General features: G+C 65.9%; 49 protein-coding genes and 1 tRNA gene (2 of these 50 only partly in view). 26 read left to right on the top strand and 24 right to left on the bottom strand.

Annotated elements, in window-relative coordinates; translation table 11 throughout:
- Positions 1-3,038: the 5' portion of a methionine synthase gene (gene metH, locus CH271_RS18255; protein WP_094634398.1), read on the bottom strand. Its footprint begins 532 nt before the window's first position; the window shows 3,038 of its 3,570 coding nt (coding positions 1-3,038); its start codon is at positions 3,036-3,038; the stop codon falls past the left edge of the window.
- 173 nt (positions 3,039-3,211) lie between these two features.
- On the opposite strand from metH, the gene CH271_RS18250 reads away from it, so the two are divergent.
- The 8 genes from CH271_RS18250 (at position 3,212) to CH271_RS18215 (ending at position 15,892) form a co-directional block, all read left to right on the top strand.
- Positions 3,212-4,114 carry a PAC2 family protein gene (locus tag CH271_RS18250; protein WP_094634599.1) on the top strand — a complete coding sequence of 301 codons (903 nt, stop codon included), beginning with the start codon at positions 3,212-3,214 and terminating at the stop codon, positions 4,112-4,114.
- 100 nt (positions 4,115-4,214) lie between these two features.
- Positions 4,215-4,562, top strand: a complete 348-nt coding sequence (locus CH271_RS18245) for a hypothetical protein (protein ID WP_037189311.1) — start codon at positions 4,215-4,217, stop codon at positions 4,560-4,562.
- Entirely contained in the window at positions 4,562-7,051 is a 2,490-nt protein-coding gene (gene nirB / locus CH271_RS18240; protein WP_094634397.1) for a nitrite reductase large subunit NirB, read from the top strand. Before CH271_RS18245 ends, nirB begins: the two co-directional genes overlap by 1 nt.
- Positions 7,048-7,347 carry a Rieske (2Fe-2S) protein gene (locus tag CH271_RS18235; RefSeq protein ID WP_094634396.1) on the top strand — a complete coding sequence of 100 codons (300 nt, stop codon included), beginning with the start codon at positions 7,048-7,050 and terminating at the stop codon, positions 7,345-7,347. The genes nirB and CH271_RS18235 overlap by 4 nt, the downstream gene beginning before the upstream one ends.
- Before the next feature lie 210 nt (positions 7,348-7,557).
- Positions 7,558-9,045 carry a TIGR02677 family protein gene (locus CH271_RS18230; RefSeq protein WP_373453582.1) on the top strand — a complete coding sequence of 496 codons (1,488 nt, stop codon included), beginning with the start codon at positions 7,558-7,560 and terminating at the stop codon, positions 9,043-9,045.
- Complete coding sequence (locus CH271_RS18225; protein WP_256986438.1) at positions 9,042-10,475, top strand: TIGR02678 family protein; 1,434 nt, start codon at positions 9,042-9,044, stop codon at positions 10,473-10,475. The genes CH271_RS18230 and CH271_RS18225 overlap by 4 nt, the downstream gene beginning before the upstream one ends.
- Before the next feature lie 4 nt (positions 10,476-10,479).
- On the top strand, positions 10,480-14,664 hold the full coding sequence (locus CH271_RS18220) for a TIGR02680 family protein (protein WP_094634394.1): 4,185 nt from the start codon (positions 10,480-10,482) through the stop codon (positions 14,662-14,664).
- A complete protein-coding gene (locus tag CH271_RS18215) occupies positions 14,654-15,892 on the top strand; it encodes a DUF2399 domain-containing protein (RefSeq protein ID WP_256986437.1) in 1,239 nt (412 codons plus the stop codon). The genes CH271_RS18220 and CH271_RS18215 overlap by 11 nt, the downstream gene beginning before the upstream one ends.
- Here the strand turns inward: CH271_RS18215 and mshC are convergent.
- The 5 genes from mshC to CH271_RS18190 form a co-directional block, all read right to left on the bottom strand.
- Positions 15,889-17,130 (bottom strand): cysteine--1-D-myo-inosityl 2-amino-2-deoxy-alpha-D-glucopyranoside ligase, encoded by a 1,242-nt coding sequence (gene mshC, locus CH271_RS18210; protein WP_037189321.1) that lies wholly within the window; start codon positions 17,128-17,130, stop codon positions 15,889-15,891. The two genes, CH271_RS18215 and mshC, sit on opposite strands and share 4 nt — an antisense overlap.
- Positions 17,131-17,154: 24 nt before the next feature.
- On the bottom strand, positions 17,155-17,928 hold the full coding sequence (locus CH271_RS18205; protein ID WP_170946058.1) for an SCO1664 family protein: 774 nt from the start codon (positions 17,926-17,928) through the stop codon (positions 17,155-17,157).
- Between the two features lie 35 nt (positions 17,929-17,963).
- Positions 17,964-18,554 carry a DUF3090 domain-containing protein gene (locus CH271_RS18200; RefSeq protein WP_037189325.1) on the bottom strand — a complete coding sequence of 197 codons (591 nt, stop codon included), beginning with the start codon at positions 18,552-18,554 and terminating at the stop codon, positions 17,964-17,966.
- A gap of 135 nt (positions 18,555-18,689) precedes the next feature.
- Positions 18,690-19,397 carry a histidine phosphatase family protein gene (locus CH271_RS18195; RefSeq protein WP_094634392.1) on the bottom strand — a complete coding sequence of 236 codons (708 nt, stop codon included), beginning with the start codon at positions 19,395-19,397 and terminating at the stop codon, positions 18,690-18,692.
- 25 nt (positions 19,398-19,422) lie between these two features.
- The gene (locus CH271_RS18190) at positions 19,423-20,253 is read right to left on the bottom strand and encodes an undecaprenyl-diphosphate phosphatase (RefSeq protein WP_371828432.1); all 831 of its coding nucleotides are present in this window, start codon (positions 20,251-20,253) and stop codon (positions 19,423-19,425) included.
- 211 nt (positions 20,254-20,464) lie between these two features.
- Here CH271_RS18190 and CH271_RS18185 point away from each other — a divergent pair, with 211 nt between their 5' ends.
- The 4 genes from CH271_RS18185 to CH271_RS18170 all read left to right on the top strand — a co-directional run bounded on the left by CH271_RS18185 (position 20,465) and on the right by CH271_RS18170 (position 24,349).
- Positions 20,465-21,397, top strand: coding sequence for an aldo/keto reductase (locus tag CH271_RS18185; RefSeq protein ID WP_037189329.1), 933 nt, complete (start codon positions 20,465-20,467; stop codon positions 21,395-21,397).
- Positions 21,398-21,477: 80 nt separating this feature from the next.
- Positions 21,478-22,440, top strand: coding sequence for a heme/hemin ABC transporter substrate-binding protein (locus tag CH271_RS18180; RefSeq protein WP_373453581.1), 963 nt, complete (start codon positions 21,478-21,480; stop codon positions 22,438-22,440).
- Positions 22,437-23,504 carry a FecCD family ABC transporter permease gene (locus CH271_RS18175; protein ID WP_094634390.1) on the top strand — a complete coding sequence of 356 codons (1,068 nt, stop codon included), beginning with the start codon at positions 22,437-22,439 and terminating at the stop codon, positions 23,502-23,504. The genes CH271_RS18180 and CH271_RS18175 overlap by 4 nt, the downstream gene beginning before the upstream one ends.
- Positions 23,495-24,349 (top strand): heme ABC transporter ATP-binding protein, encoded by an 855-nt coding sequence (locus tag CH271_RS18170; protein ID WP_094634598.1) that lies wholly within the window; start codon positions 23,495-23,497, stop codon positions 24,347-24,349. The genes CH271_RS18175 and CH271_RS18170 overlap by 10 nt, the downstream gene beginning before the upstream one ends.
- Here the strand turns inward: CH271_RS18170 and CH271_RS18165 are convergent.
- Positions 24,324-24,689 carry a hypothetical protein gene (locus CH271_RS18165; protein ID WP_094634389.1) on the bottom strand — a complete coding sequence of 122 codons (366 nt, stop codon included), beginning with the start codon at positions 24,687-24,689 and terminating at the stop codon, positions 24,324-24,326. The genes CH271_RS18170 and CH271_RS18165 overlap by 26 nt on opposite strands.
- A 160-nt stretch (positions 24,690-24,849) precedes the next feature.
- On the opposite strand from CH271_RS18165, the gene CH271_RS18160 reads away from it, so the two are divergent.
- From CH271_RS18160 to CH271_RS18150, 3 genes are all read left to right on the top strand, one after another.
- On the top strand, positions 24,850-25,875 hold the full coding sequence (locus tag CH271_RS18160; RefSeq protein ID WP_179274666.1) for a YncE family protein: 1,026 nt from the start codon (positions 24,850-24,852) through the stop codon (positions 25,873-25,875).
- 22 nt (positions 25,876-25,897) lie between these two features.
- On the top strand, positions 25,898-26,158 hold the full coding sequence (locus tag CH271_RS18155; protein WP_052047489.1) for a DUF5703 family protein: 261 nt from the start codon (positions 25,898-25,900) through the stop codon (positions 26,156-26,158).
- A gap of 95 nt (positions 26,159-26,253) precedes the next feature.
- Positions 26,254-27,324 (top strand): quinone-dependent dihydroorotate dehydrogenase, encoded by a 1,071-nt coding sequence (locus tag CH271_RS18150; protein ID WP_094634596.1) that lies wholly within the window; start codon positions 26,254-26,256, stop codon positions 27,322-27,324.
- A 45-nt stretch (positions 27,325-27,369) separates the two neighbouring features.
- Here CH271_RS18150 and CH271_RS18145 read toward each other — a convergent pair whose 3' ends face one another.
- Both CH271_RS18145 and CH271_RS18140 read right to left on the bottom strand, forming a co-directional pair.
- Complete coding sequence (locus tag CH271_RS18145; RefSeq protein WP_032398050.1) at positions 27,370-27,897, bottom strand: YbhB/YbcL family Raf kinase inhibitor-like protein; 528 nt, start codon at positions 27,895-27,897, stop codon at positions 27,370-27,372.
- 16 nt (positions 27,898-27,913) lie between these two features.
- Positions 27,914-29,245, bottom strand: coding sequence for a M20/M25/M40 family metallo-hydrolase (locus CH271_RS18140; protein WP_094634595.1), 1,332 nt, complete (start codon positions 29,243-29,245; stop codon positions 27,914-27,916).
- A 204-nt stretch (positions 29,246-29,449) separates the two neighbouring features.
- On the opposite strand from CH271_RS18140, the gene CH271_RS18135 reads away from it, so the two are divergent.
- The 4 genes from CH271_RS18135 (at position 29,450) to CH271_RS18120 (ending at position 34,044) form a co-directional block, all read left to right on the top strand.
- Positions 29,450-29,535: transfer RNA gene (locus tag CH271_RS18135), tRNA-Leu, on the top strand.
- Between the two features lie 145 nt (positions 29,536-29,680).
- On the top strand, positions 29,681-31,141 hold the full coding sequence (locus CH271_RS18130; RefSeq protein ID WP_037189335.1) for an SDR family NAD(P)-dependent oxidoreductase: 1,461 nt from the start codon (positions 29,681-29,683) through the stop codon (positions 31,139-31,141).
- Between the two features lie 105 nt (positions 31,142-31,246).
- A complete protein-coding gene (locus tag CH271_RS18125; protein WP_094634388.1) occupies positions 31,247-32,743 on the top strand; it encodes a glutamate-cysteine ligase family protein in 1,497 nt (498 codons plus the stop codon).
- Between the two features lie 44 nt (positions 32,744-32,787).
- On the top strand, positions 32,788-34,044 hold the full coding sequence (locus tag CH271_RS18120; protein WP_037189337.1) for a saccharopine dehydrogenase family protein: 1,257 nt from the start codon (positions 32,788-32,790) through the stop codon (positions 34,042-34,044).
- 10 nt (positions 34,045-34,054) lie between these two features.
- Here CH271_RS18120 and proP read toward each other — a convergent pair whose 3' ends face one another.
- Positions 34,055-35,560, bottom strand: a complete 1,506-nt coding sequence (gene proP, locus CH271_RS18115; protein ID WP_052047490.1) for a glycine betaine/L-proline transporter ProP — start codon at positions 35,558-35,560, stop codon at positions 34,055-34,057.
- A 204-nt stretch (positions 35,561-35,764) separates the two neighbouring features.
- Here proP and CH271_RS18110 point away from each other — a divergent pair, with 204 nt between their 5' ends.
- Positions 35,765-36,235, top strand: coding sequence for an OsmC family protein (locus CH271_RS18110; RefSeq protein ID WP_037189339.1), 471 nt, complete (start codon positions 35,765-35,767; stop codon positions 36,233-36,235).
- Complete coding sequence (locus tag CH271_RS18105) at positions 36,232-37,308, top strand: nucleoside hydrolase (RefSeq protein WP_094634594.1); 1,077 nt, start codon at positions 36,232-36,234, stop codon at positions 37,306-37,308. The genes CH271_RS18110 and CH271_RS18105 overlap by 4 nt, the downstream gene beginning before the upstream one ends.
- Here the strand turns inward: CH271_RS18105 and meaB are convergent.
- The 3 genes from meaB to mutA are packed head-to-tail and all read right to left on the bottom strand — an operon-like array spanning position 37,285 to position 42,492.
- Complete coding sequence (meaB, locus tag CH271_RS18100) at positions 37,285-38,319, bottom strand: methylmalonyl Co-A mutase-associated GTPase MeaB (RefSeq protein WP_037189340.1); 1,035 nt, start codon at positions 38,317-38,319, stop codon at positions 37,285-37,287. The genes CH271_RS18105 and meaB overlap by 24 nt on opposite strands.
- A gap of 2 nt (positions 38,320-38,321) precedes the next feature.
- Positions 38,322-40,592, bottom strand: a complete 2,271-nt coding sequence (gene scpA / locus CH271_RS18095; RefSeq protein WP_037190034.1) for a methylmalonyl-CoA mutase — start codon at positions 40,590-40,592, stop codon at positions 38,322-38,324.
- 16 nt (positions 40,593-40,608) lie between these two features.
- The gene (mutA, locus tag CH271_RS18090) at positions 40,609-42,492 is read right to left on the bottom strand and encodes a methylmalonyl-CoA mutase small subunit (RefSeq protein ID WP_094634387.1); all 1,884 of its coding nucleotides are present in this window, start codon (positions 42,490-42,492) and stop codon (positions 40,609-40,611) included.
- Between the two features lie 170 nt (positions 42,493-42,662).
- On the opposite strand from mutA, the gene CH271_RS18085 reads away from it, so the two are divergent.
- From CH271_RS18085 to CH271_RS18075, 3 genes are read left to right on the top strand one after another with little or no spacing between them, the layout of a single operon-like run.
- Positions 42,663-43,379, top strand: a complete 717-nt coding sequence (locus tag CH271_RS18085) for a TVP38/TMEM64 family protein (RefSeq protein WP_094634386.1) — start codon at positions 42,663-42,665, stop codon at positions 43,377-43,379.
- Positions 43,380-43,411: 32 nt separating this feature from the next.
- The gene (locus CH271_RS18080; RefSeq protein ID WP_094634385.1) at positions 43,412-44,011 is read left to right on the top strand and encodes a hypothetical protein; all 600 of its coding nucleotides are present in this window, start codon (positions 43,412-43,414) and stop codon (positions 44,009-44,011) included.
- Positions 44,008-44,517, top strand: coding sequence for a hypothetical protein (locus CH271_RS18075; protein WP_094634384.1), 510 nt, complete (start codon positions 44,008-44,010; stop codon positions 44,515-44,517). The genes CH271_RS18080 and CH271_RS18075 overlap by 4 nt, the downstream gene beginning before the upstream one ends.
- A 12-nt stretch (positions 44,518-44,529) precedes the next feature.
- Here the strand turns inward: CH271_RS18075 and CH271_RS18070 are convergent, their stop codons facing one another.
- From CH271_RS18070 to CH271_RS18060, 3 genes are read right to left on the bottom strand one after another with little or no spacing between them, the layout of a single operon-like run.
- Positions 44,530-45,714: an SPFH domain-containing protein gene (locus CH271_RS18070; protein ID WP_094634383.1), complete on the bottom strand. Its 1,185-nt coding sequence runs from the start codon at positions 45,712-45,714 to the stop codon at positions 44,530-44,532.
- Positions 45,715-45,717: 3 nt separating this feature from the next.
- A complete protein-coding gene (locus CH271_RS18065; RefSeq protein ID WP_037190035.1) occupies positions 45,718-46,149 on the bottom strand; it encodes an NfeD family protein in 432 nt (143 codons plus the stop codon).
- A 47-nt stretch (positions 46,150-46,196) separates the two neighbouring features.
- On the bottom strand, positions 46,197-47,015 hold the full coding sequence (locus tag CH271_RS18060) for a DUF3097 domain-containing protein (RefSeq protein WP_094634593.1): 819 nt from the start codon (positions 47,013-47,015) through the stop codon (positions 46,197-46,199).
- A 76-nt stretch (positions 47,016-47,091) separates the two neighbouring features.
- Here CH271_RS18060 and CH271_RS18055 point away from each other — a divergent pair, with 76 nt between their 5' ends.
- Positions 47,092-47,919 (top strand): hypothetical protein, encoded by an 828-nt coding sequence (locus CH271_RS18055; protein WP_179274665.1) that lies wholly within the window; start codon positions 47,092-47,094, stop codon positions 47,917-47,919.
- A 34-nt stretch (positions 47,920-47,953) separates the two neighbouring features.
- Here CH271_RS18055 and CH271_RS18050 read toward each other — a convergent pair whose 3' ends face one another.
- The 8 genes from CH271_RS18050 to CH271_RS18015 form a co-directional block, all read right to left on the bottom strand.
- Positions 47,954-49,033: a ferrochelatase gene (locus CH271_RS18050; protein WP_094634592.1), complete on the bottom strand. Its 1,080-nt coding sequence runs from the start codon at positions 49,031-49,033 to the stop codon at positions 47,954-47,956.
- A gap of 103 nt (positions 49,034-49,136) precedes the next feature.
- Complete coding sequence (gene inhA, locus CH271_RS18045) at positions 49,137-49,961, bottom strand: NADH-dependent enoyl-ACP reductase InhA (RefSeq protein WP_032377850.1); 825 nt, start codon at positions 49,959-49,961, stop codon at positions 49,137-49,139.
- Between the two features lie 73 nt (positions 49,962-50,034).
- A complete protein-coding gene (fabG1, locus tag CH271_RS18040) occupies positions 50,035-50,757 on the bottom strand; it encodes a 3-oxoacyl-ACP reductase FabG1 (RefSeq protein ID WP_037189347.1) in 723 nt (240 codons plus the stop codon).
- A gap of 66 nt (positions 50,758-50,823) precedes the next feature.
- The gene (locus CH271_RS18035; protein ID WP_037189348.1) at positions 50,824-51,816 is read right to left on the bottom strand and encodes a VWA domain-containing protein; all 993 of its coding nucleotides are present in this window, start codon (positions 51,814-51,816) and stop codon (positions 50,824-50,826) included.
- Complete coding sequence (locus tag CH271_RS18030) at positions 51,813-52,811, bottom strand: DUF58 domain-containing protein (protein WP_037189349.1); 999 nt, start codon at positions 52,809-52,811, stop codon at positions 51,813-51,815. Before CH271_RS18030 ends, CH271_RS18035 begins: the two co-directional genes overlap by 4 nt.
- Positions 52,808-54,073 carry an AAA family ATPase gene (locus CH271_RS18025; protein ID WP_373453573.1) on the bottom strand — a complete coding sequence of 422 codons (1,266 nt, stop codon included), beginning with the start codon at positions 54,071-54,073 and terminating at the stop codon, positions 52,808-52,810. The genes CH271_RS18030 and CH271_RS18025 overlap by 4 nt, the downstream gene beginning before the upstream one ends.
- Positions 54,074-54,315: 242 nt before the next feature.
- Positions 54,316-55,851, bottom strand: a complete 1,536-nt coding sequence (locus CH271_RS18020) for an NlpC/P60 family protein (protein WP_441347151.1) — start codon at positions 55,849-55,851, stop codon at positions 54,316-54,318.
- Positions 55,852-56,267: 416 nt separating this feature from the next.
- Positions 56,268-56,810 (bottom strand): Rv1476 family membrane protein, encoded by a 543-nt coding sequence (locus tag CH271_RS18015; RefSeq protein ID WP_094634380.1) that lies wholly within the window; start codon positions 56,808-56,810, stop codon positions 56,268-56,270.
- Positions 56,811-57,158: 348 nt separating this feature from the next.
- Here CH271_RS18015 and CH271_RS18010 point away from each other — a divergent pair, with 348 nt between their 5' ends.
- Positions 57,159-57,671: the 5' portion of an aconitate hydratase gene (locus tag CH271_RS18010; RefSeq protein WP_037189352.1), read on the top strand. Its footprint extends 2,298 nt past the window's final position; the window shows 513 of its 2,811 coding nt (coding positions 1-513); it begins with the start codon at positions 57,159-57,161; its stop codon lies beyond the right edge, outside the window.

The raw sequence follows: 57,671 nt of genomic DNA, 5'->3' as shown, positions 1-57,671 counted from the left end.
GCATCGGGTTCGGGTTCGGTGAGTACGACGACGTCGTCACCCTCCGAGATCGCCGGGAAGTACCCGTACACCAGCGCCGCGTGCGCGAGGATACCGTCGGTGCTCAGTCGATCCAGCCAATACCGCAGGCGCGGTTTGCCTTCCGATTCCACCAGATCCTCGTACGTGGCACCTTCGCCCTTGCGGGCACCGCGCAGACCCCACTGCCCCAGGAACAGGGCCCGCTCGTCGAGCAGCCCCGAGTACTCCGACAGTGACACGCCCTTGACGATGCGCGTGCCCCAGAACGGCGGCACCGGGATGTCGATGTCGGCAGCGACATCGGATCGCTCGGGCACGACCACCGGTGCTTCGGCGGCCTTGCGCTTCTCGGCGATGCGCTTGGAGCGCTCGTGGCGTTCCTTGCGCTCGGCCGTCTTGGCCTTCGCGGCGAGTGCCTCGGGGCTGTCCGGGGCCGGTCCGCCGCCGCGCTTGGTGGTCATGATGGTGTCCATCAACCGAAGGCCCTCGAACGCATCACGTGCATAGTGCACGTCGCCCTCGTAGACGTCCTGCAGATCGTTCTCGACATACGACCGCGTCAGCGCCGCTCCGCCCAGCAGAACGGGGAATTGCTCGGCGACACCCTTCGAGTTGAGTTCGATCAGGTTGTCCTTCATGACCACGGTGGATTTCACCAGCAGCCCGGACATGCCGATCACGTCGGCGCGCTTGTCGATCGCGGCCTCCAGAATGGTCGAAATCGGTTGCTTGATGCCGAGATTGACCACCTCGTAGCCGTTGTTGCTCAGGATGATGTCGACGAGGTTCTTGCCGATGTCGTGTACATCGCCCTTGACGGTACCGAGCACGATGCGGCCCTTGCCGTCGTCGTCGGTCGCCTCCATGTGCGGCTCGAGGTACGCAACAGCAGCTTTCATCACCTCGGCCGAGGCGAGCACGAACGGCAGCTGCATCTGGCCGGAGCCGAACAGTTCACCCACGGTCTTCATCCCCGAGAGCAAGGTCTCGTTGATGATTTCCAGCGGTGGCTTCTCGGTCATCGCGGTGTCGAGATCGGCGTCGAGGCCGTTGCGTTCACCGTCGACGATGCGTCGTTCGAGTCGCTCGAACAGCGGCAGTCGGCCGAGCTCTTCGGCGCGGGATTCGCGCGCCGACGCCGCGGATACACCCTCGAAGAGCTGCATGAGCTTCTGCAGCGGGTCGTAGCCCTCGGCGCGACGGTCGTACACCAGATCGAGGGCAGTCTCTCGCTGCTCGTCGGGAATCTTGTTCATCGGCAGGATTTTCGACGCGTGCACGATGGCGGTGTCGAGGCCGGCCTGCGTGCATTCGTGCAGGAACACCGAGTTCAGCACCTGGCGCGCAGCGGGATTGAGGCCGAACGAGATGTTCGACAGCCCGAGGGTGGTGTGCACCTTCGGGTACTTCTCCTTGAGCTGCCGGATGGCCTCGATGGTCTCGATGCCGTCGCGTCGCACCTCTTCCTGGCCCGTCGAGATCGGGAAGGTGAGGGTGTCGACGATGATGTCCTCGTGGCGCAGGCCCCAGTTCTCGGTGATGTCGGTGATCAACCGGTCTGCGACACGCACCTTCCACTCGGCCGTACGTGCCTGTCCCTCTTCGTCGATGGTCAGAGCAACGACAGCGGCACCGTGCTCCTTGACCAGACGCATGATCTTCTGGAATCGCGAGTCCGGCCCGTCGCCGTCCTCGTAGTTGACCGAGTTGACCGCGCTGCGGCCACCGAGGTGCTCCAAACCTGCTTCGAGAACGGCAGGTTCGGTGGAGTCGAGCATGATCGGCAGGGTCGACGCCGTCGCCAGGCGGCTGGCCAACGCAGCCATGTCGGCGGCACCGTCGCGGCCGACGTAGTCGACGTTGAGATCGAGCATGTGCGCGCCGTCGCGTGTCTGATCCTTGGCGATGTCGAGGCACTTCTCGTAATCCTCGGCGAGCATCGCGTCGCGAAATGCCTTGGATCCGTTGGAGTTGGTGCGCTCACCGATCATCAGGATGCTGGCATCCTGCTCGAACGGAACGGCGGAGTAGAGCGAGGAGACGCCCGGCTCGGGCGCAGGCCGACGTTCGAGTTTCGTTGCCCCGTGGACCATGTCGGCAACCTGGCGGATGTGCTCGGGCGTGGTGCCACAGCAGCCACCGACGAGAGCCAACCCGTACTCGCTGACGAAACCGCTCAGGGCCGCGGCCAGTTCGGGGGCGGTCAGGGGGTACTCGGCACCTTTTGCGCCCAGAGTGGGCAGACCCGCGTTGGGCATCACCGACACCGGAAGACGCGAATGCTTGGACAGATGGCGCAGGTGCTCGCTCATCTCGGCCGGGCCGGTCGCACAGTTGAGCCCGATCATGTCGATACCGAGGGGTTCGAGTGCCGTCAGTGCAGCACCGATCTCGCTGCCGACGAGCATCGCGCCCGTCGTCTCGACGGTGACGTGGGTGATGATCGGGATGCGGACACCGAGCTTGTCCATCGCATGCTGACTGCCGATGATCGCGGCCTTGACCTGCAGCAGATCCTGGCAGGTCTCGACCAGGATGGCGTCGGCACCGCCGTCGATCATGCCCAGGGCGGCTTCGGTGTACGCGTCGCGCAGTCGGGCGAAGGGCGCGTGACCGAGAGTGGGCAGCTTGGTGCCCGGCCCCATCGAGCCCAGCACGTAACGGTCCATCCCGTCGCGGCCCGGACCCATCTCGTCGGCCGCCTCACGGGCCAGCCGGGTGCCCTTCTCCGCGAGTTCACGGATCCGGTCCTCGATGTCGTAATCGGCCAGGTTGGGCAGGTTGCACCCGAACGTATTGGTTTCCACGGCATCCGCGCCGGCCGCGAAGTACTCGCGGTGGATCTCGCGCAGGACGTCGGGCCTGGTGTCGTTGAGGATTTCGTTGCAGCCCTCGAGACCGATGAAGTCGTCGAGAGTCAGGTCGGCGTCCTGGAGCATCGTGCCCATCGCACCGTCGCCGATGACAACGCGACGTGAAATCGCATCGAGCAGACTGGGCTTGTGTTGAGCGGGCATCACTACAGAGTAGTGGGCACCGAAGTCACGTCGGGTCGTAGGCTGTCGTGGTGAGTCCCCGAAACCTCGATGACCAGTCCCCGATCGACGACGGAACCCAAAATACGGACATTTCAGGTTCCGGATCGGATGTGCCTCTGGATGCCGCATTGATCGAGGCCGTCCACGACGCTGTGGCCAACGCCACAGACATCGACGATCTCGACGATCTCGACGACGTCATTCCCGAGTTGCGCTCCCCGATCCTGGTGGCTGCCTTCGAGGGCTGGAACGACGCAGGCGATGCCGCCAGCGGCGCGATCGAACATCTGGAACTGATCTGGGACGCCAGCCCGCTGGCCGAACTGGACTCCGAGGACTACTACGACTACCAGGTCAACCGCCCGACGGTCCGCCAGGTGGACGGTGTCACTCGCGAGATCGAGTGGCCGTCGACTCGACTGTCGGTGTGCTCGCCTCCCGGCAGCTCGCGCGATGTGGTGCTGCTGCGCGGTATCGAGCCGAACATGCGCTGGCGCAGTTTCTGCGACGACCTGCTCGAATTCGTCGAACAGCTCGGCGTCGAGACCGTGGTGATCCTGGGAGCGCTGCTGGCCGACACTCCGCACACCAGGCCAGTTCCGGTGACCGGCACCGCCTACAGCACGGAGTCGGCAGAACAGTTCAACCTCGAACAGACCCGCTACGAGGGACCGACCGGGATCACCGGTGTTCTGCAGGACGAGTGCGTCAAGGCCGGGGTGCCGGCGGTCTCCTTCTGGGCTGCTGTTCCGCACTACGTCTCTCAGCCGCCCAACCCCAAGGCCACCGTGGCGCTGCTGCAGAGGGTCGAGGACGTGCTCGACATCGAGGTACCGCTCGGCGAACTGCCGACCCAGGCCGAGGAATGGGAAGAGGCGGTGACCGAGATGACAAAGGAAGACGAGGAGATCAGCGAGTATGTGCGCAGCCTCGAAGAGCGGGGCGACGCCGAGGTGGACATGTCCGATGCAATCGCCAAGATCGACGGCGACGCCATCGCGGCCGAGTTCGAGAAGTACCTGAGGCGCCGCGGTCCGGGCAACTTCGGGCTCTGACCGACCGCACACGAGGGACCGGGAGCCGGTGAGGTCTTTCTGATCCCGACGTAACGTCACCGCAGCGGTGACGTCACCCCGACCCCGCAACCTCGTGGGTATGGCCAGCACACCGCGATTCCTGCAGGGCATCTTCTCCTTCACCGGGCACGGTCTGGACAAGCCCGAGCTGATCGATCCAAGCCTCAGCTTCGTCGTCCCCGAGGGTGCGACGGCTCAGCCGCTGTACTTTCGCGGCGGAAATTCCAGCGACGAGCTGGTGGTCGTGACCTTGCTGCGCGACGGCAGCCCGATGCGCATGTTCCCGATGGGTGCCAAGGACGGAGTGAACATTCCGCTGCGGGTGGTGGAGGACGTGGATCCGGACACGGTGCTGGAACTGGTCGTCGCCGCCCCTGCCGGAACCAGCGGAGAGGTCGTCGTCGATTTCGGTCTGGTGCTGATCTGATGACCGAGGGCAAGCAGCGACTGCTGGTGGTCGGCAACGGGATGGCCGGTGCCAGGGCGGTCGAGGAGATCATCAAACGCGACGGCAGCGCGCTGTTCGAGATCACCATGATCGGCGACGAGCCGTACGGCAACTACAACCGAATCATGCTCTCGCACGTGCTGTCCGGCGAGGCCACCGTCGACGACGAGGATCTGATCCTCAATCCGATGAGCTGGTACAGCGAGAACGGCGTCACACTGCACGCCGGGGACCGCGCGATCTCACTCGACCGCTTCTCCAAGACCGTCGTCTGCGAGAGCGGTCGGTCCGTCGACTACGACGTGCTGATCATTGCCACCGGCAGTAACACCTTCTTCCCCAACATGGACGGCCTGCGTGAGTCGGACGGCAGGCTGGCGCGCGGCGTCTTCGGCTTCCGCACCATCGCCGACACCAACGGCATGCTGCAGATGGCGCAGTCACGCGACGACGTCTCGGCCGTCGTCATCGGCGGCGGACTGCTCGGGCTCGAAGCCGCCTACGGTCTGCGCACCCAGGGCCTCGAAGTGAACGTGGTGCACTCCCCCGGTCACCTGATGAACCAGCAGCTCGACGAACGCGGTGGACGCGTGCTGCGCAACAAGATCGAGTCGCTCGGCGTCGGCGTACACACCTCCAAGCGGACCACCTCGGTGTTGCGCTCCGAGGACGGCGTCGTGACCGGTGTGGGGTTCAACGACGGCACCTCGCTCGCCGCAGACATGGTCGTGGTCACCGCAGGCATTCGTCCCAGCGTCGACTTCGCTCGCGCGGGCGGGTTGGTCATCGAACGCGGAATCGTCGTCGACGACCAATTGCGGTGCGAGGACGAGGGTTCCATCTATGCCGTCGGTGAATGCTGTCAGCATCGAGGTGAGGTCTACGGTCTGGTCGCACCGCTGTGGGAACAGGCCGTCGTGTTGGCCGACGTACTCACCGGAGCCGATCCCACTGCGGCATACCATGGTTCGCGTTTGACCACCAAGCTCAAGGTGGCCGGTGTCGACGTCGCGTCGATGGGGATCACCTCCCCCGAACGTGACGACGACGAGTTCGTCCAGTTCTACGAGCCACGCAGTGGTACGTACAAATCGGTGATCGTGCGGGGCAACAAACTCGTCGGCGCCACCCTGCTCGGCGACATCTCCAAGGCCAACTTCCTGACCCAGGCGTTCGACGAGAAAGTGCCGCTACCCGACGAGCGCATCAGCATGCTCTTCGACATGGGAACGCCCTCTGCGGCAACAGGAGCCGCCGAATTGGCCGACGACGTCCAGGTGTGCAACTGCAACGGCGTGACGAAGGGTGCCATCGTGGCCTGCGTACACGCGGGCGCGAAGAACCTCGGCGACGTGACCGCGAAGACCCGGGCGGGCAAGGGGTGCGGATCGTGCAAGGGTCTGGTCAAGGACATCATCGCCTGCGCAGCGGGCGGCGCCGTCGAGGCCGATCCCACAGCGGACTGGTACGTCCGCTGCATCCCCATGACCAAGCCGGAACTGATCGAGGCCGTTCGCGCGCAGGATCTTCGCGCGGTGTCGGCGGTGTTCGCGGCGTTGGCGACCGGCGGCGCGGAGGACGCCGCAGCCAAGATGCCGTTGGCGTCGTTGCTGCGGACGGTGTGGGGCCCGGACTGGGTGGACGAACGCGGGGCGTTGTTCATCAACGACCGAGTCCACGCCAACATCCAGCGCGACGGCACGTTCTCGGTGGTGCCGCAGATGAAGGGCGGCGTCACCACCCCGGATCAGTTGCGCAAGATCGCCGACGTCGCAGACAAGTACCACGTACCGCTGGTCAAGGTCACCGGCGGCCAACGGATCGACCTCCTCGGCATCAAGAAGGAAGACCTGCCGAAAGTGTGGGGAGATCTGGACATGCCCTCGGGCTTCGCGTACGGCAAGAGCATGCGCACGGTGAAGACCTGCGTGGGCAGCGATTTCTGCCGTTTCGGTCTCGGCGACTCGACGGCACTGGGCATCGCCCTCGAGGAGCGATTCCAGGGCTTGGAGACTCCGGCGAAGTTGAAGCTCGCGGTCGCGGGCTGCCCGCGCAACTGCTCGGAGGCACTGTGCAAGGACTTCGGCGTGGTCTCGGTCGGCGAGGACAAGTGGGAGATCTACGTGGGCGGCGCGGCCGGTGCGCACATTCGCAAGGGCGATCTACTGGCCACCGTGACGGGAGCCGAGGAGGTGCTGGCCGTGGCAGGCAGGTTCATCCAGCATTACCGCGAGAACGCCCAGTGGCTCGAGCGAACGTACGCGTGGGTGCCACGCCTCGGCTTGGAAGAACTGCAGAGCGTGTTGATCGACGACCGCGACGGCATCGTGGCCGGACTCGACGAGCGGATGCAGACATCGGTGGACGGGTACATCGACCCATGGCAGGATCGCGCGGCACCCAAGTCGGCCGCCCAGTTCACCCCGTCGCTGCCACTGCTTCCGCTGCCACAGGTGCCGGTCCGATGAGCGTGCCGGTGGGTGCGCTGGAGGACCTGACACCCGGCGAGGGACGGGCCTACGTGGTCGACGGCAAGCAGGTCGCTGTGTTCCTGCTCAGCGACGGCTCGGTGCGGGCGATGGACGCCGTGTGCCCACACAAGGGCGGGCCACTGGCAGACGGTCAGATCGACGGATCCATCGTCGTGTGTCCGATGCACCAGTACACCTTTTCGCTCGACGACGGCACCTGCCCCAGCGGCATCGATTCGGTGCGCACCTACCCCGCCGCAGTGGTGAACGGAAAAGTGACCGTGGAGCTGTAACCGGCACGGTTCAACGACTGGGGCACTGCGCCCCCTGGTCGCTTCGCAGGCTCCACTGCTCCCGCCAGGGTCATTCCGCAGGCTCCACTCCTCCCACCAGGGTCATTCCGCAGGCTCCACTCCTCCCACCAGGGTCATTCCGCAGGCTCCACTCCTACCCCCTACCCTGTTCCAGTGAGCGAATCAGGTGAGGACGCGCGGCAGGGAGTCGTGAATGCGTTCGTCGAGGAAGATCGTCTCGGTCTCTTCTCGTTCGCCGTTGCCGAGAAGCGCTCCGAGTACCTGGCCGTTCTCCGCGCATTCGACACCGCACGAGCCAACTACGTCGTCCTGCTGCACTCCGGAGACGTGGCCGACCTCATCGCACGCAGTGCAGGGCGCCACCAAGCACTGACCACCCTCGACATCGCACCTCTGCTCGATCAGCTCCACGCCTGGGGCCTGCTCGAACGCAGCTACGACGGCACCCGCGCCGCAACTCTCGCCGAGTACCGCAACCGTCACTTCGTCTACCAGTTCGGCCAAGCCGGCTACAAGGCCTACCGTGCGGTCGAGGACGTGCTCGGGGCCCGCCTGGACGACGCCGCGCTGTCGCGGCTGGTGCTGCCCGAGCTGCTGGCCGACATGCACGAGCTGGCCGAGGCGAACCGTCTTGCCGACGGCGATCGCATCTACCGCAAGCTCAGCCGACTCGATTCGACACTGTCGGAGATGGCGACCCGTGCCGCCCACTTCTATCTGGTGCTCGGCGATCTCGTGCGCACCACCGAGATCACGCCGGAGTCGTTTCTGGTCCACAAGGACGCCCTGCTGACGCACATGCGTGAGTTCAGCTCCGATCTGACCCGCTACGCACCGAAGCTCGCCGAGGCGATAGCACTCGTCGAGAGCACCGGTATCGAGGAGCTCGTCGAGCGCGCCGCGATCAGCGACGAACGAGTCTTTCTCACCGTCGCCGAACGCCGCGCCGACTGGACCGACCGCTGGGCCGGTCTCTCGCACTGGTTCGTCTCGGCCGAGTCCGAACTGAGCGAGTCCGAACGACTCCGCGAGGGCACGATGAGCGCGATCGCTGCCGTACTGTCGCTGCTGCGTCGGGTGACCGAAACCCGCAAGGGCGGAGTCAGTCGCGAAAGCCAATTGCGCCACCTCGCCGGTTGGTTCGCTGCTGCACCGACCGAAGACAGCGCGCACGCCCTGTTCCATGCCGTGTTCGGCCTCGGCAAACCACGGCATCTGTCGATGGTGCATCCCGACGCCGACATCATCCCGAATTCCCGATCGTGGTGGGAGGCACCACCGGTCGAGATCTCACGCACCCTCGCCGAGACCGGACGCACCCCGACCCCCGGTGTCCCGGGTCGGGTGCAGCGCAACGACGGCGGCATCAGACGGCTTCGGGAGCAACAACTCGAGTCGCAGCGATCACGCAGTGCCGCAGCACAATCGCTTGCCTCGGCCGGAATCCACGACCGAATTCTCGACGAGCAGGAAACCGAGGTGCTGTTGAGCCTGCTGAACGCTGCACTCACGGCGCGGGTGCGCGTGAGCGGACGCACCTCCGACTCGTCCGGATCGGACAGCGGCGTGCGCCTGACGCTCAGCGACAGCGACCGTTCGACGATCGTGCGGACCAGCAGAGGCCGGCTGCATCTGGATCGCCTCGCGCTCGACGTCAGCGAGGTGGCACGCCGATGAGAGCTCGCGAGATCTCCACCCTCGCACTGGATTCCTACCAGCGGGCCGCCCGGGTCGCGCTGTCGAATCACCTGGTGACCACGACGTATCCCGATCGGATCGCGCTGCCACTGCTGCGTAGATGGGCCACCGAGTTGCGCGAGGACCTGCTCGAACTGTTCGGGTATCGCCTCGAGGTCACCGAGACCACGGCCCGACTCTTCCCGGTGATCGACGCACTCGACGACAGTCAACCCGCGCGGACGTCCACCGACCGAATCTTCGACCGCCGCAGGTACGCGTACCTGGCGTTGGCTCTGGCTGCACTCGGCCGGGCGGGCAACCAGATCACTCTGTCCGAACTCGCCGATCATGTTGCGGCAGAGGCGAGTCAGGTCGACGGTGTCGAGCTGACGACCGACCGGGCGAGCGACCGAGACGCGTTCGTCGACGCGATCGGCTGGTTGGCGACCCGCGGGGCCATCGCGTTGGCCGACGGTGACGCAACCGGCTGGGCGAACAACCCGTCCGCAGGCGAGGCGCTCTACGACATCGACCGACCCGTTGTCGTCGCCCTGTTCAGGCCGCCTCGCGCCGTCCAGCATCTGCGATCGATTCGCGGTTTGTTGTCCGGCTCGGACGCCCCGATCGATCCCGAGGATTCCGATTCGGCACACACCGATTCCGGACGTGAGGCAGACCCGAAGGAAACGCTGCGTGCGGTACGCCGGGCGTTGGTCGAGCAACCGGTCGTCTATCTCGACGATCTCGACTCGGACGGCCGTACCGCCCTGGCCGCGTCGCGCACCGTTGCCGATGTCGAGTTGCTCACCGGCCTCGTTGCCGAGCGGCGCGCCGAGGGAGTGGCTCTCATCGATACCTCAGGACGTCTCTCGGACTACCGATTCCCCAGCACCGGAACCATTGCCCAGGTCGCATTGTTGATCGCGGGCGAGATCTCGGACCGAGTGATCGATCCGGATGCACCCGCGCTGGCGACCTACCCCCTTCCCGACGGTGACGCCCTGATCGAGCAGTTGGACGACGCGATTCCCGACGGCGGAGTATTCGGCGATCTTGCCGAGTTCGGGTTCGGTTCCGATTCCCCGACAGCCGAGAATGCGGACGGCGCGACGCGGTATCCGCTGATCGAGGACAGTTGGCTGACAACGGTCGTCGACGGTCTCGTCGAACGCTTCGGCCGCACCTTCGCTGCTCAGTGGCAAACCGATCGGGACGGCCTGCGGCTGCGGGCGATTGCGCTGTTGCACCGACTTCGATTGATACACAGCGTGTCCGGCGGCGTGCTGGTGCTGCCGGTGATCGCGCGCTACCGAGACGTGATGGTGAGTGTGCGCGATCGGACCCCGCAGGACTCGCTTTTCGGCACCGAACAGGCCCCCAGTACAGACCAGGCCGACAGCACCGATCCATCCGAAGTAGAGGCTTGAGTAGATGACCACACACTCGACACGTTTCCGGCCGACGCGAGCAGGGATCGTCAACCTCTGGGACTACCGCGATCAGGAGTTCTCCTTCGCCGACGGTCGGCTGGTGTTGCGTGGTCCCAACGGATCGGGCAAGACCAAAGCGCTCGAAGTGTTGTTCCCGTTCGTCCTCGACGGTCGTATCGAACCGCGCCGGCTCAATCCGTTTGCCGGAGAGGAGCGGACGATGAAATCCAACCTGCTCTATCGAGGGCAGGAAAGCGCGCACTCGTACGTGTGGATGGAGTTCGGCCGCGGTTCACGCGCCGATCCCGAATCGGTGACGGTCGGCATCGGTATGCGGGCGAGCCGCCACAACGACAAGGTGACCCGCTGGTACTTCGTGGCCGACGGCAGAGTGGGCGTGGACTTCTCGTTGTTGGGTTCCGACGACCGGCCGTTGACGAAGAAGCAACTCGGCGAACAGCTGGGCACCGACGCGTTGACCGATCGCCCGGTGGACTATCGCGCCGCGATCGATGCCCGGATGTTCGGACTGGGCGCGCAGCGCTACGACCAGCTGATCAATCTGATTCTGACGCTTCGCCGCCCGCAATTGGCCAAGAACCTCGACCCCAAGGGGCTCTCGCAGGCGTTGACCGACGGCCTGCGCCCGTTGGACGAACAGTTGGTGCTCGAAGCTGCCCGCTCCTTCAGCGACATGGAGGAAGTGGGCCGGGCGCTCGAAGGACTGGCGCAGGCCGATCATGCCGCCAAGAACTTCGTCTCGGTGTACTCCAAATACCTTCGGGTGCAGACTCGTTCGGATGTCGAGCAGGTCTCGCGCCGGCTCGAGGCAGTCACTCATGCGACCACCGCGCACTTCGCCGCCGCCGCCCTGAAGGACCGGCGTCTGCTGGAGCGAGCGGCTGCGGAAACTCGATTCGACGAGGCCGAACGCGCACTGGATCAGGCCGTTGCAGACCGCGAGACCCTGCAGCGCTCGAGCGCGTACGAGGGCAAGCAGCAACTGGACGACCTGGCCGAGTCCGCTGCGAAGCTGGAGATCTCGACCGCCCAACAGGCCGACCGCGCACGCAAGGCTCGAGCAGAACTCGAACAGCGCACCACCGAAGCGGCTCGGGCCGATTCCGCCCTCCGGGATTCGATTGCCGGGGTGACCCGCGCCGAGGAGGAGCTGCAGACTGCGGCCGAGGATGCCGGAATCGTCTGGACCCCACTGCCGGGAACAGCCCGCAGCGATCAGATCAGCACCGCGCTGCGTGGCCATGCCGAGGAACGCGACGGCGACGTGCGAGCAGTTCGCGAGGCGTTGGGAACCGTCGAGAAGGCGTCGACGGAACGCGCTCGTGCGGAGAAGGCCGCTTCGAAGGCTCGCGAGATGCTCGAGGCCGCGTCGGCTGCGGTCACCGAAGCCGAGGCGACCGTCGACCTGCAGAAGGCGCAGTTCGCTTCGGGGCTGCGGGCCTGGTGGTCGACCCATTCCGCGCTCTACTCCTCAGCGGGTATCACCTCCGCAGCGTTCGAGGCCCTCGATGCCGCGTTGGCAGACATCGGCGACGACGACGCCCCGAGCCTGGAATCCGTGCTGTCGGACCAGACCGCGGACGGGGTCGACGCGCTTCGTGCCCGGCAGGCACAGGCCCGCGTCGACGTGTCGACCCGCACTACCGAACTGAACGCGCTGCGCGACGAGCTGTCCCTGGTTCGGGCCGAACACGATGACGCGCCGCCGCCGTTCGCGGCACGAACCGACTCTCGCGCCGAGCTCTCGGGTGCTCCTCTGTGGCAGCTGGTTCGGTTCGCGGACTCGGTGTCCCCTGGCGACGCGGCCGGGATCGAATCCGCGCTGCAGGCGGCGAATCTGCTCGACGGCTGGATCCACCCGATCGCGGACTTCCCGGGCGAATCGAACTCGGAGCAGTATCTGTCCCCGCTGCCGGAGGCCTCGAGGCCGACCGGGACCACGTTGGCGTCCGTCCTCGAACCCGAGCCCGGTACTGCGGTATCGGAATCACGCATTCTCGACGTGCTGAATTCGGTTGCATTGCAACAGGACCAGGGCACATTCTCGGACTGTGCCGTCTCGGTAGGCGTCGACGGTCGGTACTGGCAGGGTGTGCAGCAGGGGCGCCACACCAAGACCGATGCCGAGTACATCGGCGCGACGGCGCGGGCGCGTCGGCGAGAGCAACGCATCGCCGAGCTCGGCGCCGCGATGAACACCGCGACCGCCGCGCTGGAGACCGCAACGGCCGACGAGCGATCTGCCCGCGAATCGGTTCAGGCACTGAGTGCGGCCGCGAAGCAACTTCCCCGAGTCTCGGCCATCGTGAAAGCGCAACGCGCCGTCACTGCCGCCGCCGGGGCGCTGCGCACCTCCACGGAGGGTGCTGCCGCAGCCGACCGCGAGTTCGACCAGGCGATCGCGGACCTGTCGGCGAAGGAGAAGCAGCTGCGCACCGTCGCCGTTGCTCACCGAACCCCACACATCGGTCGAGACATCGACGCCCTCGCCGCTGCGATTCGGCATTTCGAGCATCAGGGCTCGATGGTGATCCGCAAGCGCGGCGATCACACGCGTGAAACAGAACGCGCCCGCGAAGCAACCAACCGGCTCGAAGAAGCGAGTGGCCTGGCCGAAGAGCTCGCCGAGGAAGCCGCGATAGCCGACGAGAACTACCGGCAGCAGGTGCAACGCCTCGAGCTCCTGAGCGAGAAGCTCGGTGCCACCGCCGAACAGATCGACACCGATCTCGAGAACGCACGCGAACGCATCGAGAAATGCCGCGCTGAGCAGCGGGCCGCGCGTAAAGCGGACAAGGAAGCCGGCGAAGCGATCGGCAAGGCCGAAGGTGCCTGCAACACAGCGTTGGAAAGCCTGCGGGGTGCCGTCACCGAAACCCTGGGCGACGCCGTACGGCTCGCGCCCTACGCTCGTAAGGACCTGCTCGGCATCCTCGGCGTCCACGAGGCGTACGCCTGGCCGGCCAGTGATTCCGCCTGGCTGACCGTGGAGCAGATTCTCTACCGAGTCCAGCAGGCCGACGGTCCCGACGACGAGGTTCCGGTACTTCCACCGGTGGTGCGCGCACTGCATTCGGCACTCGACGTAGCGACGGCGTCGGTGAAAGTCAGTGACTCGAGCCGGAAGTCGACCCGGACTGCGCTGACGAGTGCGCTGCAGGAGTTCGACTCGCAACTCGCCGCATCGGGTCAGGACTACCGCCTGCAGTGGGATGCGCCGGACGGTTTGACCGTGGTCCGCGTCCAGGATGAGCAGGGCTACTCGTCGGTCGGAGATTTCGCCGATCGAATCGGTTCGGCGAGGGCCGATCAGGAGTTGCTGCTGACCGAGCAGGAGCGCCGAATTCTCGAAGATGCATTGCTGACCGGCCTGGCGCAGCAGATTCACGAGCGCACCGTCGACGCACGCGAGCTGATCGCCCAGATGTCCACCGAGATGAAGCAGCGCCGCATGTCCTCGGGCAACACGATCGGCGTGCACTGGGTGCTCGCAGACAACCTCGACGACGGGGCCCGGGCGGTGTCCAAACTGCTCGACCGCGACGCCTCGGCGTTGAACCAGGACGATCTGGCCGCGATGCGAGCCCACTTCGCGTCGGAGATCAGAATCGCTCGCGCGGCACATCCGGAACGGTCCTACCCCGAGATCCTGTCCACGACACTGGACTACCGTCGCTGGCGCGTGTTCGCTTTCACGCTCATCAGCGGTGACGGCAACGAGGATCGTCTCACCGTCGCACGCCACAGTGCGCTCTCGGGCGGTGAGCAATCGGTGTCGCTGCACCTGCCACTGTTCGCCGCGGCGCACGTGATGCTCTCGTCCGCCGATCCACATTCGCCTCGGCTGCTGGCGCTGGACGAGGCGTTCGCCGGTGTCGACGACAACGGACGCAGCGAATTGCTCGGCCTGAGTGTGCAATTCGATCTCGATCTGTTCATGACCGGATACGACCTGTGGATCACCTACGGGGACGTCCCCGGCTGCGCGCACTACGACCTGGCGCATTCGACGGCCGAGAACACCGTCAGCGCAGCACTTCTGGTGTGGGAGAACGGTGAACTGTTCGCCGAGCACGACGGTACCGACCTCGCTGCCGCACTCGGGTCACCGCTGACGCGCCGTGTGCCGACCCGAACCGAAGGTGGGCTGGAGTTTGAGCGGTAACAGCGAGTGGCGCGGCAGCGTCGAATTGGATGCGCTGCTCGATGCGGCACGAAAGAAGTTGGAGTCCAACTGGCTTCGCGTCGGCGGCAACATCACCGTCGATCTGAGCGACGCCCAGGAGCTGTGGCGTCTGTGCAGCGCGATCTCTCGGTCCAACTCCAGTCTGCATTCTCGGGCGCGTAGCACCAGGCTCGACCTCGAGCGGTTCGACGCGTGGCTGAGCCATCCGCTCAACGGCGGCCTCGGACTGATCGACACCCTCACTTCGCAGGCCCCGTTGCAGGACAAGAAACGGATCGCCGCAGACAAGGCTCAGGTGCGTGCCGATGCACTCGATCGAGCCAGGGAGGTTCTCGGCGGCGGCACCGACCGAGAATGGATCGAGTACTGGATCGCATCGTTGCTCAACCAGGACGGCACCCTCGGCGGCCGGGTCGCCGTCGATGCGCTCGAGGTGGCAACGAAGGTCCTCGCAATGCTGCCGGTGGACGGGATGTCGCTCACCGAGCTGGCCGAACGCGCCTGCGGTGATCCCAAGGCACTCTCGGCCGGCGGTGCCCCGAAACTTGTTCTGGATGCACTGTCGTTGCGCGAGAACGTCCCTCGGCCCGTCGATCCGGTCGGCATCAGGGCGTTGTGGGAGACCGCGGGTGTGTCGGTGGACGCGGTGTCCAGCCGGGTGCTGGTGCTCGGCTACCGCGTCGACGAGACCCACTCGGTGGCCCGTTGGCTGAACGATGCCGCAGACGAGGGCATCCCCTTCCCCGTCACCGTGGACATGCTCATGCGCGGGACGCTCACCAACAGCTCGTCGACAGTGTTCGTCTGCGAGAACGTGGCGGTTCTCGCCGCTGCAGCCCGCACTCTCGGGGCGAACTGCGCGAGCCTGATCTGCACCGACGGTCAGCCCTCCGCCGCGGTACACCGGTTGCTGGCCTCCCGCGCGCCCGGCACCACGATCGAATGGCGTGCCGACTTCGACTGGGCCGGAGTGAACATGGTGAAAAACGCAGTGGACCGATACGACGCGACGCCGTGGCGCATGGACGTCGACTCCTACCGGCACGCGCTCGATGCACGGAATTCCGAACCGCTGAAGGGCCATCCGACGGACAGTCCGTGGGACCCGGAACTGGCTGCTGCCCTTCGTGACTCGGGCCGAGCAGTCATGGAAGATCGACTTGTCCCGGATCTGCTGACGGACCTACGCCTGGGACCCGCGGACTAACGCAGCGGAACTCCGAGCAACGCGTCGACCGCATCGGCGAAGGCGCCGGGTGCGCCCGCATCCGATCCGCCACGCTCGACGGCGAAACTCGCCCACGCGTCGAGCGCATCGAGCGCCTTGGGGGTGTCCAGATCGTCGGCCAGATGCTGCCGCAACCGATTGATCACATCGTCGGCAGATGCTGCGCTTTCGAGGGCCGCAGCCCGCCGCCACAGTGCGAGCCGGGTGTGAGCCCGTTCGAGGACCTCGTCGGACCAGGGCCGATCCTGCCGGTAGTGACCGGAGAGCAGACCGAGTCGCACGGCGCTCGGATCGACGTTCTCGGCCCGGAGCTTGGAGACGAACACCAGATTGCCGCGACTCTTGGACATCTTCTCGCCGTCGAGCCCGATCATCCCGGTGTGCACGTAGTGCCGGGCGAAGCGCGGATCACCGGTCGCCGCCTCGGCGTGTGCGGCCGAGAATTCGTGGTGCGGGAAGATGAGATCGCTTCCGCCGCCCTGAATGTCGAAGCCGGTACCGATGCGGTTGAGCGCGATGGCGGCGCATTCGATGTGCCACCCGGGCCGACCCGGACCCCACGGCGACGGCCACGACGGCTCACCCGGCCGCACCGCGCGCCAGAGCAACGCGTCGAGTGGATCCCGCTTACCGACCCGATCGGGGTCGCCGCCGCGTTCGGCGAAGAACGTGTCCATCGTGGCGCGGTCGTAACCGGACTCGTAGCCGAACTGCTCGGTGGCATCGGCACGGAAGTACACATCCGGGTATTCGGCGTCGTCGACGACGTACGCGGCACCGGACGCGACCAGCTTCTCCACCAGTTCGACGACCTCGTCGACGGACTCGACGGCACCGATGTAGTCGCGCGGAGGGAGTACCCGGAGCGCTTCCATGTCGGCGCGGAAGAGTTCGATCTCCCGAGCTCCCAGATCGCGCCAGTCCTCGCCGTCACGGTCGGCGCGCTCGAACAGCGGATCGTCGACATCGGTGACGTTCTGCACGTAGTGCACGTCCGTGCCCGCGTCCAGCCACAGCCGGTAGATCAGGTCGAAGGTCAGGTACGTCGCCGCGTGCCCGAGGTGGGTGGCGTCGTACGGGGTGATTCCGCAGACGTACATCCGAGCCGTCGAACCGGGGGTGACGGGTCGTACCTGGCGGTCTGCGGTATCGAACAATCGAAGCGCTGGACCCTGTCCTGGAATTGTCGGGATCTCCGGGCTCGACCAAGAATGCATGTATCCGAGCCTATCCGAGCCCGATCAGAAGGCGGGCCAGGGTATGGGTCTGCTCGAGCGGGGCTCCGGCATGATGGGGCGGGCGATCAGTTCCTGCGCTCGGTCGAGCACTGCGACCGTTTCGGTCAGGGTGATCTTGTCGACCAAGCGTGGTGCGGTGACCGCGTCGAACGTCTCGACGAACCTGACCACGTCGGTCATCAGTGCATCGTCCACGGCCTGGCCAGCCCACCCCCACAGCACCGTGCGCAACTTGTTCTCGGCGTGCAGGCAGATGCCGTGATCGACTCCGTACACGTAGCCATCGAGACCTTCGAGTGCGTGGCCACCCTTGCGATCGGCGTTGTTGAGGATCACGTCGAGAACCGCCATCCGCTGCAGCCGCGGATCGTCTGCGTGGATGAGCGCGATCTCCTCGCCTTCGCCGTCGTACGCCTGCAGTACCGGAATCCATCCCGCCGGCACGAGATCGGGACGGCAGATATCGACGAGGTCGACGCGTCCCTCGGCGTGATCGTCGGGCGTGTCGATCCACTTCTGCACCATGCCGGGGCCGAACGGCCCGTCGCGCAGGACCGTCGGTGGAATGACACCCCAACCCAGGGCCTCGGAGATTTCGTAGGACGCCACTTCGCGACCCGCGAGAGTGCCGTCCGGAAAGTCCCAGAGCGGCACTTCACCGCGAACGGGTTTGTACACGCACCGCACGGCCGAGTCGCCTTCGCCCGCCTCGCACACCAGCGTGGCGTTGCTGGCCGACACCACGCGACCGACGATTGTCAGGTCGCCGGTCTCCATGGTTTCGCGGCCCTCGAACGGCGGCAGTTCGACGGTCAAGACTCGTCGACCTCGGTCACCGGTCCGAACGTCGCACCGCGGCGGTAGCCGTTGGTTCTGATGCAGACGTGTCCCTCGGGAGCCAGCGGCTGCCCGCACAGCGGGCACGGTGCACGGCCCGCCGCGATGACGCGCTCGGACCGCACCGCGAATTCGCGGGCCTGCACCGGAGTGAGGAACACCCGGACTGCGTCGGGGCCCTCGTCGGTGTCGTCGAGAACGACCGATTCGTCCACCTCGACTTCGCTGACGGCGAGAAGTTCCACCACGACGGCGTTGGCGTCGGCATCCCAGCCGAGTCCCATCGTTCCGACGCGGAACTCGGTGTCGATCGGAGTCAACAGCGGACTCGTGTCGACCGGATCGGTCTCCTCGGCCGGAACGTCGGCTCCGAAGCGGCGGTGCACTTCTTCGAGGAGCAGCCCCATCCTGTCGGCGAGTACCTGGACCTGCTGCTTCTCCAAGGCGACCGACACCACGCGGGCGTCGTGCACCGCCTGGAGGAAGAACGTTCGGTCGCCCGGTTCCCCAACGGTCCCGGCAACGAAACGATCAGGGGTGCGAAAAACGTGTATGGCGCGCGGCATTGCACCTCCTAACGACTCGAACAGCTCCGCGAAACAATTCTCGGAACTTTCATTATCGGCCACAGATCGACCATGGACGGTATTGCTTGCCCTCCAGCCTGCCACCGATCGGGGTGTCAGCGCCGAATCGGCGCTCTAGCTGCCTGCCCCACCACCGACGACCGCGTCGGACGAGTCCGCGTTGCCCGGTTCCGGCGTGCTGGGCTCCTCGGCCTTCGGCACGAACGCACTCAGGTCCGACCCGGTGTCGTTGGTCCGCAGTACGAAGGGCCGCGTCGAGGTGTAGCGAACGACACTGATCGATGCCGGGTCGGCGACGATGCGCTGGAACGAATCGAGGTGAGCACCCATCGCGTCCGAGAGCACCGACTTGATGACGTCACCGTGCGAGCAGGCCACCCACAACACGTCGCGGCCGTGCTGCGCGGCCAACCGAGCGTCGTGCTCGCGCACGGCCTGCACCGCGCGCTGCTGCACCGTCGCCAAGCCCTCACCCTCCGGGAACACCGCAGCCGACGGATGCTGCTGCACCACCTTCCACAGCGGCTCGGCCAGCAGCTCCTTGATCGTCCTGCCGGTCCACTGCCCGTAGTCGACCTCCACCAACCGATCCTCGACCACCGGCGAGAGCCCGAGCTTGGCGGCCAACGGCTCGACCGTCTGCTCGCACCGCAGCAACGGCGAGCGCACGATCTCGGACACGGGCAGCTCGCCGAGACGATCCGCCACCGCCTGCGCCTGCTCGCGCCCACGATCGTCGAGCTCGACTCCAGCGCTTCGACCCGCGAGCGTGCCTGCGGTGTTCGACGTCGAGCGGCCGTGCCGAAGCAAGATGACTGTCATTGCATCGAGAGTAATGAAGGTGAACCTACGTTGCAGACACAACCCCGCCGGCCAGCAGACCGAGCACGACGACGCCCAGCACGATGCGGTACCCGACGAACCAGTACAGCGAGTGGTTCGCAACGAACTTCAGCAGCCAGGCGATCGAGGCGTAGCCGAGGCCGAAGGCGATGATCGTGGCCACCAGCAGCTGCGGGCCCGACGCGGCCAGCCCCGAGCCGACTGGCTCGAAGGCGTCGGGCAGCGAGAACAGACCGGAGGCGGTGACCGCCGGGATGGCGAGCAGGAACGAGAATCGCACAGCTGCTTCGCGTTCGAGTCCGAGAAACAAGCCTGCGCTGGTCGTCGCCCCGGAACGGGAGACTCCGGGGATCAGGGCGAGACACTGCGCCAGACCCATGACGATGCCGTCCCGGGTGGTCAGCTTCTCGATCGGACGTTCTTTGCGGCCGACCTTCTCGGCGATCGCGATGACGATGGCGAAGGCGATGAGCATGAACGCGATGAGGTACAGGTTGCGGGCACCGGTTCGGATCTGATCCTTGAACAACAGGCCGAGAATGCCGATGGGAATGGTGGCGATGATCACGTACCACCCCATCCGGTAGTCGAGACCGCGTTCTTCCTTCTTCGTCAGGCCGACGAACCAGGCCTTGACGATTCTGACGATGTCTCGCCAGAAGAACAGCAGGACTGCAGCTTCGGTGCCGAGCTGGGTCACCGCGGTGAAGGAGGCACCGGCGTCCTCGTTCCAGAACACACTGGAGACGATGCGCAGGTGCCCGGACGAGGAGATCGGCAGGAATTCGGTCAGGCCCTGGACTGCGCCGAGGATGATCGCCTGCAGCCACGTCATGTCGATCATGCGGGGCCACCCTCCGAGATGAGCGTCGATGGACTGTCCACTGTCGATGCGAGGCCGCCGGCCTGCCCCCTGAATTCGCGATTCACGGGCACGACCGTACCCGGCGCGGCACGTACGCACCGAGCGGCGCGGCGCACTACTGTGCACTGGCGGCAGTGCAGTTCGACACCGACGATCACACGTAAAAGGACAATCGGCACATATGAAGCAGAGATCGGTCGGCACCAGCGGACTTCGAGTCTCGAGACTCGGCCTCGGCACCCTCGGATGGGGAAGCGGAACCGACGGTGACGACGCCGCAGCACAGCTGTCGGCGTTCGCCGAGGCAGGCGGCACGCTCGTCGACACGTCTCCGGCATACGGGGACGGACGCGCGCAGCGAGTGCTCGCCGAGTTGCTCGACGACGTGGTCCCGCGGCACGAATTGGTGATCAGCAGCGCAGCGGGCCTCAGTTCGCGCTACGGCCGCTATCACGTGGATTGCTCGAGGCGCGGACTGCTCGGCCAACTCGACGCCACGCTGCGCGAACTGGGAACCGACTACCTCGACCTGTGGCAGGTCGCGACCTGGGACCCGATGACGCCGGTGGACGAGGTCGCCGCAACGCTCGACTACGCCGTGACCAGCGGACGAGTCCGCTATACCGGAGCCCGCGGTTACCTCGGCTGGCAACTGGCGACAGCAGCAGGCGCAGCCGGTACCGGACACATCGTGGCCACGCAGGCGGAGTACTCCCTGCTCGCGCGCGGAATCGAGGACGAGCTGGTTCCCGCCGCGCACCACCACGGCATCGGCATCCTGGCGGCGGTCCCCCTGGCAGGCGGCGTCCTGACGGGCAAATACCGCAACGGCGTACCCGCGGACTCCCGCGGGGCCGACGAGCTGCACGCCGAGGCCGTGCACGCGTACCTGACCGATTCCGCGGTGGGCGTCGTCGACGCGGCCGTCACCGCTGCCGACGGTCTGGCCACGTCTCCCCTGGTGGTCGCACTCGCGTGGGCGCGGGACCGACCAGGAGTGAGCAGCGCGATCGTGGGAGCACGGGACCTCGCGCAATTGATGGGCGCACTGATGGCCGAGGAACTCGAGCTGCCGCCGGCGATCGCGTCGGCGCTGGACGACGTCAGCGCCTGATCCCCCACAAACATCGGACAGGCTAACCTTCCGTTGTGACCGTCAACCGTCTCGCCGCCGTGCTCCTCGTCGCCGGACTCCTGGTCGCCTGTTCGGCGAACACCCCCGGCGCAGGATCCTCGGACTCCGTCGGCCCCCGCACCGCCGTCGTCGACGATCCGAATCCGGAACCCATCACCGACGATCCGGCGGGGGTACTTCCCGTCACCGTGACCGGATTCGACGGCGTGGCCGTCACGGTGACGGACAACAGCCGCATCGTCGCGGCCGACCAGTACGGCACGCTGGCCGAGACCGTCTTCGCGCTCGGACTCGGCGACAACCTCGTCGGACGTGACACGTCTGCTGCATTTCCTGCGGCCGAGAACGTGCCCGACGTCACCCCGACGGGCCATTCTCTGAGTGCCGAGGGGATTCTGGCGCTCTCGCCGACCGTCGTCCTGACCGATACCAGCATCGGTCCCCGCGCTGTGCAGGATCAGATCCGAGCCGCTGGCATTCCGGTCGTGTACTTCGACCCCACGCGCACTCTGGCAGGCGTCGCCACCCAGATCGAGGCCGTGGCAGCCGCCCTGGGTGTGCCCGACGCCGGTGCCGATCTCGCCGAACGAACGAACACCGAGATATCGGCAGCGGCGGACGCCACACCCGAGTCCACCGAACCACCGAAGATCGCGTTCCTGTACATGCGCGGCCCGGCGATCAAGATGCTTGCCGGGCCCGGCTCCGGAGCGGATGCACTGATCGAGGCTCTCGGTGCCAGGGACGCAGGTGTCGAATCGGGTCTGACCGAACAGTTCGTGCCGGTCACCAGCGAAGCCTTGATCGCCGCAGCACCCGACGTCATTCTGATGATGACCAAGGGCCTGGAATCGATCGGCGGAATCGAGGGTCTCGAGCAGATCCCCGGAATCGCTCAGACCCCGGCAGGCCGAGAACGCCGGGTGGTGGACATGGACGACGGCACCATCCTCAGTTTCGGCCCGAACACGGGAAAGGTGTTGGGCGCACTGTCGAAGGCCGTGTACGACCCGGCGTCATGACCGACCGCACACTCGCCGAACCGGGCACGGGCCGGGGACGGGTTCTCGCGACATTCGGAGCCCTCGTTGTGGCACTGGTGTGCCTGGCCCTGATCTCGGCCGTCGTGGGACAGGTGCCGACCACTCCGCTCGAAGTGCTGGGCAGCCTCGCGCATCGGGTGGGACTCGACATCGGCCCGATGCCGGCGCATCCCAGCGGCGAGGTGACGTTGTGGCAGGTCCGATTCCCCCGGCTGACTCTGGCAATCGTCGTCGGCGCGTGTCTGGGGTGCGCGGGCGCGCTGCTTCAAGGAGTGTTCGCCAATCCACTGGCAGAGCCGGGTGTCGTCGGGGTCTCCTCGGGCGCTGCCGTCGGTGCCAGCTCGGTGATCGTGCTCGGTGGCAGCTTCGCCGGAGTCTGGAGTGTGGCGTTCGCAGCATTCGTCGGCGGGCTGATCACCACGATCGCCGTGTATTTCCTCGCTCGCAACGCCGGCCGCACCGAGGTGGTGACTCTCATCCTCACCGGCGTAGCGGTCAATGCATTCGCCGGCGGTGTCATCGCGTTCTTCACGTTCGTCGCCAGTCCCGCCGCCCGCGATCAGATCGTGTTCTGGCAGTTGGGGTCGCTCGCGGGCGCAACCTGGCAGTCGGTGGCCGTGGTCGGCCCGCTCGCTCTATTCGGAATCGGAGCCTCCCTGGCGATCGCCGGCCGACTCGACCTGCTTGCGCTCGGGGAGAACGTGGCACGCCATCTGGGAGTGAACGTCGAACGACTCAGACAGTTCGCCATCGTCGTCGTCGCCTTGCTCGTCGCATCCGGCGTCGCTTTCACGGGGATCATCCTGTTCGTGGGTCTGGTGGTCCCCCACGCCATGCGGATGGTGCTCGGCCCCGCGCATCGACTGCTCATCCCGGCCAGCGCCCTCGCCGGGGCCGTCGTGCTGCTCGCTGCCGATCTCGTCACCCGGACCCTCGTCGCGAACATCGACCTGCCGCTCGGCATGGTCACCTCACTGGCGGGTGCCCCGTTCTTCTTCTGGCTGCTCCGCCGTACCCGTGCTCGCCAGGGCGGCTGGGCGTGACGAAACGAATCGGCGCGGCGCGGCGCGAGATCCCGGCCACCCCCGAACCGGGTTCGAGCACCCTCGTCGCCCGCGGAGTCTGCGCACGGCGCGGGGATGCGACGGTGTTGTCCGACGTCCACCTCGACGTGGTCGCGGGCGAGATCTTGGCGCTGGTTGGCCCCAACGGCGCCGGCAAATCGACGCTGCTCTCCGTTCTGGCGGGAGACACCGACCCCAGCGCCGGATCGGTTCTACTGGGCGACGAACCACTGACCCGCTTCCGCACGGTCGATGTGGCCAGGCGACGCGCTGTGCTGCCTCAGCAACACAGCGTCGGGTTCGCGTTCTCGGCCGGCCAGATCGTCCGAATGGGTCGAGCCCCCTGGGTCGGTACATCGGCGGCGCGCTACGACGACGACCGCGTCGCCGCAGCCATGTCCGCGTGCGATGTAGCGGACTTCTCGCACCGACCGTTCGCGTCGCTCTCCGGTGGCGAGCAGGCCCGGGTTGCGCTGGCGCGCGTCGTGGCCCAGGACACCGCGACGATCATGCTGGACGAGCCCACGGCCGCTCTCGACCTGGGCCATCAGGAGTCGGTGATGGCCGTGGTGCGCTCACTCGCTGCCGCGGGCCGTGCGGTGGTCGTCGTGCTGCACGATCTCGGCCTCGCGGCGGCCTACGCCGACCGCGTCGCGATCCTGGACTCGGGTGAACTGATTGCAACCGGTCCGCCGCGGGAGGTGCTGACCGCCGAGCGGCTGGCCCGGGTCTACCGGCACCCCGTCGACGTGTTCGATCATCCGGACACGGGCGAACAGTTGGTGGTTCCCCACCGTGTCAGAAACCCTCCAGCACGGAATTGACCCGGTTGAAGAAGGCACGTACTGCTGTGGTGTCCTGCTGTGACGTATCGGACAGCTGCTGCGCATGAGCGACCGCGTCACGCACGACACCGACGATGCTGCGCTCGTCCGTCAGATCGACCTCGGTCACCGAGTGCTCGGCCACCGCTTCGACCTCGGACCGGTCCGGCACAGGAGATTGCACATCGGCGCGGTATATCTCCACGTACAGGGTGCTTCGATGCACACGAAACGCGAACGCTCGGCCGTCGTCGGTGCGCCCGAAGCCGTTCGGATGCGTTCCGGCGTTCACTTCCTCGACCACGAAGTGTGTTTCCTCGGTTCCCACGTCCACTCCCATGTCGTGCACTCACCTCGGACGATCACGCTACCGCGTCCTCGGATGCGACCGGACGACAACCGATCCGGCGTGGTCGATTTCGCCGAGATCGCTGCGCGCTGGTACAGATGTGGCAACGCCTCCACAGGCAGCGTCTTCTCGAGGAAGTAGGTTCGGCCTCATGCGAACACCGTCGGCTCGTTCGATTCGAGCGGCAGTCGCGTCTGCGCTCGTCGTCGTCACCGTCCTGTCGATCGGCGGGTGCTCCAGTGACGACGAGAACGCCGAAGACATCTCCGTCGAACCCCGACCGCCGGCCGAGTCCCCCGAGGCGACCGTGACCCCCGCCGGAACCGTCAGCGCGTTCGCGCCCGTGGACGCCCTCACGTTCGACCCCGCCACCCGCACCCTGGTGGCGCTGACCGACGCATCGACAACCGTGACTCTGGTCCGCGACGGAGCCACGGCGCAGACCCAGGTGGTCGATCTGGGCTCCACGGGAGCAGCACTCGTCGCCGGACGGGACTCGACAGTGCTGGTGCCCATGGACGGCGCCGTCGCGAGGGTCGCCGTGGCGGATGGACAGCGCACCGACGTGCCTGTCGACGGTGACGCATTGTCCGCAGCAGACCTGCCCGACGGAACGACAGCCGTCGGCGACGACACCGGAGCGGTCCGCGTTCTCGACACGAACGGTCAGGTCACCACCACGGTCTCCGGCGGCAACGTGACCTCGGCCGATGCTCTGGCCAGTACACCGAACGGGGTCTCGGTTCTCGATCGTCGCCAGACGTCGGTGACCGACCTGAACCTGGACGACGGCACCCTCGGAGTGGCCCTGCGCGCAGGCGAAGGTGCCGCGGAGATGACGAGCGACGAGTTCGGACGCCTGCTGGTCACCGATTCGACCGGGACCGAGTTGCTCGTTTTCACTTCGCACGACCTGCTGATGCGGCAACGGTTTCCGGTCGGGTCGCAGCCGTGGGCGATCGCCTACGATGAGCAGTCCGGTGTCGCATGGGTGACGCTTCCCGCGTCCAACGAGGTGGTCGGGTACACACTCGACACCGGAATTCCGGTCGAGGCCGAGCGGTTGGCCACTGTGCGGCAGCCGAATTCGGTTGCTGTCGACGCCGACACCGGCGACCTGTACGTGGGTTCGGCAACCGGTGACGGACTGCAGCGGATCACTGCTGCCGGTCGTTGACCCATAGGGACTGAGGAGGCATATGGACGCGCATGACAATTCGGCACCTGGGCGCGCGAAGATGCCCGTCGGATGGGAAGTGTCTCCGTCCGACGATTGGGAGTACGTGCCGTTGCGGCTGCCACCGGATGTGACCCGTGTGACAGCTTCCATGCGCCTGGCGATTCAGGCCGAGTTCGGCGGCTGGGAACTGTCGCGGGTTCGGCTGTACACGGACGGCAGCAGGCGTGTGTTGCTCAAACGCAAGAAGACCGCGCATCACATCCCCGAGCCCGGAATCTGAGCATTTCGCAGTACTGTTCGACCGCACGATCGTTGAAACCGCAGTATGTGTTCGACCGAGCCAGATCGACCGGAGAGAAGACCGTGGGAGACCGTCTGTACCGAGTTCTGTTGCGCCTGATGTTCCTCGTCCCACCGGAGAGGATTCATCACCTGGCGTTTCGGGTGCTCCGCGTCGTCGCCGTGGTGCCGCCGCTCCGCTACTTGGCCGAGAAGATGTTCGTGGTCGACGATCCGCGACTGCGCTCGACGGTGTTCGGCGTCGACTTCCCGGCTCCGCTCGGTCTCGCGGCCGGCTTCGACAAGAATGCCGACGGTATCGATGCGTGGGGGCCCATCGGATTCGGTTTCGCCGAGATCGGCACCGTGACAGCGCAGAGCCAGCCGGGCAATCCGACGCCTCGACTGTTCCGATTGCCTCAGGACCGCGCCATCGTCAACCGCATGGGCTTCAACAACCACGGTGCCGAGCACGCCGCCCAGCGTGTCCGTGCCAGGCGCACCGGTATCCCGATCGGTGCCAACATCGGCAAGACCAAGATCGTGGAGCCGGTCGGTGCTGCCGCGGACTACACGGCCAGCGCTCGGCTGCTGGGCCCGTTGGCGGACTTCGTGGTCGTCAATGTCAGCTCCCCCAACACCCCTGGACTACGTGACCTTCAGGCCGTCGAATCGCTGCGGCCGATCCTGGAGGCGGTTCAGTCCGTGGTGACGGTCCCGGTACTGGTCAAGATCGCCCCCGACCTGTCCGACGAGGACATCGACGCCGTGGCCGATCTGGCCGTCGAACTCGGTCTCGACGGGATCGTGGCCACCAACACGACGATCTCCCGCACCGGTCTGCGGACCGACGCCGACGTGGTCGCCGCAGCAGGGGCAGGTGGCCTGTCCGGTGCTCCGCTGGCGGACCGCTCGCTCGAGGTGCTCAGACGTCTGTACCGGCGAGTGGGAACGCGTCTGACGCTGATCTCCGTCGGCGGTATCGAGACCGAGGCGCAGGCGTGGGAGCGCATCACCGCGGGCGCGTCACTGGTGCAGGGCTACACCGGGTTCATCTACGGCGGCCCGCTGTGGATCAAGAGCATTCACCGTGGATTGGCGGCTCGGCTGGAGGAACACGGGTTCGCCACGATCAGCGATGCGGTGGGCTCGGCGAACCAGTCCTGAACCGTCGGGTGTCGAAACGAATCTTCCGACACCCGACGGTCGATCTCAGGCCTCGTAGATGCCGGTGAGGACCGCACGGCCGATGGCGTGCGAGAACAGATTGAAGCCGAGGTAGGCCGGGGTGGCCGTCTCGTCCACTTCGAGCCGTTCCACGTCCACCGCGTGAACCACGATGAAGTAGCGGTGCGGGCCGTGGCCTGCCGGCGGTGCAGCACCGATGTAGCGGAACAGGCCCGCATCGTTCTTGAGCGTCACCGCGGTGCTGGGCACCCCGGTCCCGCCGTCGTCGCCCGCGCCGGACACCAGCGATGTCGTCTCGACGGGGATGTTCGCCACTGCCCAGTGCCAGAAGCCGGATGCCGTCGGCGCGTCGGGATCGTAGACGGTGACAGCGAAGCTCTTTGTGCCCTCGGGGAATCCGGACCAGGACAGCTGCGGGGAGTTGTCGTGCCCACCGGCTCCCATGATTCCACTGACCTGCTGAGCGGCCAATGTCTTGCCGTCCTCGACGTCCTCGGACGTCAACTCGAAGGACGGTAGGTCCGGAAGCGAGTCGTATGGGTTGTACGCCACGATGGTTCCTTTCGTATCAGCTGTGCAGCAAGAAGTGTTCGAGTACCTGTGTACCGAACTCCAACGATTCCACGGGTACTCGTTCGTCGATGCCGTGAAACAACGCCGCGAAATCCAGTTCCGGTGGCAACTTCAGTGGAGCGAAGCCGAAGCAGCGAATACCGATGCGCGCGAACGCTTTTGCATCGGTACCACCGGACAGCATGTAGGGAACAGTTCGACCGTTCGGGTCGTGTGCCAAGACGGCGTCGTTCATCGCATCGACGAGATCGCCGTCGAAGGTGGTCTCGTACGGTTCGAGTTTCGTGATCCACTCGCGTTCGACGTTCGGGCCGATCAACTCGTCGACCTCCTTCTCGAAGGCCGCCTGTCGGCCCGGCAACACTCGGCAGTCCACCACTGCCGTCGCCGTCTGCGGAATCACGTTGGCCTTGTAGCCGGCCGAGAGCATCGTCGGGTTCGCGGTGTCGCGCAGCGTCGCTCCGACGATGCGCGCGATGCTGCCGAGCTTGAGCAGGGTGCCGTCGATGTCCGGTGACGTCGGGTCGAAATCGAGACCCGATTCCTCCGAGACGGCCTGCAGAAACTGCGAGACCGATTCGGTGAGCACCAGAGGGAACGTATGATTGCCCAGTTTGGCCACTGCCTCGGCCAGGTACGTCACGGCGTTGTCGTCGTGCAGGAACGATCCGTGCCCGGCCCGAGCCTTTGCCGTCAGCCGCATCCAGGCCAGGCTCTTCTCCGCCGTCTCGACCATGTAGAGCCGCTTTTCGGTGCCGTCCGGGCGCGCGACGGTCAGGGAGAAGCCGCCGACCTCGCCGACCGCCTCGGTGACGCCCTCGAACAGATCGGGTCGATTGTCGACCAACCAGTGGGATCCGTACTTGCCGCCTGCCTCCTCGTCGGCCAGGAACGCGAACAGAATGTCGCGGGGTGGGACGGTTCCGTTGGACTTGAACTGGCGGGCCAGCGCGAGAGCCATGCCGACCATGTCCTTCATGTCCACTGCTCCCCGGCCCCACACGTACCCGTCCTCGACGGCCCCGGAGAACGGATGCACGCTCCAGTCGGCGGGTTCGGCGGGCACGACGTCCAGGTGTCCGTGGACCAGCAGCGCGCCGCGAGAGGAGTCCGACCCGCGCAGCCACGCGAACACGTTGCCTCGACCGGGGGCCCCGGACTCGACGTACTCCGTCTCGTACCCCACCTCCTCGAGCTTGCTCGCCACCCACTCGGCACATTCCTTCTCGCCGACCGTGGTGTCGAGCTCCCCCGTGTTCGAGGTGTCGAACCGGATGAGGGAACTGACGAGATCCACGACTTCGTCGAGGGCAACGGTGGCGTCGATATCGGTTGTGTTTCCGGGATTGCTCACATCGTTGGGCACACGTCGTTCCTACCACCAGAATCCGCTCCGGGCACCATGAGAAACGGCCTCGAGCATGAACTGACGTGGGGATTTGGGTTATCGGGAACCCGTCGGATAATCTTACGCAGCACACAGCGGCCGGCTGTGAAAGCAAAAAGAGAATATGCGGCAGCGGTCGCACTTGTCCGAGTGGCGGAATGGCAGACGCGCTAGCTTGAGGTGCTAGTGTCCTATTAACGGACGTGGGGGTTCAAGTCCCCCCTCGGACACCGTCTGAAAGATGTAGCCAGACAGAGATTTTCACAGATCTGAGTTGAGACAGACGAAACGGACCCTGATTCTTCGGAATCGGGGTCTTTTTCGTTCTGCACTCGCTTCTTTCGGCTCGAAGGGGCCGATGCTAGGAGACCGACGATGAACGCGATCGACCCAACCGATCTCGAGACGTGCCTGCGCGTGCTGAAGCAGGCCGCAGAGCTGGACAAGAACCATCCCGATTCGATCGCTGTCCAGCGCGCCTCCGGTGCGATGTTCAAGGACCTCAAGCGTGCTCGACGCGTCGCGGCGCGCAACGCCGTCAACGCGGCCGACCGTGCCGTCGTCGCCGCCACCGCAACAGGATCCCCTGACCGGATCGACGACGAGACCGCAGGCCTCTCCCTCACCTCCCGCGCCGAGGGAGACATCGCGGGCACGCTGATCAAGGCCCGTCCGTGCTACATCTGCAAGCAGCGCTACACCCACGTCGACTCGTTCTATCACCAGCTGTGCCCGGAGTGCGCGACGCTCAATCGCGGCAAGCGCAACGCTCGAACCGACCTGTCCGGACGGCGGGCGTTGCTGACCGGCGGTCGAGCGAAGATCGGCATGTACATCGCACTTCGACTGCTCCGCGACGGTGCTCACACCACGATCACCACTCGCTTCCCCAACGATGCCGTACGTCGCTTCGCCGCGATGGATGACAGCGATCAGTGGCTGCACCGTCTGCGCGTCGTCGGTATCGATCTTCGCGATCCGGCTCAGGTTGTGGCACTTGCCGATTCCGTCGCGGCCGAGGGACCTCTGGACATCCTGATCAACAACGCCGCACAGACCGTCAAGCGCTCCCCCGGCTCCTACAGCGCACTGGCCGATGCGGAAGCCGAACCGTTGCCCGCGGCCTTGACCGAGGGCGCAGGGCCGGAGCGCATCACGTTCGGCAAGACCAGCGATGCGCACCCCGCGTCGCTGGCGAGTTCGTTGCCCGCCACCGCGATCGGCGGCACATCGACTGCTGCCCTGAGCGCGGACGACGTGGCCTCGCTCGCCATGGTCGCCGGCTCGGTCACGGCCGAGAGGATCGAGAGCGGGCTCGCCATCGACGCCGGGGGTCTGGTACCCGATCTGGCCGAGACCAACAGCTGGATCCACACCGTCGAGCAGGTCGACCCGGTGGAACTGCTCGAGGTCCAGCTCTGCAATTCCGTCGCACCCTTCATCCTGGTCTCACGGCTACGTACCGCGATGGAGGCCTCGGAGGCACGACGCAAGTACGTCGTGAACGTCTCGGCCATGGAGGGCCAATTCGGCCGCGCCTACAAGGGGCCGGGGCATCCCCACACCAACATGGCCAAGGCCGCGCTGAACATGCTGACGCGCACCAGCGCGAAGGAGATGCTCGAGAGCGGAATCCTGATGACCGCCGTCGACACCGGCTGGATCACCGACGAACGACCGCACCCCACCAAGATGCGGCTCGCCGACGAAGGTTTCCACGCTCCACTCGACCTGGTGGACGGAGCCGCCCGGGTGTACGACCCGATCGTGCAGGGAGAGCTCGGAAACGATCTGTACGGCTCGTTCCTCAAGGACTACCAGCCGTCACCCTGGTGATTTTCGCGTGCGTCCCCCTCGGTGAACGCGGACTGCGATACTCGTAACTCGAAGTCGTTGCGCGTGAGCGAACGGCCCTTCTTCACGCACCGATAGGCGGTCACCATGGGCGAGGACGTCGAGCGCCGTAAGTTCACCAGGCAGGACCGGCACGAGTTCCGCCAGAAGGTCCAGGACTGTCTCGATGCCCTGGCGGTCATGTTGGCCGACGAGACCTTCCACGTCGGTGAACCCCAGATCGGCATGGAAATCGAGCTCAATCTCGTCGACGACGACATGGAGCCGTCCATGGCCAACGCGACGGTGCTCGACGCCATCGCCGACCCCGACTATCAAACCGAGCTCGGCCAGTTCAACATCGAGATCAACGTCGACCCTCGGCCACTGCGCGGTGCCTCGATCGCCGAGTTGGAGACGGACCTGCGCAGATCGCTGAATGCAGCGGACGAACGCGCCCGCACCTCGGGTAGTCGTCTCGCCATGATCGGCATGCTCCCGACTCTGGACGAGGAGCACTTCGAGCACCGGTGGCTCTCGGCGAATCCGCGCTACGACCTCCTCAACCAACAGATCTTCGCCGCTCGCGGCGAGGACATCGAACTGAAGATCGGCGGAGTTCGGCTGCCCGGTGCCGCTGCGGCCGAGGACCTCGACATCGTGACCGACACGATCCTGCCCGAGGCGGCCTGCACGTCGGTTCAGCTGCACCTCCAGGTGGCTCCGGACGAGTTCGCGTCGTATTGGAATGCAGCGCAAGCTCTTTCGGGCGTACAGGTGGCACTCGCCGCAAACTCACCGTTCTTCGCCGGTCGCGCGCTGTGGCACGAGACCCGTATTCCGTTGTTCGAACAGGCCACCGACACCAGGCCGCAGGAGCTCAAGAATCAGGGAGTCCGACCACGGGTGTGGTTCGGCGAACGGTGGATCACCTCGATCTTCGATCTGTTCGAGGAGAATTCGCGCTACTTCCCTGCGTTGCTTCCCGTCTGCAGCGAGGAGGACCCCAAGGCTGCGCTGGCCGAGGGCAAGACACCGTCGCTGTCCGAACTGCGCATGCACAACGGAACCGTCTACCGGTGGAACCGGCCGATCTACGACCGGTCCGGCGACGGCCACCACATCAGGCTCGAGAATCGTGTACTCCCGGCCGGACCGTCGGTGGTGGACACTCTCGCCGACGCGGCGTTCTACTACGGAACCGTCCGCGCACTGGCCGATGCAGACCGCCCGCTGTGGTCCCAGATGTCGTTCGACGCCGCCGAGGAGAACGTGCACTCTGCGGCCCGCGGCGGGTTCGATTCGATGCTCTACTGGCCCGAGGTGGGCTGGGTGAGTCCGCAGGAACTGGTGTTGCGTCGGCTGCTGCCACTGGCCGACGCCGGGCTGGCCGCCTACGGCGTGGACGCGACGGTCCGCGACCGCTATCTCGGGGTGATCGAAGCGCGGTGCCTGGCCAAGCAGTCCGGCTCGGTGTGGCAGCGCAACGCCGTCGTCGCCCGAGAACGCGCCGGTGAGAAGCGCGATAGAGCGCTTGCGGGAATGCTCGGTGATTACGTCACCCTCATGAATGCCGGAGAACCCGTGCACACCTGGACGAACTGACGGCGCGTCGACTCGCTGGGGTGACCCGCGTTAGTGTCGCTGGTATGAACTCGCCTGCATCCGACTCCCCCGATCGCACTCACGACATCGTCGTCTACGGCGTCACCGGCTTCGTCGGGAAATTGACGGCGAAATACCTCGCCGAGCACGCGCCGGCAGACACCCGGATCGCCCTTGCCGGGCGCTCGACGGCGCGGGTGGAGGCCGCCAGGAAGGAACTGGGCTCCAGGGCTCAGCAGTGGTCCGTTCTCGAGGCCGACGCCACCGACGTCGCATCGCTCGAGGCCATGGCCCGATCGACCCGAGTCGTCATCACCACGGTCGGTCCGTACGCCAAGTACGGCTTGGAACTGGCAACGGCATGTGCAGAGGCCGGGACGGATTACGTCGACCTCACGGGCGAAGTCCTGTTCGCCCGCGAGAGTATCGATACCAACCACGAGATCGCTCAGCGCACCGGAGCCCGCATCGTCCACTCGTGCGGCTTCGATTCCATCCCGTCCGACATCGGCGTACACGCCCTGTACGAGGCCGTGACCGCGGACAACGCCGGTGAGCTGACCGACACGACCCTGGTGGTCACGTCGATGTCCGGTGGGGTCAGCGGCGGCACCATCGACTCGCTGCGTGGGCAGATCGAGGCGATGAAGAAGGACAAGCGGGCCCGACGCATCGCCGCGCGGCCGTACTCGCTCAGTCCCGATCGCGGCCTCGAGCCGCAACTCGGTCGCCAGCTCGACACCGTGCTGATCGACGGCAAGAAGATCGACCCGAGCCTGCGTGGCTGGAAAGCCCCCTTCGTGATGGCCTCGTACAACACGCGAGTCGTCCGGCGGACCAACGCACTTCGCGACTGGGCCTACGGAAAGCAGTTCCGCTACAGCGAGGTGATGAGTGTCGGCTCGTCGTTCGCCAGCCCCGTCCTCGCCGGGGCTCTGTCCGCGGGGCTCTTCGTCGGCGTGTCCGCCATGACTGTGCTTCCGGCCAAGGTGCTCGATCGCATTCTGCCCAAGCCGGGCACCGGCCCCAGTGAAAAAGCCCGCGAGAAGGGACATTTCACGGTCGACCTGTACACCCTCACCACGTCGGGGGCTCGCTACCGGGCCCGGGTCAAGGCGTCGGGAGACCCCGGCTACAAGGCCACCGCGATCATGCTGGCCGAGTCGGCACTCGCACTCGTATACGGCGGCGACGCCCTGCCGAAGGCCAGCGGAGTGCTCACTCCCGCCACTGCGATCGGCGACGTCCTCGTGGACCGTCTCAATGCGGCCGGAATGGAGATCTGGGCCAAGCGGAACTGATCGACGGCCGCTACGACCGCGCGGAGGCCGAGGAGACCTCGGAATAGAGCTCCTTGGCTTCCTCGGTCGAGTCGACCTGTGGCGGTGAGCCGTCCAGAGGCTGGGTGGCAGACTCACGCAGAAATCCGACGGCGACGAGGCCGACGAGACCGCTCACGACGAGGTAGTACGCAGGGATCATCGGGCTACCCGTTGCGCTGACCAACGCGGAGGTGACCAGTGGCGTCGTACCTCCGAAGATCGACACCGACAGGTTGAAGCCGATCGACAGCGCCGCGTAGCGAATCCGGGTCGGAAACAGGGCCGGTAGCGTCGATGCGCTCGGCGCCGCGAAACAGGCCAGAACGAGGCCAAGCAGCAAGCATGCGATCAACGGCCCCAGCCACCCGCTGCTACGCAGCAACAAGAAGCAGGGTACGGCGAGAACGATCTGCCCGACGGCACCGAAGACGAACACCGGTTTGCGTCCGATTCGGTCGGTGAGCCTGCCGACACCCACGATGACGCTCACCACGACGACCATCGCCGACAGGACGAGCAAGTCCGCACTGAGCTGACTGCGGCCGACGACCTCGGTGAAGTACGTGGGTAGGTACGACGTCACCATGTAATTGGTCACGTTGTACAGCAACACGATTCCCATGCAGATCAACAGCGCCCGCCAATGATCGGTGAAGATCTTTCCGATCGACCTCCGACCGCTCTCCTGCGCCTTGACCTTGTTGTCGTGTTCGTCGAGTTGTTTGCGGAACGCGGGCGTGTCTTCCAGCTTGAGTCGCAGGTACAGCCCGATCAGACCCATCGGGCCTGCGACGAAGAACGGTATGCGCCAACCCCATTCGACCATCGTGGCGTCGCCCAACACCGCGTTGAGGATCGTCACCAGGCCCGAGCCCATGGCGTAACCGACGAAGGTGCCGAAATCGAGCCAGCTACCGAGGAAGCCGCGCCGCTTGTCCGGTGAGTATTCGGCGATGAACGTGGTGGCACCGCCGTACTCGCCGCCGGTCGAGAATCCTTGGACCAATCGTGCGACTAGAAGAAGAATCGGTGCCCAGATACCGATGGTCGCGTAACTGGGGATGAGGCCGACGGCAAGCGTGCCGATCGCCATCATGATCATGGTGGCGGCCAACACCTTCTGCCGCCCGATTCGGTCCCCGAGCGGTCCGAAGAACAGACCTCCGAGCGGACGAACGACGAACGCTGCCGCGAACGTGGCGAACGTCGAGATGAGCTGCACTGCCGGTGTCGCGTCGGGGTAGAACACCTTGCCCAACGTCGCGGCCAGGTAGCCGTAGACGCCGAAGTCGAACCACTCCATCGTGTTGCCGAGAGCAGCTGCCGAGACGGCGCGCTTGAGCATCGGCTGATCGACGACAGTGATGCTCTCCTCCGAGAGCGCAGGCTTGGTGCGCATCCGTTTCGAGAACGCGTCGCGGCGAAGATGCTGGACGTGGCGGCGTCCCCACGTGGCCTGTTCTCGGCTGGGTTCGAGACTGGGCGCTGATGTCATTCGTTCAACGTTAGCCAGACAAACGATTCGTTTTCAAACGACCGCGGTGCAGATCGATGCACACACCTCGACGAATGCCCAGGTGAACGGGTGCAACGACGAATGTGCCACAGCACCTTGGCAATCGAGGCATTACGGTCAATGCGGACAGCTGCCTCCGCGGCGGATTGTCACCGGACGGGCGGGTACTGGCACGATGGACCCGTGCCGAACCACAACTACGGACTCACGCTGAACTGGACGGGCAACCGCGGCGCCGGTACCACCGGTGCCGCAGCCTACGACCGCGATCACATCGTCTCGGCACCAGGGAAACCCGACCTGCACGCGAGCTCCGATCCGAGCTTTCGCGGCAATCCCGAACGCTGGAATCCCGAGGAGATGCTCGTCGCCTCGCTGTCCAGTTGCCACATGCTGTGGTACCTCGGGCTCGCCGCTGCATCGGGAGTGGTCGTCACCGACTACACCGACTCCCCCACCGGAGTGATGACCGAGCAATCCGACGGTTCGGGTCAGTTCGTCGAGGTCACCCTGGCTCCGGTCGTGACCGTCGTGGACCCGTCGATGGTGCCGCGCGCCGAGAAACTGCACGCGTCCGCGTCGTCGAAGTGCTTCATCGCGCGATCGGTCAATTTCCCGGTGCGGCACACCCCGACGACGGAGGTGGCGTCGTGACCGTCCCCTTGATAGTCGACGTGGACACCGGAATCGACGATTCTCTCGCCTTGCTGTACCTGCTGGCCAGCGAGGATGCCGAGATCCTCGGCATCGCATCCACTGCGGGCAATGTGCCGGTGAACCAGGTTGCCGCGAACAATCTCGCCTGGCTCGACCTGTGCCGCGCGGGCGATGTCGAGGTCTCGCTCGGCGCACAGGTACCCCTCGTCGCACCGCTGATGACCACCGAGGACACCCACGGCCCGCAAGGTATCGGGTACGCGGAGCTTCCGACGTCGGCGCGGCCGCTGTCCGACCGGGACGCCACCACGATGTGGGTGGAGCTGGTTCGTTCGCGACCGGGCGAGATCACCGGGCTGGTCACCGGTCCGCTGACCAATCTCGCTCTCGCGATCCGTCGGGATCCCGAGCTACCTCGACTGCTGAAGCGACTGGTGTTGATGGGCGGCGCATTTCAGCACAAGGGCAACACGACACCGACCAGCGAATGGAACATTGCCGTCGACCCCGAGGCCGCCGCAGAAGTGTTCGCGGCCTTCTCCGGACTACCGCCGGAACGGCATCCCGTCGTCTGCGCGCTCGACATCACCGAGACCATCGAAATGACTCCCGAACACGTCGGTCGACTGGCCGCGCGGGCGGAAAGCCTTCCGGTGGAGTCGATCTCCACCGACGACGCACCGGGTGTTCGATCGATCGCGTCGAACCCGATCGTGCGGCACTTCTCCGACGCGGTGCGGTTCTACATGGAGTTCCATCGCGATCACGATCAGGGTTTCCTGGCGCACATGCACGATCCCTTCGCGGCGGCGGTGGCACTGCAACCGAACATCGCCGAGTATCGACATGCGACCGTCGACGTCGAACTCGTCGGAACCCTCACGCGGGGAACGACCGTCGCGGACTGGCGCGGCATGTGGGGCAAGGCCCCCAATGCGGCGATCGCCGTGCACACCGATCCCGAGGCATTCTTCGACCGACTGATCGAACGGGTCGGAGCGCTCGCCGCCCGGCTCTATCCCGCGGTCCCGGTCGCCGAGGCAGGTTCAGGAATCGAAGGCGTCGAGTAGCTCCTGGGCGGCCAGCGCGGCAGTCAGAGAACCGTCGCGTACCCGGGCTTCGACGTCGCCGCGGATGGCCTTGACGGAGGGATTCTGCGCCAGCCTTCGCAACAGTTGATCGTTGACCATCGTCCACGTCCAATCGACCTGCTGCTTGCGACGCTTCTCTGCGAATTCGCCTGCGTCACTGAGCACTTGCTGATGGCGCAGCACTGTGTCCCAGTACTCGTCGAGTCCGGTGCCCTCGATGGCACTCATCGTCAGCACCGGGGGCTTCCAGATCGCGTCGTGCGGATAGATCAGCCGCAGCGCGCCCGCCAATTCCCGCGCCGCGTTCTTCGCGTCGGTCGCATGCTTGCCGTCGGCCTTGTTGACGGCCACCAGATCGGCGAGTTCGAGAACGCCCTTCTTGATGCCCTGCAACTGATCTCCGGTGCGCGCAAGCGTCAGGAACGTGAAGCAATCGACCATGTTCGCGACCGTCACCTCGGACTGCCCGACGCCCACCGTCTCCACCAGAATGACGTCGAAGCCTGCCGCTTCGAGGAGCACGATCGTCTCCCTCGTCGCACGTGCGACCCCGCCCAGGGTTCCCGACGTCGGAGACGGCCGAATGTATGCGTTCTCCTGCACCGCGAGGCGCGACATCCGGGTCTTGTCACCCAGGATGGAACCACCGGTCCGCGTCGACGACGGATCGACGGCCAGCACGGCGACCCGGTGCCCCTTCTCGATCAACCGCATTCCGAGCGCGTCGATGAAGGTCGATTTGCCGACCCCCGGCACGCCGGTGATTCCCACGCGATGGGAACCACCCGCATCGGGCAGAACCCGAAGAAGCAACTGCTGAGCCAGGTCTCGATGATCCGATCGGGTGGACTCGACCAGGGTGATGGCACGCGCCAGCCCGGATCTCTCGTTCGCTCGGACCGCGTCGGCCACCGCATCGATGTCGATGGTTCGGCCTCTCGGCGACGCTGCTCCGGTCGGGGAACTCGTGTTGTCGTTCGGAGAACCCATACTCAGGCGTTGGCCTCGCGTGGTGCGTGCCCGAGCGCAACGGACAGCTTCTCCACCAGGCCGATCGCTGCGTCGGCGATGACGGTGCCCGGAGGGAAGATCGCCGCGGCACCCGCCGCGTAGAGCTCGTCGAAATCGCCGGGCGGAATGACGCCACCGACGACGATCATGATGTCCTCGCGGCCGACGTCGGCCAAGGCCTGTCGTAGGGCGGGCACCAGCGTCAGATGGCCTGCTGCCAGCGACGACACTCCGACGACGTGAACGTCGTTGTCGGCGGCCTGGCGGGCCACCTCCTCGGGGGTCTGGAACAGCGGGCCGACGTCCACGTCGAAGCCGATGTCCGCGAACGCCGTGGCGATGACCTTCTGACCACGGTCGTGCCCGTCCTGACCCATCTTGCACACCAGGACGCGAGGCCGACGGCCCTCGTCCTCGGCGAACTGCTCGACCAGCGCGGTGGCGCGGGTGATGTTCTCGGATTTGCCTGCCTCGTCGCGGTACACACCACTGATTGTCCGGATTTCGGCCTGATGGCGCCCGTAGACCTTCTCGAGCGCGTCGGAGATCTCGCCGACGGTGGCCATCTTGCGTGCCGCGTCGATGGCGAGTGCGAGCAGATTGTTCTCCATCCCCGGCTGATCCGACGCCGCAGCTCTGGTCAGATTCGCCAGGGCGGCCTCGACCTCTGCGGTGTCCCGCTCGGCCCGCAGCCGCTCGAGCTTCTCGATCTGCTCACGCCGAACCTTGGAGTTCTCGACCTTGAGCACCTCGATGGTGTCGGGCTCGTCGGGCACGTACTTGTTGACGCCCACCAGGGGCTGACGGCCGGAGTCGATGCGCGCCTGGGTGCGGGCCGCGGCCTCCTCGATGCGCAGCTTGGGGATGCCCTCGCCGATGGCCTGAGCCATTCCGCCCGCTTCCTCGACCTCGGCGATGTGTGCCCGGGCCCGATTCGCGAGCTGATGGGTGAGCCACTCGACGTAGTGCGAGCCGCCCCACGGATCGATCGGGCGAACGGTGTTGGACTCCTGAGCGATGAGCAGCTGGGTGTTGCGGGCGATCCGCGCCGAGAAGTCCGTCGGTAGGGCGAGTGCCTCGTCGAGGGCGTTGGTGTGCAGCGACTGGGTGTGACCCTGGGTTGCCGCCATCGCCTCCACACAGGTGCGGGCGACGTTGTTGAACACGTCCTGTGCCGTCAACGACCAACCCGACGTCTGCGAATGAGTGCGCAGCGAACGGGATTTGGCGCTCTTGGGCTCGAACTGCTGGACGAGCTCGGCCCACAGCAGACGCCCGGCCCGCAGCTTGGCGACCTCCATGAAGAAGTTCATTCCGATGGCCCAGAAGAACGACAGTCGCGGCGCGAAGGTATCGATGTCCATGCCCGCATCCAGACCGGCCCGGATGTACTCGACACCGTCCGCGAGGGTGTAGGCGAGTTCGAGATCGGCTGTGGCACCGGCCTCTTGGATGTGGTAGCCGGAGATGGAGATCGAGTTGTACTTGGGCATCTTCTCGCTGGTGTACGCGAAGATGTCCGAGATGATGCGCATCGACGGCTTCGGCGGATAGATGTAGGTGTTGCGCACCATGAACTCTTTGAGAATGTCGTTCTGAATGGTGCCGGCGAGCTTCTCCGGCCCGACGCCCTGCTCCTCGGCGGCCGCGACGTACAGCGCCAGGATCGGCAGCACCGCACCGTTCATCGTCATCGAGACCGAGACGCTACCGAGGTCGATGCCGTCGAACAGTTGCCGCATGTCGTAGATGGAATCGATGGCGACTCCGGCCATTCCGACGTCGCCCTGCACCCGCGGGTGATCGGAGTCGTAGCCGCGGTGGGTGGCCAGGTCGAACGCAACCGACAGACCCTTCTGGCCGGCCGCCAGGTTACGGCGATAGAACGCGTTGGACTCGGCCGCGGTGGAGAAGCCGGCGTACTGGCGGATCGTCCACGGCTGGTTGACGTACATCGTCGGGTACGGCCCGCGGAGAAACGGCGGGGCACCCGGGTAGCTGTGCAACGGGTAGCCCTCGGCCTCGGCGGCTGCGCGGTCGGCCTCGGTGAACACCGGCTTGACGTCGATACCCTCGGGGGTGGACCACACCACCTGCTCGGGTGTGTAGAAGTTGGCCTTCGCGCCCTGCTGCACATGGGCGGTGACGTCCTCGGTCGACGGCGGCGGCGGAGTCGGCTCGTCGGGATCGACCAGTGGCACCTCGGCGAAACTTCCGATGGTGTGCGAGATTCGGCGCTCGTCGTTGTTCATGTCAGGCTCGCTCATCTCAGGCTCCCAGGGTGTCGAGAAGTTCGGTCAGCACTGCGACGGCGTCGACCTTCGCGGTCAGGAATCCATCGGGACGTGTGGTGCCCTCGATGCCGGCGAAGATCTTCTCGGGGCCGGCGAGCAGCACCTGCGTGACGCCTGCGGCCCGCAGTGCATCCACGGCAGTGGCTGCCTCGTCGGCGTATCTCTTGTCGGTTCCGCACACCACCGCTGTGTGAGCTCCGGACGTCTCGACCGATCCGGCGATTCCGTCGACGGTCAGGGGGCCGGGATTGACGGCCTCGATTCCGCCCGACGCCAACAGATTCGACGCGAACGTCGTTCGGACGTTGTGTTCGGCGACGCTGCCCAGCGGTACCAGGAGGACGGTGGGGCGCGCATCGTGCTCGGCCAGAAAAACATCGGAACGGTCCCGGAGGGACTCGAACGCCCGGCCGTAGCGATACACGGTGGCCGAGCCCTGCTGTTCGGTCTGCTGGGGAGTCAGTGGTGCCTCGGCCAGATTGGGAAATTCGTTGACACCGGTCAGCGGAGTCACTCGGTGGGCGATGTCGGAATCTCGTTCGGCGCGAGTCTTCTCGATCGCAGCCACGAGCGAACCGTCGTCGACGGCGGCTCGGAATCCACCCGACGCTTCGACGGTCTGGAAGAACTCCCAGGCCTTCGCGGCGACCGCTGCCGTCAGTTCTTCGATGTACCAGGACCCGGCACCCGGATCCAGAACGCGGCCGAGATGCGCTTCTTCGAGCAGGAGCAGCTGGGTGTTTCGGGCGATGCGGGCCGCGAACGTCTTCGACACCCCGGCTGCGCCGCCGTCGAGTGCCGCATCGAACGGGAGCACGGTCACCGAATCGGCACCGCCGACTCCCGCTCCGAACGAGGCGAGCGTGGTCCGCAGCATGTTCACCCACGGATCCCGCTGCGACATCATCGCTTCCGAGGTCACCGCATGCTGAGGAGCGTCGCCGGCGTCCGGCGCTCCGCACACCTGCGCGATGCGCGCCCACAGCGTGCGAGCGGCCCGGAACTTGGCGATGGTCTGGAACTGATCGTCGGTGGCGGCCAATCGAAACTCGATCTGGCGCAGAGCATCCGAGATGCCGATACCGGCATCGGTCATGGACCGCACGTACTCGAGACCTGCGGCGATCGCCGCACCGAGCTCCTGTGCATCGCCGCCACCGAGGTTGTGGAACACGGTGCCGTCGACCGTGATCGTACGAACCGTCTCGGCACGACCGATCGACTCGCGAGCCAACTCGAGTGCCTCGGCCATCTCTATCGACTCGGTTTCGCCCAATCCGGCTGTGAGAGTGGACACGCCGAGCCGGATGTCCACTGCGGCGCGCTCGTCGACCTCGGCCGAATCGAGCACCCCGAACACCGCGGCTGCCGCTGCGCGAACATCCCCGCGCGCATCGAGCGTCAGCGGGGCGAGCTCGAGGAACACACCACTCAGAACCTCGGGCAGAGCAGTCGGATCGACACCTCCGGTGCCTACCGTCAACCACAGGGCACTGGTGCCGTTGGAGAGCGAATCGAGTATCTGAGTGTTGAGTGTGGAGGCGTCGTCGGCGCCGTCACCGCGGATCGAACCGTGGCGGGTGCACACCTTCCAGCCCGCGTTGACGTCGCGGTGCGGGTCACGTCCCCGCAGGTAGGGGAATCGGCCGGGTAGCGGACCTTCCGGTCGCTCGTCGAATGCGGTGTAGAGCGGGGACACGGTGATCCCGTCGTACGTCGTGGAATCGAGTAGACGTTCGGCGTCGGCGGGCAGATCGGCCACCTCGACCCGACGAGATTTGGCCAGAACACCGGCCACTGCCTTCTGCCAGGCCGCATGAGCGCTGCGTGCGGCATCTTCGTGCGACGCGATGGACACGTGTGCTGCTCCCTCGGTTCGGCGGGTAGTACTGAGCCCGACTTGAAGTGATGCTAACCCCACCGCATAGCAGGTTATCGTGAGGATCACCTCACGTTCGGTCGTGCCGCTCCCCTCTCGAACTCGCCTAAACCCCGAGGTGTCGTCTCGCGCCGGTACGCTGGTCTCTCGTGACCCGGCACCTGCGTGACGTTCGACTGATCGCGCTGCTGGCGGTTGTTGCCGTCTTCGCTCTCGTGGCGGTGTTCGCTCCCCATCCGAGTGTCGAACAGATTCGTGATTGGGGCGTCTCCGTCGGCCCGGCGTTCCCGCTCGTGTTCTTCGCCGTGCACGCGATCGTGACCGTCGCGCCCGTCCCGAGAACCCTGTTCACGCTCAGTGCAGGAGTTCTGTTCGGGCCCCTGACCGGTCTGGCGGTCACCATCGGCGCGTCGACGGTCAGCGCGATTCTGGCGTTGCTGTTGGTCCGCGCGATCGGCCGCGACGCCGTGGCAGCGCGGATGTCCCATTCGGTCCTGGATTCGGTGGACGAGAGTTTGCGGCGACGAGGCTGGCTGGCCGTCGGCTCTCTGCGCCTGATTGCGCCGGTGCCGTTCTCGGTGGTGAACTACGCGTGTGGTGTGTCGGCGGTCCGGCCCGTCCCGTTCGCGCTGGCGACGGCCGTCGGGATGCTGCCGGGCACTCTCGGAATCGTCGTGATCGGCGGAGCGATCGGAGGCGAGACGCATCCGGCGCTGCTGGTGTTGTCTGCGGTCTGTATCGCGATCGGTTTGAGTGGGCTGGTCGTGGATTGGCGTCTCTCGCGCGGTTCGCGGTCCGTGCCTGCACCCGTCGGCGGTCGACAGGTCGGGAACCTTGATTCGGACGAATCAAGCCTTGAAGCTTGACTTGATTACATCAACGATCTAGCCTTGTCCAGATGTTCGTACTGACCGTGGACCAGCGACGCAGTAGACGCGACATCGATCGCGTGCCCGAATTGCTCGATCACTATCGCGACCACGAACTGATCCGGCCCTTCGAGCGCACCGCAGGGGACGAAGTGCAAGCAGTGTGCGAGGACGCCGCCACTGTCGTCTCGATCGCCCTCGAACTGGTCTCGACCCCGCACTGGAGCGTCGGCGTCGGCGTCGGCTCCGTCGAACTCCCGCTCCCCGAGACGACGCGCGCCGGCCGCGGACCGGCGTTCGAGGCAGCCCGAGACGCCGTGACCAGAGCCAAGAACGCCCCGGCCGCACTCGCCGTCAGCGGACCCGACGCCGCTGCCGCCGAGGATGCGGAAACCGCATCGACGTTGGTTGCGCTGCTCGTCATCAGACGCTCGGACCAGGGCCGAGAAGCGGTCGAACTCATGGCACGAGGGTTGTCGCAGACCGACGCGGCCGAACGATTGAAGATCAGCAAACAAGCCATGTCGCAGCGACTCTCGGTAGCCGGCTGGCACGTCGAGAACGCGGGCCGCACCCTGGCGACTCGATTGCTCGACGCCGCGAACACGACGGGAACCCATCGGCCATGATCGTCGCAACCCTGGTGCTACTCGCGCTGGCCGCAGTTGCCGCCACAGTCCCCGCCGGGACCGGAATTCGCCGATGGTTGCCGACCGTGGCCGCGTCGAGTCTGCTCGCGGCAGCGGCAGTCCTGGCCACGGTGGCCGGACCGGCCTACGGTCTCGGCCATGCCATCGGAGTCGTCCTGAGCGTCGCCGCTGCCGCCCTCGGTGGAACAGCAGTGGTACCCACAGTGTTTCGTGTCGCACGACGACAGAACGACTCGACCGGAGAAAATCCGGTCGAGCCGCTTCGTGGTGGACTGACCATCGGCATCCTCGAACGCGTGGCCGTCGCCGTGTCGATCCTCGCCGGCTGGCCGGAAGGGATCGCCATCGTGCTGGCAGTCAAGGGACTCGCGCGCTATCCCGAACTGCGCGAATCCCATGCCTCCGAACAATTCATCATCGGCACCTTCGCCAGCGTGCTGTGGGCCCTCGCCGCTGCCGGCGTCGGAACCGCCTTGATCAGCTGACCGAGGCAGACCTCAGCGCTGTTCCGGCTCCGCCTCCGGCGACGCCGCCAAGGCACCGACGTCGAAACCCTTCGACAGTTCGGGCGACGCAGCCAACGAGGTGTCTACCGGCTTGCGTGCCACTGCTTCTGCAGCCTTGACCGCCTCGGCGACCGCCGGATCGGTCTTGGTCTCGAACCATTCGGCCACCTCGTCCGAGTCGTCCTCGGGCTTGGGCTCGTTGCCGGCCGACTCGTTGGGCTCGTAGCGGAACACACCGTCCTCGCCGGGCGCACCGAGCGTCTTGGCGAAGCCCTTGAGCGCATCGCCGAAATCGCTCGGAATCATCCACACCTTGTTCGCATCGCCCTGCGCCATCTGCGGCAGCGTCTGCATGTACTGGTACGCCAGCAACTCGGGCGTCGGCTTGCCGGCCTTGATGGCACCGAACACCTTCTCGATGGCCTTGGCCTGGCCCTGAGCTTCGAGATACTTCGCAGCTCGATCACCCTGTGCCCGCAGGATGCGCGACTGCCGCTCACCCTCGGCGGTGAGAATGGATGCCTGCTTGCCACCCTCGGCTGCAAGAATTCGACTCTGCTTGTCGCCCTCGGCCGTCTTGATCGCCGATTCACGATGACCTTCGGCGGTGAGGATGGTCGCTCGCTTCTCGCGATCGGCCTTCATCTGCTTCTCCATCGATTCCTGGATCGAGGGCGGCGGATCGATGCTCTTGAGCTCCACTCGGGCCACTCGCAGGCCCCAGCGGCCGGTTGCCTCGTCCAGCACGACGCGAAGTTGACCGTTGATCGAATCACGCGACGTCAGAGTCTCTTCCAGCGTCATTCCGCCGACGACGTTACGCAGCGTGGTGGTGGTCAACTGCTCGACGCCGACGATGTAGTTGTTGATCTCGTACACGGCCGACTGCGGGTTCGTCACCTGGAAGTACACGACGGTGTCGATCGACACGGTCAGGTTGTCCTTGGTGATCACCGGCTGAGGGGGGAACGACACGACCCGCTCACGCAGGTCGACCTTCGCACGGATGCGATCGACGAACGGAACGAGAAACGTGAGCTGCCCGGACACGGTACGGGTGTAACGGCCCAGCCGTTCGATCACGGCGGCCTCGGCTTGCGGGACGATCGAGATGGACTTGGCCATCAACACCGCGACGAACGCGACGATGACAGCCAGTGCGATGAGTGCTTCCACTGGCTACGGTCCCTTCCATACGACGGCGGTTGCGCCGTCTATTTCCATCACGGTCACGGTGGTGCCAGGGGCATAGACCTCGGTCTCGTCGAGTGGACGAGCGGTCCACACCTCACCACCGAGCTTGATCTGGCCTTCGTGGGCAGTGACCTGTTCGAGAACGACCGCACTCTTGCCGGTGAGTGCGGCCATACCCATCGGAGTATCGGGCGGAGTCGCGAAGCGTCGCAACAGAATCGGGCGCAAACCGAGAACCAGTGCCAACGACAGAACACCGAAGACGATCGCATCGGCCCACACCGGAAAATCTGTCAGAGCAGAGACCCCAGCAGTGCCGAGCGCGCCGCCGGCGATCATCAGAAGAAAGAAGTCGCCCGTCAGTGCCTCGGCACCGGCGAGAACCACTGCCGCTATGAGCCAAATGATCGCTGCCACAGCCTCCATCCAATCACGAATCGGACATCCGGCGGTGGATCAGCTGCTCAGGATGGCTGCTCGGTCACGAAGTCGACCAATTGTTCGACAGCGCCGATCAACGGTGCCTCGAGATCCCGGAAGCTCGACACCGACGAATACACCCGACGCCATCCCTCTCGCGGACTCCCCCACCCCAGCTCTCGGCAGATCCCGGTCTTCCAATCCTCGCCCCGCGGAATCTTCGGCCAGGCATCGATACCGACAGCAGCGGGCTTGACCGCCTCCCAGACGTCGATGAACGGATGACCGGTGACCAGAACGTGCTCGCCCAGCGACCTCGTCAACTTCGACTCCTTGGACCCGGACACCAAATGGTCCACCAGCACTCCGACGCGACGGCCGGGGCCAGGACCGAAATCCGCCAACCGTTCCCCCAGATTGTCCAGACCCTCGAGATGCTCGACGACCACGCCCTCCACCCGAAGATCGTGTCCCCACACACTTTCCACCAGGGCCGCGTCGTGCACGCCCTCGACCCAGATGCGGCTGGCACGGGCGGTGCGCGCGCGCAGTCCCTCGACTTTGGTCGAGCCGGACGCAGAACGCGTCGGTGCCGCCGCTGCCGCCGCAGGCTTGGGCCGAACCAGGGTGACCCGACGTCCGTCGATCAGGAACGCTGCCTCGCGCAGGGCGAACAGCCGCGTCGTGCGGGCACCGTCCTCGAGCCGGACGAAATCTCCGTCGTAGGTGCGCTCGAAGCCGACCACCGCACCGCAGTACCCGGTACCGGCGTCTTCGACCACCAGTCCCCGCTCGGCCGACACCTCCGGTGCCGGAACCTTCCGCATGCGACTGTGCCCTTTGAGAATGTCTCCGCCGTACATGTCGTTCACGGCGACCAACGCTAGCGACACCGGCGTCCCGAGCACGGTTCGCCACGCCGACCTATGCTCGTGAGTCGTGTGTTCCTCCAGTACGAGTCTCGCCCTGTGGGCCGGTTCCTGGCTGGCCGGTGCCAGCTCGCCCGACGATGTCATCGACGCCATGTCCGAGTGGGCACCGATGCATCTCGTGGGTGCGGGCGATGCGGACGCGGCCACCGATTTCGGGCTGCAGTACCCCGGCTACGCCGATGGGATCGCAGGCTTGCTGCACGCGATCCGAGCGGCTGCCACTGCGTCGACGCCCGCGGCCGGGGACGATCGGGTCAAGCTCGTTCTGCCCGCTCCCGGCGCGGTGAGCGGCCTCCCTGCGAACACGGACTTCTCACGAGCTGCTCTCGGCACCGGTCAGGCGGTGGTGATCGGGACCTCGGGTAACGCCGGCATCGGTGTGGTGCCCGTCGTGGAGGGACCGGATGTGTTGCGTTGGACCGTGTATTCGATCGTCGTCCCCGAGCACGGTCGTCGGGATCAGGGCCTGGGTGAGGCCGAGTACGAGATGCGTGAAGCCGTGCGCGGCGCGGCGGACGCGCTCGCGCAGATGCAGTCGCTACCCACCCGAACCCTCGACACCGATCCGCGCACCCGTATCGCCGCACTGATCGCCGACGCGGCACGGCATCGCTACCCGGCCGACATGTCCGACAGAGCGTTCCGCGTCCTCGAATCGGCTGATCGGGTCGCCGCGATTCTGACGGTCGCAGCGGGATCGGCTCCGTCGGAGACACCGACCGCGTCGGCAGCCGCAGCACGTGAAGAGCTCGTTCGACCGCTGTGGGCTGCGGTGCGTACCGCGCGCACCATCGCGGTCGCGACGAGCATCGAAGCGGCGATGCATTCCGCCTGACACCCCTCGGCAGCGGGGTGTCAGGCGGATACGTTCACGACGTGGCAGCGGCGGGCCTGGACGGCCGGGTGGGCTGCTCACAGCACCCGACAGCGCAGCGACTGCCGTCCAGCGTCGAACCGTAGCCGGGCACACTGCCGAGGCCGCGGCATCGACCACCGACTCGGTATTCGTCCACGAGCTCGCGAATCATTCGCGGGAAACGCGCGTCGGATCCGGGCGTGCCCGCGCGAGCGAAGGCCATACCGAGTTCGCCGGCCTTCTCCTCCGCCTCGGTGTCGAGATCCCACACGACCTCGAGGTGGTCGGACACGAATCCGATCGGACACACGATCACGGCGTCGACGGACTTCTCCGACAGCGCTTCGAGGTGATCGCAGATGTCGGGGTCGAGCCACGGCACCTGCGGGGGTCCGGAGCGGGACTGCCACACCAGGTCGTAGTCGTCGACGCCCGACGCGGCCGCGACGAGCCTCGAGGCCTCGGCCACCTGACGGCTGTAGAGATGACCGCCGTCCTCGGGCGGGCCGGCGTTGGCGTCGGCGGCCGAGGGAATGGAGTGTGCAGTGAACACCAGACGCGCACCGGCGCGGTTCTGCTCGGGTAGCGAGGCTCGCGCCGTTGCCACGGCGTCGCTGAACGCGTCGACCATCAGCGGGTGGTCGTAGTACTGCCGAATCTTGAGCAGATGGGGCGCATCGTCGCCGACGGCGGCGCGGGCCCGAGCGATGTCCTCGTGGTACTGCCTGCATCCGGAGTATCCGCCCCACGCGGAGGTGGGAAACACGAGGGCGTTCGTGATTCCGTCGGACTTCATGGTCGCTACGGTGTCCTCGATCATCGGGTGCCAGTTGCGGTTTCCGAAATAGATCGGCAGATCCACTCCGGCGGAATCGAATTCGACGCGGAGTGCGTCGATGATGTCTCGGTTGAGCCGGTTGATGGGAGAGACTCCCCCGAAATGCATGTAGTGCTCGACGACGGCATCGAGCCGCTCGGGAGGCACCCCGCGTCCGCGAGTGACGTTCTCCAGGAACGGGCGTACGTCGGCGGGCTGTTCCGGCCCGCCGAACGAGAGCACCAACAATGCGTCGAAGTCTCCAGGGGTGGTCATGTTTCCATTGTGCCCCCGTCGCAGACCGGCCCCGGCGGGGGTCCGATCGGCGAACGAAACCTCTCGGTGAGCGAAACCACGTGCGGTTCCGCCCACCGCGGCATCACATGTTCTCGGGCAGGTACGTGTTGTGGCTGGCTCCGCCGTCGACGTACACGATGGATCCGGTGGTGCCGGGCAGCCAATCCGAGAGCAACGCGACGATGGACTTCGCGACGACGGTCGGGTCGTTGACGTCCCAACCGATGGGAGCGGCACCGTCCCAGTACACGTTCAGCTGGTCCATCTTGGCGGCATCACCGGTCGCGGTACCCGCAATCGCCTTGGCGGCAAGAGTTCTGATCGGCCCTGCTGCAACAAGATTGGAGCGGATGCGCTTGGCGGCGCCCACTTCCCTGGCGACGTAGCGGTTGACCGATTCGAGTGCAGCCTTGGCCACACCCATCCAGTTGTAGTACGGCATCGAGGTGCGGGGGTCGAAGTCCATTCCGACGATGGAGCCGCCCTCGTTCATGACCGGGAGCACGGCGCGCGCGAGCGATGCGTAGCTCCACGCGGAGATCTCGAATGCTCTCGCGGCATCGGGGCCGGGGCCATCGAGGAACGGCTTGGCGTCCGGTCCCATCAGGGTGCGGGGTGCGAACGCGATGGAGTGCAGAACTCCGTCGATGCCCTCGGGGGCCACTTCGCGCACTCGGTCCGCCAGGGCGGCGAGGTGCTCCTCGTTGGTGGCGTCGAGCTCGATCGCCGGGGGCACCTCCTTGGGCAGACGCTGCGCGATGCGGTCGATGAGCCGGAGCCGATCGAAGCCGGTGATGATCACCTTGGCGCCCTGCTCCTGCGCCATCGCTGCGGCGTGGAACGCGATCGAGGCGTCGGTGATGATGCCGGTGATGAGAATGGTCTTGCCTTCGAGCAATCCGCCCATAGTGCTGTATTCCTTGCTTTCGGAGATGAAATCGATGACATCCAACTTGAAAAGTATTGTGCGAGAGCGACTCTCAGTGGCCCATGCCCATGCCGCCGTCGACGGGGATCACGGCACCGGACACGTAGGAGGAGTCGGGGCCCGCCAGGAAGCTCACCACTGCCGCGACGTCCTCGGGCTGACCCAGACGCTGAAGCGGAATGAATTCCTTGGCCTTGCCGCGCAAGTCGTCCGAGAGTTCTGCGGTCATGTCGGTTTCGATGAACCCCGGGGACACGACGTTCGCCGTGATGGACCGCGAACCCAGTTCCCTCGTGATCGACCGAGCCATGCCGATGACTCCCGCCTTGGACGCCGCGTAGTTGATCTGCCCCGGTCCGCCGGCCATGGCCACGACCGAACTCAGGAAGATCATCCGGCCCCAGCGCGCGCGCAGCATGGCGCGGTTGGCGCGCTTGGCGACGCGGAAGGCTCCGGTGAGGTTCGCGTCGATGACACGCTGGAACTGGTCCTCGGTCATGCGCATCAGAAGCGTGTCGTCGGTGATACCGGCGTTGGCCACGAGCACCTCGACCGGTCCCTGCTTCTCCTCGACCTCCTTGAAGGCCGCGTCGACCGAGGCGGAGTCGGTGACGTCGCAGACGACTCCGAACAGACCGTCGGGCGCTCCCGATCCGCGGTGGGTGACGGCCACCTTGTGTCCGTCGGCGTGGAGCCGCTGGGCAATGGCAAGACCGATTCCCCGGTTACCTCCGGTGACGAGTACCGATCGCGCGATGAAGTCAGGTGTGGACATGCCTAGCAACCTATCTGTTCGTCCTGGAATGACAAAGCGAAACTTACTGGTGAGTAATAACAGCGATCACGGCAATCGTTGCCGCATCACCAATGCCGAACCCAACCCCGACGAGATGAACAGGACCCCGAGAATCAACCAGGGACGCGACGCGTCTCCGCGAGTGATCTCGAAACCGATCTGCTCCTCCAGGGTGTCGTACACGTCGCGGAGATCCTCGAGCGACGACGCGGTGAAGAAGCTGCCACCGGAAAGAGCCGCGATCTCACGCAGGGACGGATCGTCGACGGGTACCGGCACCCGTTCGACCCCGGCCTCGTCCTCGATTTCGACCGAGCCGTAGCTGGTACCGAACGAGATCGTGGAGATCGGCACGCCTTTGTCCTTGGCTGCCCGCGCTGCGGTGTACCCGCCGCGTGGGTCGTCGAGGTTCTGCGGAACGGTCTGCTTACCGTCCGAGAGCAGCACGATGCGCGCCGGAGGAGCCGCGTCGCCGCCGCCGAGTATCGCTCCGAGAGTGTCGATCGACTGGAGCGAGGTGAAGATCGCCTCGCCGGTGGCCGTTCGCTCGCTGAGCTGCAGCTTGTCGATGGCGGACTTGGTGGCTTCGCGGTTGGCCGTGGGCGAGACCAGAACCGACGCCGTACCGGCGAACGCGACCAATCCGAGATTGATACCGGGCGTCAGACCGTCTGCGAAGGATTTTGCTGCTTCCTGCGCGGCTGCCAACCGAGTCGGCTCGACGTCGGTGGCCTCCATGGACAGCGACACGTCGATCACGAGCATGACGGTCGCCCGGTTCCGCGGCACGCGCTCGTCCGCCGTCGGGCCTGCCAGTGCGACTGTGAGGAACAGCAAACCGACCAGCACCAGTGCGGTGGGCAGATGACGTAACCGGTTCGGCCGATCGGGCGCGACGGACTCGAGCAGTTCCATGTTGGAGAACCGCAGTACGTGCTTCTGCTTGCGCCGCTGAATCCAGACGTAGCCGACCGTCAGCGCGATGACGACGACGAGGAATCCGAGCCACCACGGCGACGCGAAATCGGTCAGGCTCATCGCGAACCCGCCCGAGCGGTGTTGGTGAAGCCTGACCCGATGGTGTGCCTGCGTGCGGTCACGAACCGTACGACGTCGGCGATCCAGTCACCGTCGGTGCGGAGCGTCAATCGAGGTGCACCGCACCGCCGCAGCGCCTTCTCCACATCGTCGCGGTGCGCAGCTGCTGCGCGCGCGAAATCTGCCCGCAACCGCGGCGTCGTACTGAATTCGCGAGTGCGGCCGGATTCCGGGTCGTGGAGAACGACGTCACCGACGTCGGGCAGTTCCAGATCACGTGGGTCGAGTACCTCGACGGCCAGCACGTCGTGCCGAGCGGAGATGGCACGAAGGGAGCGCTCCCAATCGATCGGCCCGAGAAAGTCGCTGATCACCACAGCCATCCCGCGGCGGCGTTCGGGCCGTCGTAGCGCTTCGATGGCAGCACGCAGGTCACCGCGCACACCGTCGGCCGCGGACGGCGTCGTGGCTATCGCCCGGAGCATCGATTGAGTGTGCACGCGGCCGCCCCGTGCCGGAATGCGGTTGGTGTCGGCACCGGTGGCAACCACCGCGCCGATCCGATTGCCGCCACCGCCGGACAGATGAGTGATGGCAGCCGAGGCCGCGACCGCAAGATCCCGCTTCTCGCACCCGGTGGTGCCGAAGTCGAGGCTGGCCGACAAGTCGACCACGAGCCAGGTCTCCAGCTCGCGGTCGGCCACGGATTGCCGCACGTGCGGATGCGTCGTACGCGCGGTGACCGACCAATCCATCTGACGGACATCGTCGCCCGGCTGGTACTCCCTGGCGTCACCCGGCTCGGATCCCGGTCCGGGAATCAACCCGAGATGGTCGCCGTGCAGAACCCCGTCCAGCCGTCGACGCACCGTCAGCTCCAGAGTTCGCAGTGCTGCGGCCAACTTCGGATCGCGCAGCTCACCCGAGCGGAACGACGGTGGCCGGGCTACGACGGCTCTGCCTGCGGTCGCGGGCGCGGTGTCGGATCCGCTCACTGCCCCGGCGTACCGATCGACGATCCGTCACCCGACGGCTTCTGCAACGACGGCGCCTGCTGGCCGTACTGACCGCCCTGCGGAGGCTGCTGAGATCCTGGCTGCTGCGACTGCGGCGGCTGTCCCTGTCCGGGGAACTGGCCCGGAGCGGGGAACTGGCCGGGGGCCGGGAACTGCCCCTGCGCCGGGTAGGGACCCTGCGGCTGACGTCCGTCGAAGTGCGGGCCGCCCGGACCGGCTCCGTTGCTCTGCGGAACCGGTACCGCCTGCGGTGACACCTGCGGCAACCCGACGGTCTGCAGTACCCGAGAGATGACCGTCTCGGGGGTCACCTCGTCGGCCAGAGCGTCGTAGGACAGCACGAGACGGTGCCGGAGCACGTCGGGAATGACCTCGAGTACGTCCTGGGGAACGACGTAGTCGCGACCGCGGAGCAGAGCCAGTGCGCGCGAGGCCGCGATGATGCCGAGCGTCGCACGCGGCGATGCACCGTAGGCGATCCAGCTGCCCACATCGTCCATACCGAACTGCTCGGGAGTTCGGGTAGCCGCGATGACCCGCACCACGTAGTCGACGAGCGCGTGGTGCACGAACACCGAGCTGGCCAGATTCTGCAGGCGAACCAACTCGACCGGGTCCAGGATCTGCTTGGGCTCGGGAGCTTTGATGCCCATGCGGTAGACGATCTCGCGTTCTTCCTCGACCGTCGGGTAGTCGACGACGATCTTGAACAGAAATCTGTCTCGCTGAGCTTCGGGAAGGGGGTACACGCCCTCGTTCTCGATGGGGTTCTGCGTTGCCATCACCAGGAACGGATCGGGCATCGGAAACGTCTTGCCACCGATGGTCACGTGTCGTTCCGCCATGACCTCCAGCAGTGCGGACTGCACCTTGGCCGGCGCTCGGTTGATCTCGTCGGCCAACACGAAGTTCGCCACCACGGGTCCGAGTTCGGTGTCGAACTCCTCACGGCCCTGACGGTAGATGCGGGTGCCGACGAGGTCGGTGGGAACCAGGTCGGGGGTGAACTGAACTCGCGAGAACGAGCCGCCCACCACACGTGCGAAGGTCTCGACGGCAAGGGTCTTGGCGACGCCGGGTACGCCCTCGAGCAACACGTGTCCGCGGGCGAGCAACCCCACCAGAATGCGCTCGACGAGGCGATCCTGACCGACGATCACACGCTTGACCTCGTACACGGCCTTCTCGAGAAGCTGGACGTCCTCGGCCAGGGACGGACTGTCCACTCGCGTCGGCTCCACACCCGGTGGATTCGGAGTCGGAGACTCGACTCGCGTCGACCCCTCGTCGTTCGAAATCCGGCCGTCACGTGATGTCACCAAGAATTCACCGCTTTCAGTCGATCGTCGTCGGGCTCGTTTCGTACCGCCGCAACCAACTATTCCAGGTGATCGGTATGCGCGCCGAAAGGCGCCCCCGACCCACGGGCCGGAGTGGAGCCTGCGGGAACGACTCTGGAGTCCGGAGAGGCGCCTGATCGCACTCAGGACACCATGCGCACGGCGTACGGCGTCATTCCGCTGTATCGCACGTCGGACACCTTGACCACCGAACCGGACTGGGGAGCTTCGAGCATCTTGCCGTCGCCGAGGTAGAGCGCGACGTGTTGGCTGGCGTTGGGTCCGTAGAAGATCATGTCGCCACGCTTCATGTCCGAGGACGGCACCTGCTTGCCCGCTGTGTACTGGTAGCCGGTGTAGTGCGGCAACGAGATTCCCAGGCCGGCGAAGGCATAGATCATCAAGCCCGAGCAGTCGAAGCCGACCTTGTTGTAGTCGCCGTAGCTGTCCGCGACTCCGCCGTCCCTGATGCCCTTGGTCGGCCCGTTCTCGTCGCCGCCACCCCACGAGTACGGCACGCCGAGCTGGCTCATTCCACGGTCGATCGCCAACTCGACGGCTGCGCTTCCGGTGACCGACGGGGTCGTGGACGTCTTCGGTTTGGTCGGCGTCTTCGGTTTGGTGGGAGTGGTCGCGGTGGAGCTGTCGGTATCGGTCGACGCGCTGGCGTCCTCGTCGACGTCCACGTGTGAACGCTGGCCTTCGGCAATGGCCGCCGCGCGTTGCTGCGCCGCCAGGTTCGCCGATACTCGCGCAGCTGCCTGTACAGCAGCTTCCTTCGCCGCGGCCGTGGCGGCGGCGATGGCCGCGTCCTCGGCCGCCTTCTGCGCCTCCCAGGTGCCGTACGCCGCACGCTGGTCCTGCAGACCGGCGACGTTGCTGCGGGCGGCGTCGAGTTCGGTCTGCGCCGAGTCACGCTGTGCTTCGATCGTGGCCTTCCGGTCGGCCTCGGCCTGCAGCGCTGCCTGCGCCTCCGCGATGGCCTGCTCGGCCTCTGCCTTCTTGGCCTCGGCTTCCGAGGCGGCCGCGTCGGCCTGCTGCTTGGATTCTCGCGCCGCCGAATCGCGGTTCGCCTGCTCGGTTCGGGCCCGCTGCAAGCCGTCGAGTACCGCGTTCTGGCTGTTGGAGAGCACCTTGAGGACCTGGGCGCGGTCCAGGACGTCGTCCGGTCCGCTGGATCCGAGGAACGATGCCATCGAGGCGACGCCGGAGCCCTGGGTGTAGCTGGATTTGGCGAACGCGTCGAACTTGGCCTGGGCTGCCTGGATCTGGGTGCCTGCATCGGCAAGTGCCTGCTGCGCAGCACCGACGACGGCGGCAGCGACATCGGCCGCGTCACGTGCATTCTGCAGATCGACCAAGGCCTTGTTGACGCCTTCTCGCTTCGATGCGACCTCGTCGTCGAGTTGGGCGAGCTGCTGGTTGGCCGACGCGATCGCGTCGATCAGCAGGCCGACCTGGCCCAGACTCGAATCGACGGCGCTACCCGCAGCGGCGAGATCGGTGTCCGACGGGTTGGGCGGTGGCGGTGGTACCGCGGCGGCAACCCCGGGAAGGGTCGCCGTCAACGCGAGAACGAGTCCTGCGCCAACCAGCACGAATCGGGTACGGACGAGTGCACGGCGGTGAGTTCCGCGGACTTGACGTCGGCTCACAAATGTCTCCCTCGGGTCCGGCATTCACTCGGGTTCGCACAGAACCGTCGTGCCGTCGAGGTGCCCTCCGTCCTCCACCCCGATCGCAGGTGACGGTGAGCGCTCTCGCCGGGCGGGAAAGAAACACGCAGCGATACGACAGGTGCGAACCACGTCAGTCACACCCGAAGCAGTGGCCTCCCGAGTTCCCCACGGATGACAACCGCCTTCTGCGACACTCCTTCCCCAGCAGTGCCAATGGCACCGTACGACACTTCGCACCCTAAAGAAACTCCAGTCACAAATGACACATTGGTAATTCCACCAGGCACAACGCCGTGAACTCGGTGTTTACCGGAAACAATTTTTCCGACTTTTTCGGGCGACCTCACGGTCACGATCGCAACCGGGTCGAACGGTGTGAGCGTCGGTCACTCGAACGACACTCGGGCCGAGCGTGCTCAGTCGACGACGGACTCGCTGCGCGCATGATCGTTCGACTCCGAACGAGAGCGATATCTGCGGACCTTGACGGCAGCAGTCAGGGTCGCAACCGCGGCGACCACGATCACCAGGCCGCCCGTGAGCAGACCCCACGGTGTCTGATCCTCGACCAGGGTGTCGACGAAATTGTCTGCGGCGACGACGTGGTTGCCGGTGTAGGTACGGTCCTGGCCTGCCTCGAGGGTCACCCGACTGATCGAGTCGCTGAACGAGCCGACCTGGCCGGGGCTGAGCACGAGAACCGTGCCACCCTCGCGTGCTCCGACAGCGGTGGCGAGATCCCGCAGTTGCGAGTCGTGGCGAGGTTCGTTCGGGACGATCACGATGCTCAGATCGATGCCGTGATCCTCGGCGCGCGCGACGGCCGAGGACAGCCCGGCTTCCTCGTCGGCGGGTGCGCTGACGCCGGACTCGCGGACCGTGGCGACGATGCTGTCGACATCCAGACCTGCCGGTATGTCGGTGGCAAGCGGGGAAACGGCGTGAATCGGCTCAGGCATCTCTCGTCCAGTCGGTAGGAACCAGTCGGGTCGAACCCTACGTCACCGACGTACCCACACCTGGTAGGCCCGCAGGTCCGGCGCAACTACTGAGGTCGCCCTTCATTGCGTAGCCGGGAGCACTACGTGAGGATCGTCGTGTGGATCGGTCTCTCGACACCCACCGAGAACCCGACCGCAGGTTTTCACAGGACAAGCGTACTGTTAGACTTTCATCGAGACACTGACCGAGCGTCCGCCTCGAACTCTCAGCCCCGAGATTCGAGGCCGGGGCCCACGGCCAGCGCCTCGCTTCAACCGTCGACACAGCCCCGTCGGCGGTGTGCCTCATAGACGAGTGGAGCTGAAGTGACCGCAAGTAATGATTCATTCGGTGCAAAGGGCACCCTCGAAGTCGGCGAGAACTCGTACGAGATCTTCCGACTGTCGGCTTTGCCCGGTGCCGAGAAATTGCCTTATGCACTGAAGGTCCTCGCGGAGAACCTCCTTCGCACCGAGGACGGTGCCAACATCACCGCCGACCACATTCGTTCGATTGCCTCGTGGGATCCGTCCGCGGAGCCGAGCTTCGAAATCCAGTTCACGCCTGCGCGCGTCATCATGCAGGACTTCACCGGCGTTCCGTGCATCGTCGACCTCGCCACGATGCGTGAAGCCGTCACCACCCTGGGCGGCGACCCCAACAAGGTCAACCCCCTCTCCCCCGCCGACATGGTCATCGACCACTCGGTCATCCTCGACGTCTTCGGCCGCGCCGACGCTCTCGAGCGCAACGTCGACCTCGAGTACGAGCGCAACGGTGAGCGCTACCAGTTCCTGCGTTGGGGACAGGGCGCGTTCGACGACTTCAAGGTCGTCCCC

Source organism: Rhodococcus sp. 05-340-2, assembly GCF_002258915.1.
Taxonomy (GTDB): domain Bacteria; phylum Actinomycetota; class Actinomycetes; order Mycobacteriales; family Mycobacteriaceae; genus Rhodococcoides.
The sequence above is the reverse complement of the archived record's forward strand: the minus strand, read 5'-3'. Positions and strand labels throughout refer to the sequence as shown.

Bases quoted from the DNA above. Each gene is read 5' to 3' on its own strand.
- CH271_RS18245 (WP_037189311.1), top strand. From the start codon at position 4,215: ATGGCCAGCACACCGCGATTCCTGCAGGGCATCTTCTCCTTCACCGGG.
- nirB (WP_094634397.1), top strand. From the start codon at position 4,562: ATGACCGAGGGCAAGCAGCGACTGCTGGTGGTCGGCAACGGGATGGCC.
- CH271_RS18235 (WP_094634396.1), top strand. From the start codon at position 7,048: ATGAGCGTGCCGGTGGGTGCGCTGGAGGACCTGACACCCGGCGAGGGA.
- CH271_RS18225 (WP_256986438.1), top strand. From the start codon at position 9,042: ATGAGAGCTCGCGAGATCTCCACCCTCGCACTGGATTCCTACCAGCGG.
- CH271_RS18220 (WP_094634394.1), top strand. From the start codon at position 10,480: ATGACCACACACTCGACACGTTTCCGGCCGACGCGAGCAGGGATCGTC.
- mshC (WP_037189321.1), bottom strand. From the start codon at position 17,130: ATGCATTCTTGGTCGAGCCCGGAGATCCCGACAATTCCAGGACAGGGT.
- CH271_RS18205 (WP_170946058.1), bottom strand. From the start codon at position 17,928: ATGGAGACCGGCGACCTGACAATCGTCGGTCGCGTGGTGTCGGCCAGC.
- CH271_RS18200 (WP_037189325.1), bottom strand. From the start codon at position 18,554: ATGCCGCGCGCCATACACGTTTTTCGCACCCCTGATCGTTTCGTTGCC.
- CH271_RS18195 (WP_094634392.1), bottom strand. From the start codon at position 19,397: ATGACAGTCATCTTGCTTCGGCACGGCCGCTCGACGTCGAACACCGCA.
- CH271_RS18190 (WP_371828432.1), bottom strand. From the start codon at position 20,253: ATGACGTGGCTGCAGGCGATCATCCTCGGCGCAGTCCAGGGCCTGACC.
- CH271_RS18185 (WP_037189329.1), top strand. From the start codon at position 20,465: ATGAAGCAGAGATCGGTCGGCACCAGCGGACTTCGAGTCTCGAGACTC.
- CH271_RS18175 (WP_094634390.1), top strand. From the start codon at position 22,437: ATGACCGACCGCACACTCGCCGAACCGGGCACGGGCCGGGGACGGGTT.
- CH271_RS18165 (WP_094634389.1), bottom strand. From the start codon at position 24,689: ATGGGAGTGGACGTGGGAACCGAGGAAACACACTTCGTGGTCGAGGAA.
- CH271_RS18160 (WP_179274666.1), top strand. From the start codon at position 24,850: ATGCGAACACCGTCGGCTCGTTCGATTCGAGCGGCAGTCGCGTCTGCG.
- CH271_RS18155 (WP_052047489.1), top strand. From the start codon at position 25,898: ATGGACGCGCATGACAATTCGGCACCTGGGCGCGCGAAGATGCCCGTC.
- CH271_RS18130 (WP_037189335.1), top strand. From the start codon at position 29,681: ATGAACGCGATCGACCCAACCGATCTCGAGACGTGCCTGCGCGTGCTG.
- CH271_RS18125 (WP_094634388.1), top strand. From the start codon at position 31,247: ATGGGCGAGGACGTCGAGCGCCGTAAGTTCACCAGGCAGGACCGGCAC.
- CH271_RS18120 (WP_037189337.1), top strand. From the start codon at position 32,788: ATGAACTCGCCTGCATCCGACTCCCCCGATCGCACTCACGACATCGTC.
- proP (WP_052047490.1), bottom strand. From the start codon at position 35,560: ATGACATCAGCGCCCAGTCTCGAACCCAGCCGAGAACAGGCCACGTGG.
- meaB (WP_037189340.1), bottom strand. From the start codon at position 38,319: ATGGGTTCTCCGAACGACAACACGAGTTCCCCGACCGGAGCAGCGTCG.
- scpA (WP_037190034.1), bottom strand. From the start codon at position 40,592: ATGAACAACGACGAGCGCCGAATCTCGCACACCATCGGAAGTTTCGCC.
- CH271_RS18080 (WP_094634385.1), top strand. From the start codon at position 43,412: ATGTTCGTACTGACCGTGGACCAGCGACGCAGTAGACGCGACATCGAT.
- CH271_RS18075 (WP_094634384.1), top strand. From the start codon at position 44,008: ATGATCGTCGCAACCCTGGTGCTACTCGCGCTGGCCGCAGTTGCCGCC.
- CH271_RS18060 (WP_094634593.1), bottom strand. From the start codon at position 47,015: ATGTACGGCGGAGACATTCTCAAAGGGCACAGTCGCATGCGGAAGGTT.
- CH271_RS18050 (WP_094634592.1), bottom strand. From the start codon at position 49,033: ATGACCACCCCTGGAGACTTCGACGCATTGTTGGTGCTCTCGTTCGGC.
- inhA (WP_032377850.1), bottom strand. From the start codon at position 49,961: ATGGGCGGATTGCTCGAAGGCAAGACCATTCTCATCACCGGCATCATC.
- fabG1 (WP_037189347.1), bottom strand. From the start codon at position 50,757: ATGTCCACACCTGACTTCATCGCGCGATCGGTACTCGTCACCGGAGGT.
- CH271_RS18035 (WP_037189348.1), bottom strand. From the start codon at position 51,816: ATGAGCCTGACCGATTTCGCGTCGCCGTGGTGGCTCGGATTCCTCGTC.
- CH271_RS18020 (WP_441347151.1), bottom strand. From the start codon at position 55,851: ATGCCGGACCCGAGGGAGACATTTGTGAGCCGACGTCAAGTCCGCGGA.
- CH271_RS18015 (WP_094634380.1), bottom strand. From the start codon at position 56,810: ATGCCTGAGCCGATTCACGCCGTTTCCCCGCTTGCCACCGACATACCG.